We start from the raw sequence: 57,060 nt of genomic DNA on the forward strand, positions 1-57,060 counted from the left end.
GGCAAGAAGGTCTAAGTTGCTTAGCGTACAGTGAGGTTTACGCCTTACCCTGTCCCCGCCCGGCGCGTTTCATCTTGATGACCCGAAGTAATAAACGGAACTCGAACACCATGAGCAGGGTGCCGATGGCGATCAGCACCGTGGCGAAGTCCTTGTTACCCAGTAAGGGGTGGATACCGAACCGTCCTTGAGGAAACCAAAAAACCCCAGGCCAAGAAAGACTGCGGCCAGGGTAGAGATGATGCTGAGCATAATCTGATTTTGTAACATTGTAATGGCGCCGTTAAATGTTTTTTAGGCCTTACTTTTTCTCGCCAAAGACCCGGTAGCCAATGATCGCCCCTGCCACGAAACCTATTGGCGTCATGACGAAAATACTAATGTTTGGTATTTGTGGTTCAAGTAACCAAATCTCGATTCGTACCGATATCATCCAGAAGAAGTAGGCAAACACCACACCAGCGATAATACTGAACAGGATTCTCATACAAATACCTCGCTTAAAGGCGAATAGATACTAAGCAGGTTCAAGAACCGGGCATTGGACGCGACAAAAAAGCGGAGGTCTACTTCCGCTTAAACCGATAAATCGCAATCTCACCCAACAAATTCGGCAACAACCGCATCCCCAGACCGGCCTTATGGGATCGGTCCACCACGGTGCGTTCAATAATATGAATGCCGTTATTCCGGCACAGGTGCTCAAAGTCGGTCAGCGTGCAGAGGTGAATATTCGGCGTGTTGTACCACTCGCTGGGCAGGATTTTGGTCACCGGCATGTGCCCACCAAAGGCCAATTGCAGGCGTGAGCTAATATGACCAAAGTTGGGAAAGGTGACAATGCCCTCATGACCGACGCGCAACATTTCATTAAGTAGCCGATCGGGGTGCTTGACGGCCTGCAGCGCCTGGGTCATGACAACAAAATCAAACGGCGCGCCTTCAAAGTCAGAGAGGCCTTCATCGAGGTCGGCCTGGATAACATTCACACCACTTTGTATACACTGGACGATGTTATCGATATCAATCTCAAGACCATAGCCCTTGACCTTAAGGGTGTCATTCAGGTGCTTGAGCAGGGTGCCATCACCACAGCCAAGATCCATGACGCGACTACCGGGGGTGATCCACTCACTGATGATCTGCAGGTCGGGACGCAGTTCGCTCATGCGGAGACCTCCTTCACCCGCTGGCTCATCCAGGCGCCGAAGACATCGAGGTAATGCTGAATGGGCAGCAAAAAGGCATCATGGCCATGAGGGGCCTCGATATCGGCATAGCTGACATTGTGATTGTTGTTACGCAGCGCACGCACGATCTCGCGCGAACGTTCCGGGGCAAAACGCCAGTCGCTGCTGAATGAAATCACCAGGAAGTTTGCCCGCGCATGTGACAGGGCCTTGCTCAGGTCATGGTCATAGTCGGCGGCAGGGTCAAAGTAGTCGAGGGCCTTGGTCATGAGCAGGTAGGTGTTGGCATCGAAACGGTCGACGAAGCTCTGGCCCTGATAGCGCAGGTAACTCTCGACCTGAAACTCGACATCGAAGCCATAGTTGATACGTCCTTCGCGGAGTTCACGGCCAAACTTTTCGCGCATCGCATCATCGGAAAGATACGTAATGTGTCCGAGCATACGCGCGAGCATCAGGCCCCGGCGCGGCACCACGCCGTGTTCGCTGTAGCGACCTTCATGGAACTCGGGGTCGGTCATAATGGCCTGACGCGAAACCTCGTTAAAACCGATATTCTGCGCGGTCAATTTTGGTGCCGAGGCGATGACGGCGGCATTCCTGATGCGGTCAGGGTAATCGATACTCCATTGCAGCACCTGCATACCACCGAGGCTGCCGCCGATCACGGCTTGCCAGCTGTCGATGCCGAGCCGGTCGGCGAGCAGGGCCTGGCTCTTTACCCAGTCTTTGACGGTGACGATGGGAAAGTCCGGGCCGTAGGTCTTGCCAGTGGCCGGGTTGATACTGGTTGGCCCGGAACTGCCCTTGCAGCCACCGAGATTATTCAGACTGACGACATAAAAGTGATTTGTGTCGATGACCTTGCCGGGGCCGATACAGGCATCCCACCAGCCGGGTTTGCGATCTTCCATGCTGTGGTAACCGGCGGCATGGTGGTCCGAGGACAGGGCATGGCAGATCAGGATGGCGTTCGATTTATCGGCATTGGCTTCGCCGTAGGTCTCGTAGATGAGGTCGTATTGCGGCAGCGTGCGACCACAGACCAGCGCCAGCGGGGCATCGAAATGCATCGTCTGCGGGCTGATTATGCCAACGGAGTCTTCCGGGATGCGATCAGGCATGGGGCGCTTTAAACTCTGCGAAGTACTTCATACGCAGAGTCTAAAGACAGCGCCGCGTGGTAGCAAGCCTGTCAGGAGGCGTCGGCGGCAGCGGCGCTATCTTCGTCACTCGATAGCGGTGCAACAAACGGCCTTTTGACCACCTCGAGCATCAGATTGATGGCCGATAACTGGCCTTCGAGTGACTGCAATTCCTTTTCCAGTTCCTCGATCTTGCCTTCCAGGGTGTCACGCGACTCGCTGATGCGGCGCAGGGTCTCCAGGCGCTTCTCAATGGCCTGTTTGTGTTCCTTGACCTGGGCGGTGATAGGCCCGATGACCTCTTTGGACCAGCGGCTGGCCTCCTGGTTAGCGTTGAAGAAGATATTGCGTGCCTTGCTGACCATGGAGATAAAGAACTTCTTCACCACGAAGCCCTGCTCACTCATTGTTGTTACCGGGCTCTTGCGGAACAACTCGGCCTCGCGGTAGAGCAGGTCGAGTTCCTTCTTGAAACGATCAGTGGTGAACAGCTTTGGTTTCATATCCTTGAAACCGTGCTCCTTGTGGAACTTGTGATAGATCGCACGTACCAGTTTGTGGATCTCGAGTGCCTGTGTCGAGGCATTGTCCATAGTCTGGGTTACGTTATCAAAGAAGGACTTCATGCCGCCCTTCATCCCGGCGGTGGTCCAGCTGCCTGTCATGTCCTTGCGGGTCTGCGCCACGAGCTTGTCGAGGGTGGTCAGGTCGAGTTGCTCAAGCAGCTTGGCGGCATAATTGCCCATGATGCGTTTGCTGGTGCTCAGGTTCTCGACGTTCTTGTTGTAAACAATCTGCTCCTCGCGGGTCTTTTTCAGCAGGTGCATAATGACGTCGGCATTCTTACCGCAAAGGGTCTGCAATTCAGCATGTTGTTTGTTGGTCTGATCGACACGCGCCTGCAGGGTGGTGCGGTCATTCTCGATCATGGCACCGATCTCGGCGATGATGTTCTCGCTGATGATATGGTGTTTCTCGGGCAAAATATCACGGCTCAGGGCATGTTCGAGTGCCGGCAGGCCACTGTTGTTGAGTAGCACATCATCCTCCTTGACGCGCGCCAGCAGGCCTTTCTGCGCCGAGACAGGGAAAATATTGTCACGATCAATGCGGAGTTCTTCAGCGGTTTTCCTGCACTGGCTCTCGATACTGTCGTGGATTGCCTTGGGTTCCTTGAGCTCGTCCCAGAGTGTGTCGATCTTGTTCATCACCACCAACAGGCCCTTGTTGTGGCTGAGGCGGTAGGTATTGATATGGTGATGCCACATGTCCATGTCAGACTTGGTGACGCCGGTATCGGCACCAATCAAAAACAGCACCGCCTGTGCATTCGGCAGCATGTTCAGGGTCAGTTCCGGCTCGCTGCCAATAGCGTTCAACCCCGGGGTATCGAGCACGACCAGGCCCTGTTCCAGCATCGGGTGCGGGAAGTTGATCATGGCGTGACGCCAGCGCGGGATTTCGATGTGCGTGGTGGTAATGTCCTGCGATTCGAGATGCGCATACTGTTGCTCATCATAGAGACCGAGTTCCCTGGCACGCTCAACGCTGACACGCTTGGTACGCGTGACCTCAGAGAAGGCCTCGGCGAGACTGTCGGCGGAATCGATATCGAGGTTGATGTTGGTCCACTCGATCTCATCCTGCTTTAATTCGGCAATGCTCTTTTCATCCAGGCGGGTTTCAATGGGCAACAGGCGGATATAGGGACGCTCGGCGCTGCTATCGTAAAACAGTTCGGTTGGGCACATGGTGGTGCGGCCGGCCTGTGAGGGCAGCAGGCGGCGCTTGTACTGCGAAAAGAACAGGGTATTGATAAGCTCAGTCTTGCCACGTGAGACTTCGGCGACAAAGGCAATCGTGATCCTGTCTGACTTCAGGGCCTCGAGGGTTTCGTAGATGCGCAGATCATTTTCCGGCGCGCTCAGGCCGTTGTCTTCCAGCCATGCCTGGTAATTGCCGATCTCGCGGATCAGGTCGTTTTTCCATTTTGCGTAGGCCTCGACCTGCTGCATTAACTCATTATTCATGGCAAAACATTCCTCGACCCCGGCGTGGGGGTGTAAAAACCCATCTTCAGGGTAAAGTTCCGGATGGTGGGATTCCGTGAAGCCGGTCACGTTTTTTTATTGATTCTATATACTTTACTTATAGACCCTGTGGAAAAAAAATCAGGTATGTTTTTGGTATCGGTAGCAACTCTATGAAACTTGAATGTTTTTTACTCATTCCCACGGGTCACTCCCGGCGGGAGTTGTCGTGGCGCGCGGATGCGCAGGCGCTTGTTGCGTTGGCTGTCGCCGCTCTCCAGCATGACCTGTTGCGGGGCAACACCACAGGTCTTGGCAAGAAATTTGCGCAACAGGCCATTGGCCTTGCCCTCGACCGGCGGCGCGGTGAGGCGGATCTTCAGGCGGCCGTCTTGTTCGCCGATGATTTCATCACGACTGGCCCGCGGCTGCAGGCGCACCAGCAGGATCAGGTCTTCTCCCTGCCAGCGGTAGAAGGTGTCCATGAGAGTGCCTAGTAGAAGACGATCCGTGCCAGGCCGACGGGGAAGCCGAGTTTTACGGTCAGGCCGATGAGCGGCGGCATGAGCAGCATGCGTAGGATATAGATGCCCAGGATCACGGCCATGGGTGAGAGGTCCATGCCACCGATCGGTGGGATCAGCCGACGAGCCGGGCGCATCAGGGGTTCGGTGAGGTTGGCGATCACGGAGGCGACGGGGTTGTAGGTACCGGGGTTGATCCAGCTCAGCAGCGCGAGGATAAAGATGCCGAACAGGTAGACATATAAAAGGAGCGAGACCAGCTTGGTGATGCTGGCCATGAGCAGGCCGGGAATGCTCAGGCCATCACCGAAAGCACCGCTGAAAAGGCCGAGCAGCAGCAGCGCCACACACTGTAGGGCGAACAACAGCACCAGCGAGGCATTATCGATGCCACCCCAGCCGGGGATCAGGCGGCGAAGCGGTCGCAGGGCCGGGTTGGTGACCTTGACGATAAATTGCGAGATAGGATTGTAGAAATCGGCGCGCACGGTCTGTAGCAAAAAACGCAGCATGACAACGAGTATGTACAGGCCAAACAGGGTATCAATGAGGAAGATAATCGGTGCGGCGAGGTAACCATTACCCATTATTTTGCCCCCAGTTGGTCGGCCAGTTCGGCAGCGCGGTCATTGGCGGACTGCAGTGCCTCGATAAACAGCGCCTCGAGCCCGCCCTCGCGCAGCACGGACAAGGCGCGTTCGGTGGTGCCGCCCGGCGAGGTGACGCGTTCGCGCAGGATGGCCGGGTCTTCGCTGGATTCGAGGGCCAGTTTGGCGGCGCCGAAGGCGGTCTGGATAGCCAGCAAGCGGGCCGCATCGGCCTCAAGGCCGAGGGCCTTGCCGGCGCTCGCCATCACCTCCATGACATAGAAAAAGTAGGCCGGGCCACTGCCGGAGAGGGCGGTGACCGCGTCAAGCTGGGCCTCATTCCCCAGCCACAGGGTGATACCGACTGCCCGCATGATGGATTCGGCCAGTTCGTGCTGACTGGCGCTGACCTGTGCATTGGCATACAGGCCGGTGGCCCCGCTCTGCACCATTGCCGGGGTATTCGGCATGGAACGGACTATCGCCGTATTGCCTCCCAGCCAGCGATCGATGTCGCTACTGCGGATGCCGGCGGCGATGGAAATGATCAAGGGTTGCTGTTGTTGCACGGCCTCGGCCATGGCACTGCAGATCTCGTGCAGGGCCTGGGGCTTGGTGGCCAGTACCACGGCCTGGGCCTTGGCAACGGCCGCAGAGTTATCGGTCTCAGTATGGATACCGTAGCGGCTGGCGAGAGCCGCACGTTTGTCGGCATCGGGCTCGGCGACGTGGATACAATCGGCGGCGTAACCATCAGCAATCAGGCCACCGATAATGCTGGCGGCCATGTTACCGCCACCGATGAAGGCAATATGAGATGTAGTCATAGGGGCAAGATAATGCCAGTTAAGGTTTTATACAAGGCCGGGTTGTTGGGACTATTTTGAGTTTCGAGCTGGGAACGCAGAGGGCGCAGAGGGCGCAGAGGCGCAGAGAGCGCAAAGGATCTATAAAAGGGCATTTCCCGATGGATTCAACTTGTCGAGTAGAGGGTTATAAATACGGGGATTTCTTTTCCTGTCAGGTGAGGGTAAGAGGAAAACACTGTGATTTTCAGTTAAAAATAGAGAACAGCAGATTTTTAATCGATATTTCTTCGCGACCTTTGCGACTCTGCGCTAATAACTCAGGAGTCAGGTACTTCTTGTTCCGAAAATGGCTGTGCCGATACGCACCAGGGTGCTGCCCTCGGCGATCGCGGCCTCAAGATCATCGCTCATGCCCATAGACAGGGTGTCCAGTTCAAAGCCCTCGGCAATCAGCTGTTGCTGGCACGCGTACAGGGCGCGAAAGGCCGCGCGCTGTATCGCGACATCATCGCTGGCGGCGGGGATGGCCATCAGGCCACGCAGGCGCAGGTTCGGCAGCGTGGCAATGGCCCTGGCGAGCGGCAGCACCTCATCCGGGCTGACGCCGGCCTTGCTGGCCTCCTGACTGATATTGACCTGCAGGCAGATATTTAAGGGGGCGGCACCCGGTGGGCGTTGCTCATTGAGGCGGCGGGCGATCTTTACCCGTTCCACGGTGTGCACCCAGTCAAAGTGCTGGGCAATATCGCGGCTCTTGTTCGACTGGATCGCACCGATAAAGTGCCACTCCAGGTCCAGGTCGGCCAGTGCGGCGATTTTCGGCAGGGCATCCTGCAGGTAATTCTCGCCAAAGGCCCGTTGCCCCGCCGCGTGGGCCTGGCGGATATCCTCGGCCGGGCGGGTCTTGCTCACCGCGAGTAACTGCACGGAGTCTGGATTGCGGTCACTGCGCTGGGCGGCCTGCTCAATGCGTTGTTTAACGGCCAGCAGCCGGGATGTGATGTCGGTCATACCAAAATCTGCGGTTAGGCTATACTGTAGAAAAAATTGACCGAACCGATAAGGAACTGTCGGCCTGTAGTATATACGATACGATTAACAATATTTTCTGCATAACGAGAAAGTCCCCCGGGAGGATTCAATGGATATTGCTGAACTACTTGCCTTCGGTGTGAAGAACAACGCCTCGGACCTGCACCTGTCCGCCGGCCTGCCACCGATGATTCGTGTCGATGGTGACATTCGTCGTATTAACGTGCCAGCACTGGATCATAAGCAAGTACACAGTCTCATTTACGACATCATGAACGACAAACAGCGTAAGGACTTCGAAGAATTTTTCGAGACCGACTTCTCGTTTGAAATTCCAGGCCTGGCGCGTTTCCGCGTCAATGCCTTTAACCATAACCGTGGCGCGGGTGCGGTGTTTCGTACCATTCCCTCGCGTATCCTGTCGCTGGAAGAACTCGGTGCGCCAGCGGTGTTTAAGGAGATCTCCGATGTGCCGCGTGGCATTGTGCTCGTCACCGGCCCGACCGGTTCCGGCAAGTCGACCACACTGGCCGCCATGGTCGACTACAAGAACGATAACGAGTTTGGGCACATTCTTACGGTTGAAGACCCGATCGAATTTGTTCACGAGAGTAAGAAGTGCCTGGTCAACCAGCGTGAGGTGCACCGCGATACACTGGGTTTTAATGAGGCGCTACGTTCGGCCTTGCGTGAAGACCCGGATATTATCCTCGTTGGCGAAATGCGTGACCTGGAAACTATTCGCCTGGCCCTGTCTGCGGCGGAAACCGGGCACCTTGTATTCGGTACCCTGCATACCAGTTCTGCCGCCAAGACCATCGACCGTATTATCGACGTGTTCCCGGCCGCAGAAAAAGATATGGTGCGTTCGATGTTGTCAGAATCCCTGCGCGCAGTTATTGCCCAGACCCTGCTGAAAAAGATTGGCGGTGGCCGTATTGCTGCGCACGAGATCATGATCGGCAATCCGGCGATTCGTAACCTCATTCGAGAAAACAAGGTCGCGCAGATGTACTCCGCCATCCAGACCGGCCAGGCCGTCGGCATGCAGACCCTCGATCAGTGTCTGAAAGACCTGGTCGCCAAGGGTCAGATCACGGTACAGGATGCACGTATGCGTGCGGTAAACAAGGAACAGTTTTCGTAAGCGGATTGTTCCACACGATATTCTGAAAACTAAGGTATACAGGCATGGATTTTGATTCGCTGCTCAAACTCATGGTACAGAAAAACGCATCTGACCTGTTCATCACCGCCGGTATGGCCCCGTCGCTGAAGGTCAACGGCAAGATCACGCCGGTGACCAAGAACACCTTGACCCCGGGCCAGGCCATGGAAGTGGTAGAGGGGATCATGAGTGAGGCACAAAAGAAAGAGTTTCACGATACCCATGAGTGTAATTTCGCGATCTCGGCCTCCGGTATAGGACGCTTCCGCGTCAGTGCCTTTATCCAGCGTAACCATGCCGGCATGGTACTGCGAAAGATCGAAACCAAGATCCCTTCACTGGAAGAGCTGCGTCTGCCGGCGATCATCAAGAACCTCGCCATGGTCAAGCGTGGTTTGGTATTGTTCGTCGGTGGTACGGGCACCGGTAAGTCGACCTCGCTGGCGGCGATGATCGGCTACCGTAACAAGAACACGACCGGGCATATCATCAGTATCGAAGATCCGATCGAATACATTCATCAGCATGATGGCTGCATCATCACCCAGCGTGAAGTCGGCCTGGATACCGATTCATTTGAAACGGCACTGAAGAATACCCTGCGTCAGGCACCGGATGTCATCCTCATTGGTGAGATCCGGACCCGCGAAACGATGGAGCACGCGATCACCTTCGCCGAGACCGGTCACCTCTGCCTGGCGACCCTGCACGCCAACAACGCCAACCAGGCGCTGGACCGTATTATTAACTTCTTCCCGGAAGACCGTCGTAACCAGTTGCTCATGGACCTGTCACTGAACCTGAAGGGTATTATTGCCCAGCAATTGATCCCGACCCCGGATGGCAAGGGCCGTCGCGCTGCGATCGAGGTGCTGATCAATACACCGCTTGCCGCCGACATTATTCGCAAGGGTGCGGTACACGAATTGAAGGAACTCATGCGCAAGTCCAACCAGCTGGGTATGAGGACCTTCGACCAGGCGTTGTATGAACTGTATACGGCCGGTGAAATCACTTACGAAGATGCCATTCACGCTGCCGACTCAGCCAACGAACTGCGTTTGATGATCAAGCTCGGCGACAAGGCGGCTGCCGAAAACATGGAATCGGCCGTTGAGGGTATGACCCTGATGGAAGAAGATGACAATAGCCCCGGGGGCGGGCTGTCATTCTAGTTTGCTGACGCGAAGTGACACGGGTGACTTAGGGCTGCCAGATTAAAAAGACGATTATCGATCACTGTTTCATCATGAGTTAGTTTTTCACAATTAACGACGATGCAAGCGTATTGAGTGCAGCAATGGTTTCGGCGGAGAAGTCCTGAGAAATCTTGTCTTCCACCAATGCAACCTCGCTTTTGGCCAGGGTCAGCCGGTTCAGGCCGGACTCAGTCAGCTTGATGTAAAAAGAGCGCTTGTCATTTGGGTTATTAATGCTTTCAACAATCCGCGCCTTAAGGAGGTTGTTGACTAACACACTCATGGTGGCGCGCGTGACATTCAAATGCCGACTCAGGTCCGAAACCGTAATTTTTCCGGAGCACTCCAGGAAGAGCATGGTACGAAACTGCGGCAGGCGCAATCCGGAATACATCAACGCCAGATTCAGTTTCCTCTCAAATGTCTGAGTGGCTTCCAAAAGCTCGATAACGCGCAAAGACTCCATAATCATGCCATCTTTTTGTAACTAGTTAGTTAGGCTAACAATCAAAAAACATATTCACTATATTACCTTATTTTAATACTCTTTAAACAGGTCGGCGGATTGATATATCCCGCCATTAATGAATATAAAACAGAACCAGCCTGATTATAGGAGAGATACGATGAGTGCAGTAATTGGAAGTAATGCCCTGGCAGAGGTTTCACTCGAAAATAAGATAACAGACCTGGAAGCCCAGGTGAAAGAGCTTAAGCACAGGATGCCCGGAGATAAAGTCTCAATAATCGTCTTATCAGGCGATTTTGATAAAGCCATGGCGGCATTTATGATGGCCAATGGCGCGATAGGTATGGGCATGGAAGTCACCATGTTTTTTACCTTTTGGGGATGCTCGGTGATCAAAAAAGGGCGAAAGCTAAAAGGTAAAAAATTCACACATAAACTGATCAATATGATGCTGCCTGCAAACAGCAAGGATCTGGCGCCTTCACAAATGTCTTTTGGCGGCATTGGCCGAAAAATGTTTAACTACATGATGAAGGGTCAAATGTCTTCACTGGAAGAACAAATTGAGATCGCAGTAGAAGCCGGGGTGACTTTTCAGGTGTGCTCTCCGTCACTGGGTATGATGGGCTTTGATGAAGATGAATGGGCCGTACCCGTTGATATTTGTGGGGTTGCGGCCATGTATGAAGTCGCCTTGAATGCGCGGACGGCCTATTTTATATCCTAGTGATCAAAATGGCAGGCATGAAATTCCAAGGGGCCAGTAGCACATATAAAATTGCATTTCTATGTGCTACTGCGACCTCGATTTTCGCTGTTATGACGTTTAATGGATTCTGAATGATCTCCTGGCACTTATAATCACCCTCGCCAGGAGTGATATCCTTATTTTATAAGCCTCAACAGATCTGCCCATAATTGCGCAAAGTCATCCCCCTTAAGGGAAATAAGGATGGCACCACATACCATGAGCACTGCGCCTGCAAACGTTCGCCATGTCAGCATTTCTGAAAGAAAAACTGAGGCGAGAATAATAACAAAGACGATACTCAGGCGATCGATAGCCACCACAGCGGAAACCATGCCATCGCGAAGGGCGAGAAAATAAAAAAGCCATGATAGCGCACCGGCAATACCCGCCAATACCAGCAGCCCCCATTCCTTTCCGCTAAGGTCGATGACGGTGAAATTGTGAAATTTACCCAATCCCCAGGCAAGCACCAGAAGAAAGGCCGCCATGATGATTGAGCGTAGCGTGGTTGCTAGCGTCGGATCGACTTCACGGAGTCCAAGTTTTGCAAAAATAGCAACGAGTGCGGCCGTGAATGCAGACAGGAAGGCATAAACAATCCACATATTTTTATTCTCCGGCTTTATATTCATAGGAGTTTATTCTTGTGAGTAGGTGGGCGGCTAGCGACGAAGCCCATCACAGTGATGATACGTAGGATATATTGTAGGCATATATTCATCTGGCATTAACCACCGAATGCAGTAAAACTCAGGCCGATATAAACACCGTAGCCAGACAGGAGTATGCCACCCTCCAGACGGCTTAGGCGCCGCCCCGTATACAAGAATAATAACAGGATCAGAGACGCCCCCAGCATGACCCATTGGTCGAATTGCAGAATTCTTGCGTGGACGGGGAGTGGTTGCAGCAGGGCGGAGATACCCAGAATCCCCAACAGATTAAAGATATTGCTACCCAGCACGTTGCCAACGGCTACATCGGCATGCCGACGTAATGCCGCGATCACCGAAATGGTAAGTTCCGGCAGAGAGGTACCCACGGCTACCAGGGTCAGGCCAATTACGGCCTCGGAAACGCCAAGCTGTTCGGCAATCCCGACGGCCCCCATGAGTAGCACCTGCGAGCCCACAATTAACAGCAATAGCCCCGTTAGCACGGTCGTAACCGTCCATGTTACGGATTTTGGCAGGGCGGTAAGTTCTTTGGCTTCGGCCTTGTGTAGTTCTGCAGAAGGTGCGGCATGATAGCGTTCGCTCCAATAGGCCCATACCAGGTAAGCCACCAGGGCCATCAAGAACATCACGGCGTCGGCGGGACCCAGCGTGCCGCCCCCGATCAGGACCAGAAACATGAACAATATGCTCGCCGCAACCATCGTCACAGCGTCCCGGCGTAATGCCAGCGGTTTGACTGCCATCGGTGTGATCAGCGCACATATTCCAAGAATCAGCAAAATATTGCCGATATTACTACCGACGACATTGCCAATAGCAATATCCGGCCGCTGGCTTACTGCGGCATCGACAGAAACCACCAACTCCGGCGCCGACGTGCCGAAGCCTACGATAACGATACCACTTAGCAATGGCGATACACCGAGGCGCCTGGCAGCCGTCAAGGCACCCCGGATCAATGCTTCACCGCCAACGGTAAGCAAGGCCACCCCGAGTACCAAAAACAGAAGATTTATCACGGTTCAGGGCCTCCGGGCATAGGGATGGGAGTCTTGATAGAGAACATGTCTTGTTTTGTCTCCACAGGTGCCGGGTTTTTGTAGGCTGACTACCTAATTATATAGTATTCTTTTTTGCGTCAAGCCTGGCATCAAATTTTTCTTTATTGATAATGAATCGCTCATGCCGGCCCCTGGAGATCAGGTCGATGCCATCATGGGCCTCCACGTCAAAAACAAGTTTTCTGCCTTCGACTGCAATCAAGACAACGCTAGCCGTGACCTCAAGGCCCGGTGGTGTTGCCGCTTCGTGGCTCACATCAATGTGCGTGCCAACGGTTTGCTCTTGTGGCCAGTCGAGATGCGGCTTAATGGCCTTGATGCAGGCCCATTCGAGGAAACCAACCAGGAAGCCGGTAGCAAAGACTTCAGGCATGGCCATGAACTCGTCTGACTCCGGATAGAGCGCCGGAACAGTTTTCGACGACGGGACAATGAATCGGTGCTCGTATCGGATACCGGGTTTCAGGGATTCTCTCATCGATCTCTCCACTGGCGAGAAAAATGTTCCTCAAGAAGTGCTTGTTAGCATTTTATGTGCGGCGCAATACTTGCTGGACAAAAGGCCACTTTTTTTCTGTATAGGTCTCTCGGTCTTCCTTATATGAAGTTGCCAGTTTTCTTTTTAAGTTTGCATACTGCGTTGCAATTATTTTATCTGAACGCAAAATATCACGAAATTTAATACGCGCTTTCCACAAAGGGCTTTCAAAAGGTATTAAGTGGAGGTGATGTGTTCTAAAAGCATCTGATGGTTTACAAAACCAATGCATTACATCCGTTTTATACGGCCAATATTCGTAACCATGTTCTACCAAGGTTTCAATTGCCGGTTTAGATCCTTCAAGGGACTTTACACCAAACATTACATCAATTACCGGTTTGGCAACCATATCCGGTACTGCTGTGCTGCCTACGTGTTCAATACCGCCGAAGTTCCACTCCCCTACAATGGCTATTAAATGGTTTTTTTCGATCTCGAATCTTTCAGGCCATGAAGGATCATACTTTTCTAAAATTACTGATGCTCGTTTCATATGATGCCATTTCCTTGGAATGCTACGCGCCCACGTAATGGACTTATTTGAAGAGCCAGTGGAAAACCAGCTACTCTTGATGCGTTTGTTAAGCTTAATAGTGATACTTCACGAGAGAGAAATTGTTTCTAATATTACAAACAATTTCTCTCTCGTACCTATTTCTATTATACGTGAACGTTCCTATGTTAGCCGGCACCATTAGTCTTGTAATGCTTTTCTAGTCTTGACGAAACCTTGCCCCACTCGGTACTGCTAACACGCTGCTGATGTAACTTGAATGCACCTTGAGAAGTAAACTCTTCGTATACATTAAATCGATTCTTATTCTCATGATCCTGAGATACTTCAAAGACTAAGCAGCCTTCTTCCCGCCGGGTTAATTGAATGTGATTCGCAAGCTCTCTCTTTACAGCAGCGAGGTCAGAATCAGCCACAAGAACATATCCTTCCAGAATAACTTTCGACAACTCTGACTCCTTTTAGATGTATAACGTAAAGTTGAGGGGCGCGCTGCTTTTGGCGCGTCCCTCTCGAACCCCGTGTTAGGCGCGCGCATTTCGCGACACCCACCAAGCAATAGGTAGCAAAAGAGCCAACGCACCGCCTTGGAGTATTGGAGTCATTAACACAGCGATAGCTCCCTGTGCATCTCGGTGCCAGAAAATGACATCCGCCAAAAATAAAATGCCCCCAATGGTCACTATGACTGCGACAACATACCAATGAAAAGATGCTGTTCCTTTACGCTGCAAGATTAATAGTGCTACGCAAATAATTACATAAGGGAGGATTAGCCAGACTGCGAAAAACACAAACGCACCAGTACTGGTCGGTTTAAGTGCGCTCACAAAAAAGATGGTAGTACACGCAGCAACGGCCATTAGGATGAAGGTAGTATGCGCTATCCATTTCATGGTGAGTGGCTCATTCCTCCATAGCGCCTAACTATAATTAGAAGGCCTAAAACGCCCCTTTCAAATAGACCTTTTGGGTTCTGATAAAAACAGACTTTACTATAATCAATGGATTAATGTTTTTTATAGGGCCTTTTTTAATAAAAATTAGTGCTGGTTAGTCGACCTCTCCCCAGAGGGCAGGATCGAGCATCGCCCAGTGGCGCGGCAAAATCAATAGCAGGGTGGGGATCTGATTGATGATTTAGGAATGATGATTGATGAATAAAAGATCGATCATCATTCATTAATCTTAAAAGACGCTTCTAGCGTCAAACACCGGCCCGTCGACACAGACGCGTTTCATGGCGGGGCCGTTTTCTGTCTCAACCTTGACTACGCAACCGGCGCAACCGCCGACCGCGCAGGCCATGAATTCTTCGAGCGAGACCTGGCAGGGCAGGTCGTATTCGGCGGCGAGTTTGGCAACGGCCTCGAGCATCGGGTGTGGGCCGCAGGAAAAGATTTCTACCTGGTTTCTTTCTTCTTCGCTCAGCGCATCGAGCCAGATGCGGGCGAGGTCGGTAACGTAACCTTCATAACAACCTGGGTAGCCTTGCAGGCTCGCCAGCCGGCAGATGACGCCCCAGTCTTCCATGAGTGGCATGCTGCCAATGACCTCGGCGGGCAGGCCGGGGATCATGTGTTGCGAGGGCTGGACCTTGAACGGAAAGGGCACTTCCGAACCGAGGATGACAAACGGTTCGTGATCGGTGTTGCGCAGGCTGTCGGCGATGAAGACCATCGGCGGCATGCCGACGCCACCCCCGATCAACAGTGGTCGCTTGCGCTCGGCGCTTGGCGCAAACGGACGGCCGATGGGACCCATGACACTGACGGTCTCACCGACCTTGCGTTCTGCGAGCAGGCGGGTGCCGTGGCCGAGGGCCTTATACAGCAGGTCGACATAACCGTTGCTGGCATCGACGCGCATGATCGAGATCGGTCGACGCATCGGCAACAGTTCGGCACAGCGAATGTGGACAAAACTGCCCGCCTCGGCACTGGCGGCGATCTTCGGTGCCTGCAGGCGCAGGATGTATTGATCACCGGCAAAGGCATCGTGCGAGAGGATCACGGCATCTTCAGTGAAAATCGTGTTGCGGTGTGGTTCGAGGTTACTCATAAGCGTGGGTCATTCTTTGCGGGTATCAAACACGAGCCGGCCACCGACGAGTGTCTGCGTGGCGCGGGCCGGCATTTCCCAGCCCTTGAAGGGGGTGTTGAGGCCGCGACTATACATGCTCTCGGCGCTGACAAACCAGCTGGCCTGCGGGTCAAGGATACAGACATCGGCCGGTGCGCCGGTATTCAGGCGACCACTCTTCAGGCCGAGGATATCCGCCGGGCTGACGGTGACCTTGGCGAGTGCCTCACTGAGTGACAGCACGCCCTCATTGGCGAGGCGCACCACCAGCGGCAAGAGGGTGTCGAGGCCGGACAGGCCGGGTGCCGTCTCGGCGAACGGGGCCTGCTTGGCGTCCGGTTCGTGCGGTTGGTGGTCGGAACAGATGGCGTCGAGTGTGCCACGGTTGAGGCCGTCGCGCAGGCCGTCGCGATCACGTTCACTGCGCAGCGGCGGGATCAGGTGACAGGCACTGTCGAAGTCGCGGATATCGACCTCGGTTAAATATAAATGGTGTACGGCGACATCACAGGTTACCGCCAGGCCATCGTGACGGGCGCGGGCGATCATGTTCAGGGCGCGTGAGGTCGAGAGGCGACAAAAGTGGGCGCGGACGCCGGTCTGTTCAATCAGCTCGAGGTCGCGGGCCACCGCCACGGTCTCGGCGGCCTCGGGGATGCCGGGCAGGCCGAGGCGGGTCGCCAGCGGGCCTTCATGGACACAGCCGTGACCGCTCAGGGTCGGGTCATTGGCGTGAATGAATACGGTCATGTCGTGTGTGGCCGCATACTCCAGGGCGCGACGCAGGACGAGGCTATTGGTCAGCGGTCGTTTGGCGTTACTCAGACCGATAACACCGGCGCCCTTGAGGGCGTACATTTCACTGAGCTGTTCACCGGCCAGGCCGAGGGTCAGGGCACCAAGTGGCAACACCATGGCCCGCGCCGATTGTTTGGCCTGGTGCAGGATGAGTTCCACCACCGCCTCGGTATCGACAATCGGGTCGGTATCCGGGGGACAGACCACCGAGGTGATGCCGTTGGCCACGGCGGCGGCCGTCTCGCTGGCGATGGTGCCCTTGTGTTCCTGACCGGGCTCACGCAGATGCACGGCCAGATCGATCAGACCGGGGCAGACAATCTTGTTCGTCGCGTCGATGACCGTCTCGGCCTTGAAGCCCTTGGGGGCCTTGCCGACACCGGCGACGACACCCTCGGCGAGATAGAGGTCGGTCACTGCGTCGATGCCATTGGCCGGGTCGATGAGGCGGCCGCCCTGAATATGAATCGGGCTCATGCCTCGGCCTTTGCATCGGCGCGGCTGCGCATGGCCATCGACATGGCCGCCATGCGGATGGCGATACCGTTACTGACTTGTTGCAGGATCACCGAGTGTTTGCCATCGGCGACGGCCGAGTCCATTTCCACGCCACGGTTAATCGGGCCGGGGTGCATGACCATGACATCGGGTCTGGCCAGCGCGATGCGCGCCTCGGTCAGGCCGTAGAGCTGGAAGTATTCCTGTTCGCTGGGGATAAAGGCACCGTGCATGCGCTCGCGTTGCAGGCGCAGCATGATGATGACATCGACATCACGGATGCCCTCTTCAAGATTCTGGTAGATCTGCACGCCGAGCCTCTCCATGCCGGCCGGGATCAGGGTGCGCGGCGCGACCACACGTAGCTCACCGACACCGAGGGTATTCAGGGCATGGATCTGTGAGCGCGCCACCCGTGAATGCCGGAGGTCGCCGACGATGGCGACGCGCAGGGCCGAGAAGTCCGGCTTGTGCTGGCGGATGGTGAACATGTCGAGCATGGCTTGGGTCGGGTGCTCGTGGCTGCCGTCGCCGGCATTGATAACACTGATGTGTGGTTCGACCTTGCTGGCGATGAACTGCGCGGCACCGCTGCTGGAGTGGCGGACGACGAACATGTCGGTGTGCATGGCCTCGAGGTTTCGCAGCATGTCGAGCAGGGTTTCGCCCTTGCTGGAGCTGGAGGCGCTGATGTTGATGTTGAGCACGTCGGCGGAGAGGCGCTTGGCGGCCAGCTCGAAGGTAGTGCGGGTGCGTGTGCTCGGTTCGAAAAACAGGTTACAGATAGTGCGGCCACGCAGCAGCGGGACCTTTTTTACGTCTTGGGCGGTGACACTGACAAACGACTCGGCGATATCGAGCATTTCGGTGAGGATGGTCTTGGGCAGACCTTCGATGGCGATGAAATGACGGAGCCGGCCGTTGCTGTCGATCTGGATCGTTCGCGGCCGTTTTATCGGGGCAGTGGACGAGTGAGTGCTGCGCGTTGTCATTAAGGGCACATTATTGCAGATTCTTTTCTACTTTGCCTCAAAAATTGTCAGGCTCAACGGATCGGGACCGTTGAGTTTTATCTGCTCCCCCTCGGTGAGCTTGATATTGAGTGCGGCGACATCGGCACAGATCGGCAGCTCGCGGCCATCGCGCTCGACCAGCACGGCCAGCCAGATCGAGGCCGGGCGACCGTAATCGAACAGCTCGTTCATGGCGGCGCGGATAGTGCGCCCGGTGTGCAGTACGTCATCGACCAGGATCAGGTGGCGGTCGGCAATCGAGAAGGGCAGTGCCGAGGGTTTGACCTGCGGGTTCATGCCGACGCGGGTAAAGTCATCGCGGTAAAAGGAGATGTCCAGTGTGCCGAGGGCTTCATCCAGACCGAGTTGCCGGTGCAGGTGTTCGGCGATCCAGACCCCTCCGGTGTGGATACCGATCATGAGCGGCTTGCTGATCTCGGCCTCGGCCAGTTGTTCGCGCAGGGCCTCGCCCATCGCGTGGATATGTTGTGTTACGTCTTCGTTAACGGTTCTCATTGCATCCCCTGTTCATCCAGCCAGGCCTGCAGGATCAGGCGGGCCGCCTCGCGGTCTATGGCCGCCTTGTCCTGTCCACTGCCGAGGTTATGTTCGGCCTCAGCCGAGCTGAGGCGTTCATCGGCTTCGTAAACGGGCAGATTGTAGCGCGCTTTCAGCTGGCGGCCGAATTTCCGTGCGGTCTTGGTCATTTCCTGCTCGGTGCCGTCCATGTGCACGGGCACGCCGACGACCAGGCCATCGGGTTGCCACTCACGGATGAGTTTGTCGATGCCGTCCCAGTCAGGCTTGTTTTGGCGTGCATTGAGGGTGGTGAGGGCCGAGGCCGTCCCGGTCAGGGTCTGGCCGACCGCGACACCGGTGCGCAGGCGACCGTAATCAAAGCCGAGCAGGGTTTGCGGCATCAGGCGTGGCCGACCTCGTCAGAGAGGGTATTCAGGTCAATGCCGAGCGAGGCGGCCGCTGCAGTCCAGCGGTTTTCGATCGGGGTGCCGAAGATGATGGCTATGTCGGCCGGGCAGGTCAGCCAGGCATTCTCGGCGAGTTCCTGTTCGAGCTGGCCGGGCGCCCAACCCGCATAACCGAGGGCCACCAGGGTCTGTTCTGGGCCCTTGCCGTCATGCAGGGCCTGCAGGATATCACGCGAGGTGGTGACACCGACCTCGTCGGTGACGGCAAGCATGGAGTCCCACTGGCCGAGCGGGCAATGCAGGACAAAGCCGCGCTCGGGCTGCACCGGGCCACCCATATAAACGGGTTGATGACCGGTTTGTTCGTCGGCGTCATGCATCTCCATGTGTTCGAGGACCTCGCCCAGCTCGATATCCAGCGGCTGGTTGATAATGATGCCCATCGCTCCCTGCTCGTTGTGCTCGCAGATGTAGGTCACACTGTGAAAAAAATTCGGGTCTTCCAGCGCCGGCATGGCGATGAGAAAGTGGTTATTCAGATAATCCGTATCAGGCATATTTCAAGTATCAGCCACCCGGCGATGACTGGCAAGCTGACTTTTAGCGCGAGGTCAGGCGATTGCCACGCTGGAAGATCCAGGTGCGGGTGATGTGCAACAGGTCGGTCTCGGCGCGGATAGCGTCGGTGAAGGGTGCATAGGGGGCAGCCAGGCGGACGATACGGCGGGCGGCATCATCGAGCACACGGTTCCCCGATGAGTTGTCCAGGCTCATGCTGTGGATACTGCCATCAGGGCGCAGCACTACAGTGAGTACTAACTTACCTGTAAGCTTGCGCCGGCTGGCCTCTTCCGGATAGTTGATGCGGCCGATGCGTTCGACCTTTTGCCGCCAGGCGTCCATATAGGCGGCGTACTTGTGTTCACGGGTACTGGCGTTAATAAATTTCTTGCGCGTCTGTTTCTGGTTGGCGAGTTTTTGTTGTTCGTACTCGGCACTGGCGCTGGCGATCTGCAGGCTGCGGGCGATGAGCTGGCTCGCGGTCGGCGTCTGGGTCTGTTGGCGGGTCGACTGCGGTCGGGTCGCCGAGTGTTTGCTGGCCTTATCGGTGGTCATCACGGCCTGCTGGCGGGTCTGCGGGCTTTGTTGGCGTGGCAGAACGGCCGGGCTACTGTCGGGGGCAGTACCGAGATTTTTGTGCGGGGTGGCGACCTGTTGCTGGCGCGGGGCTACCGGCCGATCGGTTTCAGGTGTGTTGCCACTGCCCTGCTGGTTGGCCTGGGCAAGGAACTGGGCATCCTCTGCCGGTTTATCACTCCTGGACTGCACCAGGGTGATTTCCATGGTTTGCACCAGCTCGGGTTTTTTCAGCAGGTCACTACTGAAGGTGATGCCGAGGATGATCAGGGCATGCAGGACCACGGCAAAGAACAGGGTCAGGCCGAGCCGGTCGAACGGCGTAATCATCGGGCTGGAGAGGGGGGCGGTCTGGTTCATGTTGATCGTACTGCTTGTGTCCGTTGCATAACCTTGAGCGTGATTATACCGCCGATGACGCCAGACAACAGGGCTGCACTGAGTAATACCGGTAATAGGGCGAATAGGGCCGGGTGAGGCATGAACAGGTAATAGGCGGCAAAGAACTGTCCGCTGGTGTGGGCCAGCGCGGCGAGACAGGCATGGCCGACCGGGCCGAAGGGGCGGCCGGGCAGGTGGATACTGACAGCGAGGACGGCGAGGCTGGCCAGGGCACCGCTCAGGGCCAGGAGGAAGGTTGGCGATAAAAAGGTGCCGAGCAAGAGGCTGCCACCGAGCACACGCAACAGGCTTACCCAGGCGGCCATGCGCCAGCCATAGGTGAGTAATACATACAGCGTGATGATATTCGCCAGGCCGGGTTTGATACCCGGCAGAGGCGAGGGCAGGGCGCTCTCGGCGATGTGGATGACGATCGCCAGCGCCGCAAAACCGGCAATGAGCCGGTCTTGCGGTTGGGTTTGCAGAGAGATTGCCGGGGCCGCGGTCATAGTTAGAAGTTTATCGCATCAAAGTCATTGTCGTGGCCGGCCAGTTGCACACTGAGGCGATTGGGCAGGCAGGCCACGGTCTCGCCGCCATAGTGGATCCAGCCGCTATGGATACACAGTTTGTTGCTGCAGGGGGAGTCGGTGAAACGCAGGCGGCCACCGGCCACCTGCAGATGACTCTCGCCGATCGCCCCTTGCACCGAGAGGTATTGATCCCGCTGCAGTTCGATGTGCTGCTGGTGACCGGTGTGATCCGTGATGATGGCGACCTGGGCGGTGCCGGCTGAAAAGTGCTGGCTGAACAGGTAACCGAGCAGGACCAGGCTGCTGAGAATGAGCAGGCCATCGGCGACGGTTAGCAGGCGCTTAGGCATGGGCCTACAGCTCCTCGCTGAGGAGGACCTCAGGCGTGTATTTGAACTGCAGGCGTTGCTGCATGGCGGGGTTCATATGCACACGCCCGCCCTTATCGATCAGCATGACGTATTTAATGCCCATGCGTTTGGCGATACGGTGCCAGTCCTTCGGCCCGGCGATAAACAGTGCCGTGGCCGCGGCATCGGCCGTGGCGCCATCCGGGTGGATGACGGTGACCGAGCGCACCTGGTCGGCCGGGTAGCCGTTGCGCGGGTCGATGATGTGGTGGTAACGCCTGCCCTCGTATTCAAAGAAGCGTTCGTAATCCCCCGAGGTAAAGACGCTTTCATCCCCTTCAATCTCCAGCGAGGCGAATACGCCCTCCTTGCGCGGATGCCGAATACCTACCCGCCAGGGGCGTTGCCCGTGTCTGCCTATCGCGCGCAGGTCGCCGCCGGCGTTGATAATGGCGTTCTCGACGCCGAGTTCGCGCAGATGGTTGATGGCCACGTCCACGGCATAACCCTTGGCAAAGCCGCCGAAGTCCAGTTGTAACTGCGGATTTAAGCCGCGCATGTTGAGGCCGTCAATGACAATGTCATCCATCGACGGTGGCTGGCGCAGCCATTGCGCGATCTCGTCCGGCGTGGGGGGCGGGGCATGTTCATCGCGGCTGTCGGTCTGGAAGCCCCAGAGATTTATCAGCTGGCCAATGGCCGGATTGAACAGACCCTCGCTCTGTGCAGAGAGGGTTTGTGCCTGGGTGATGAGGGGTAATATGGAGGGTGCCAGCGAGAAGGGCACGCCGGTTTTGAGCAGGCCATTAATGCGTGCCAGGGCATTCGGCTGCCAGGCGTGCCAGGTCTGGTGCATATAGGTAAAGTCATCCAGCATGGCGGTGTAGGCGGTTTGTGCCTGGGCCTCGTCAACCCCGACCAGGGTCACATTGACGAGGGTGCCGAAGGTATAAACGGTTTCATTGAATTCCCGCGCCGTGGGTTGGCGTTCGCAGCCCGACAGGCTGAGCAACAGGGCGAGAACCAGCAGACCGGAACAAAGGCCAAAACGAAAATAACGTTTTCCGGTCATGAGAGTTTTTTCTCAATGACATCGAGTAGCTGGGCGCTGATATTCAGGTCGTAGAGGGCGTCGAGTTCACGGATACAGGTCGGGCTGGTGCTGTTGATCTCGGTCAGGTAATCACCGATGACATCGATGCCAACGAAAACCAGACCGAGCTCGCGACACACCGGGCCGACCCGGGCACAGATCTCCCGGTCGCGGGCACTGAGCTCGACACCCTCGCCACGGCCGCCGGCGGCCAGGTTGCCGCGGGTTTCGCCCTTGGTGGGGATGCGTGCCAGGGCATAGGGCACGGGTTCGCCATCAATGAGCAGGATGCGTTTATCACCGGCGCTGATCTCCGGCACAAAGCGTTGCGCCATGATGTAGTGACTGCCGTTGCCGGTCAGGGTCTCGATAATGACATTGGTGTTCGGATCGCCCTCGCGGATGCGGAAGATCGAGGCCCCGCCCATCTCACCGAGCGGTTTGAGGATGATGTCACCCTGCGCGGCGAGAAAGGCGCGCAGCGCATCCGCGCGGCGTGTCACCTGTGAGGGCGGCATGCAGTCAGGGAAGCGGGCGGCAAACAGTTTCTCGTTGGCGTTGCGAATACTCTCCGGGCGATTGACCACGAGTACCCCCTCGGCCTGTGCGGCTTCCAGGATGTAGGTGCTATAGATATACTCCATGTCGAAAGGGGGATCCTTGCGCATGAGGATGACATCGAGCTCGGCCAGGGGCGTTTCCTCATGGTCGCCGAGGCGATACCAGTCGTCGGCATCCCCGTTTAGCTCGAGCTTACGCAGTCGTCCCAAGGCGCGACCATCACGCAGGGACAGGTCTTCAAGTTCCAGATAATCAATATGCCAGCCCCGTGCCTGTGCCTCGAGTAACATGGCCAGGGTACTGTCCTTGGCGACCTTGATGCCGCCGATGGGGTCCATGACGACGCCCAGACGAATGGGTCTGGCCGGAACAGGGTTGGTTGAAATAGGCTTGTTAGGGTCGGGCATGTCGTTCATCGCTATTTTAGTACGGCGTAAGGCCGCCCTCCATGTTAGCGTATTGCGCCGGGCTTGGCATCGACCAGACCGCCTTTGTCCGGGGGCTGGACGACGGCGCGGTAAACGTCTTTAATTGTGTGTGGAATAGGGTCAGGCCCCGTGGCCCAGAAAAGGGCGGCCAAGCCCACAAAAATGGCCATATGATAGGCATAAAGAGCGAAAATACATATTATTTGCAATAACTTATAGATACTTCCTAAAAATTGTGTTAAATGTTAAAAATAATGTCTATTGTTTGTATAACAGCAGGCAATCCGTAAGAAACAGGAGTGAGAGTGGCCGAAACCAAAACTAATGAGGGGTACGAGGGGCTAAATGTCATGGTGATTGATGACAGCAAGACTATCCGACGTACTGCCGAGACCCTGCTGAAAAAGGCCGGCTGTGAGGTTATTACCGCCACCGACGGCTTCGAGGCCCTGGCCAAGATCGCCGATCACCGCCCGGACATCATTTTTGTCGATATCATGATGCCGCGCCTGGACGGTTACCAGACCTGCGCGCTTATAAAGAATAACCAGAATTTCAAGGCCACCCCGGTGATCATGTTGTCGAGCAAGGACGGCTTGTTCGACAAGGCCCGGGGCCGTATCGTCGGTTCTGAGCAGTACCTGACCAAGCCTTTTACCAAGGACGAATTGCTGGGCGCGATCACCCGGCACGTTATTGAGGCACGCGCATAATTATTTTGCTCGCCACTAGTGTTTGGCGAACAGCGAAAGTTGAGTAAGGAGAACAACCGAATGGCACGCATATTGATAGTGGATGACTCACCTACCGAGATCCATGTCCTGAAGACGATGTTGGAAAAGCATGGTTTTGAAACCTTTTCTGCCGAGACGGGTGAGAAGGGGGTGGAGGCGACCGTGGCCGAAAAACCGGACCTGGTGCTGATGGATATCGTCATGCCAGGTATGAATGGTTTTCAGGCAACACGCCAGATTTCCAGCAATGATGCGACCAGGGATATCCCGGTCATCATTGTCACCACCAAGGATCAGGAGACCGACCGTGTCTGGGGTTTGCGCCAGGGAGCCAAAGACTACCTGACCAAGCCGGTTGATGAAAAAATGTTAATTGAGAAGATTAACGCCCTGTTGGCCGGTTAATATAGATAATCATGAATGCCGCGGCGAAAAAAGACCCTGTTGCCCTGTTAAGGGAACTGGAGCGTCGTAGTCTTGAACATGCAACAGGACTGCCGCAGCAGGAAGAACTGAAAAGCACCTCATTGGCCATTGGTTTCCGGATTGGTAACTTGAAAATGGTGACGCCGGTGAATGAGGTTGCTGAGTTACTGACTTACCCGTCGATGTCCCGTGTGCCGGGTACCAAAACCTGGGTGAGGGGTATCGCCAATGTACGCGGTAACCTGTTGCCGGTTATGGACCTGCAGGATTATCTGACCAAACAGCCCAGCCCGCTGACGGCACAGAGCCGGGTGCTGGTGGTGAATCACGGCGGGGTCTTCTCAGGCCTGCTGGTAGATGAAGTGCTTGGCCTGAAACATTTTCTGGATGAAGAGCGCAAGAGCAAATTACCCGATGTCGATAACTTTATAAAAAGTTACCTCGCTGGCGCTTATCAACAGGATGATCAGGAATGGGGAATATTCAGTATGCATGTGTTGGCGAAAAGCCCGCTATTTTTACAAGTTGCAGTGTAAGTCAGGTTAACTGCCGGCCCTCATCAACGATACCGGGGGTTTGATAATAATAATGCAGTTACCGGAGTTCAGGAGATAACAAGATGAAGAACGTCAAGAACGTGTTGGATTTTAGCAAACTGAAGGCCTACAAGCTCACTGCCCTGGCGGTAGGCATCGGCATTTCATTTGTGTTGATGGCAGGCTTTCTCGGTTATAACACTACGCAAACCAGTTACGATGCCAAGTATCTGACGAATGCCGGTGAGCAGCGTGTGTTATCACAAACGATGTCGCGTTTCGCGATCGAGGCCTCACAGGGTGATGAGAATTCCTTTGCGCAACTGCAACAACTGCGCAATGAATTTGAAACGAGCTTTAATACCCTGAGCCTTGGTGACCAGATAACAGGCTTCGGCAAGTCACCGGAGAGCGTTAGTATGCAGCTCGATGCGGTAGGCAGTACCTGGGCCGAGTATCGTGACAACATCGATGCCATCCTGCAACGTAAGGATGCCATCCTCTCCCTGGGGCAGTCGGTACAGGCCATTTCCGATAACATTCCCAACCTGCTGGCCCTGTCTGATGAGGTGGTGGGCATCCTGATTGAAACCGGTGCCGCGCCACAGCAAATTTATATTGCCAGCCGCCAGCTCATGTTAACCCAGCGTATTGCCAACAACGTTACCCGCGTGGTGCAGGGTGGTCAGGGTGCCGCCACTGCCGCCGACCGTTTTGGTCGCGATACCGCCCTGTTTGGACGTGTGCACCGTGGCATGCTGAAAGGGGATCGACGCCTGCGTATCGTTCAGGTTGATGACCCGGATGCACGTGACAAGTTGACCGAGGTGGGTGAGGTGCTGAAGGTTATCACCGACCTGGTCGGTAAGGTCCTTGAGGCCTCGCCGGAATTGTTCCTCGTCCATGATGCCGCCGATCAGGCCTCTCTCAAATCCGGTGTATTACTGGGTAACCTGACAACGCTGATTGATGACTATAACGCCTACATCGCTGGTCGCATTACACCGGTTGCCGGTGGTCTGTTCGGTATTCTTACACTGGTGTTGTCTGGCCTGTTTGTCTTCCTGTATACGCAGGATGCGAAGAGTCGCCAGGCGGCTGCAGAGGCCACGACCCGACGCAACCAGGAAGCGATTATGCGCTTGCTGAATGAAATGGCTGACCTCGCCGACGGTGACCTGACCGTGCAGGCGACAGTGACCGAAGACATCACCGGCGCTATCGCCGACTCGGTGAACTTTACCACCGACGCCTTGCGCAACCTGGTGACCTCGATTAACGAGGCCTCCGTACAGGTATCTTCGGCCTCGCAGGAAACCCAGGCAACCGCCATGCATCTGGCCGAGGCTTCGGATCATCAGGCCCAGCAGATCACCGGTGCCAGTACCGCGATTAACGAAATGGCGGTATCGATTGAAGACGTATCGAGAAATGCCTCCGAGTCTGCCGAGGTGGCACGTCGCTCGGTTGAAACCGCGCGTAAGGGCGCGACCACGGTGCAGGATAATATTCGCGGTATGGATACGATTCGTGAGCAGATTCAGGAAACCTCAAAGCGCATCAAACGTCTCGGTGAGAGCTCGCAGGAAATTGGTGACATCGTTGAACTGATTAACGACATTGCCGACCAGACCAATATCCTGGCGCTGAATGCGGCGATTCAGGCGGCCATGGCCGGTGAACAGGGCCGAGGTTTTGCGGTGGTGGCCGATGAAGTGCAGCGACTCGCTGAACGTTCATCGAATGCGACCAAGCAGATTGAGGCCCTGGTGAAGACTATTCAGACCGATACCAATGAGGCGGTTATCTCCATGGAGCACAGTACCGCTAACGTGGTTTCCGGTGCGAAGCTGGCCGAGGATGCCGGTCAGGCCCTGGAAGAGATCGAGAATGTGTCCGGCCAGCTCGCTGACCTGATTAACAATATCTCTGATACCGCGCATCAACAATCCACTGCGGCGACAAGTATTTCCGAGACCATGAACGTGATTCAGGAAATTACCACGCAGACTTCTGCAGGTACCAATGAGACAGCTACCTCGATTGGTAACCTGGCTGAGTTGGCAAATGAACTGCGGCGCTCAGTATCCGGCTTCAAGTTGCCGGGCTAAGGGTGCAGATTCTGCGATTATAACGACGACGGATGGCAAGCATGGTGAATGCAGCGTGGTCTGGTCTTGATTCCATGTCCGGCATGGATGATACGAATTACCAGCAGTGGAAGACGCTGCTGGAAGCACGTACAGGTATGATTTTGCCAGATGAACGTCGTTCATTTTTGACGACCAGCCTGGGTATTCGTATGCGTGAGATCGGTTTCACCGACTGTCAGGCCTACTATGATTATGTCGTGAGTGGCCGTGAGAGCGTCATGGAGTGGGCCGTTCTGGTAGATCGCCTGACCGTGCATGAAACGCGATTTTTCCGGCACATGGCCGCGATAGACATGTTGCGGGAACTGATTCTGCCGGAATGGATGTCGCAGGATGAACCGCCAAAGACCATCCAGTGCTGGAGTGTGGGTTGCGCTACCGGCGAAGAGCCCTACAGCCTGGCGATGCTGCTTGATCACTTTCAGGAAACGGATTACTGCAAATATTACTTTGGTATCACGGCGTCGGATATCAGCCTGGCCGCACTGGCAACGGGGCGTAAGGGTGTCTATCACAGTCGCAAGTTGCGTGATGTCGATGCTGTATTGCGCAAAAAATATTTCAATCGCGTCAGTGATACGCATTTTGAGGTCAATGAAGACCTGCGCAAGCGCGTCTGTTTTGCGCAGTTAAATGTTCTGGAGATGGAGCATGCGCCAGTGGGCAAAGTGCACCTTATTTTTTGCCAGAACATGCTGATCTATTTTGATCGTAAACGACGTATTGAGATCCTGAATAGCTTGGTGCAACACCTGCATCCCGGTGGTGTATTGATCCTCGGCGCGGGTGAAATTCTCGGTTGGCAATTGCCCAGCCTCGAGAAGATAGAATTTAACGATACGCTGGCCTTTCGTCGATTAACCTCGATGTAGAAAGCGGGTGTGAGTAGAAATTATGGCTGAGAGCTACAATTACAATACGCTGAACTGGGTGAAGGGTGAGATCGATGAAACCCTCAATCAGGCACGGCAGGCACTTGAGGCCTATGTCGAGAACAAGGATGACGAGACCCAGTTGCAGTTCTGTGCCACATATCTGCACCAGGTGCACGGTACGCTGAAAATGGTCGAGCTGTACGGCGCCGTCATGGTCGCTGAAGAAATGGAACATATCGCCCGGGCTCTGCTGGAGAAGAAGATCGCCAAAAAAGAGGATGCCTACGAGGTCCTCATGCGTGCGATCTTGCAGCTGCCTGATTACCTGGAACATTTGCAGGCCGGGAATAAGGATGTACCGCTTGCCCTGTTGCCGTTGCTTAACGACATGCGTGCGACCTGTGGTCAGAGCCTGTTGTCCGAAAGTGCCTTTTTCTCTCCGAACCTGTCTGTGGCCACGCCTGCCGTGGACAGTCCCGTTGATGAAGATGTTGCAGAACTGGCAAAAAGATTACGCCATCGTTACCAGATGGGGCTGGTCAGCTGGTTTCGGGATAGAAATGTCGAACAGGCCCTGCAGCAATTGGCCGAGGTGGTGCATGAAATACGTCGTGCGCTGCGCGAACCGGTTCCCCGGCAGCTGTTCTGGGTGGCCGCGGGTCTGATTGAGGCCCTTAAAGATGAAGGGCTGGCAGCCAGTGTTTCGACAAAGTTATTACTCGGACAGGTAGACCGGAAAATCAAGGGCCTTATTGATGCGGGTGAGGCGGCACTGGTCAATCAATCACAGGTTGAGCTAATCAAGAATCTGTTGTTTTACGTGGCCAATGCAAAAAGTCGGGGGCCGATAGTTAACGCCGTGCGGCAGGCCTTCAGGCTTGATGAAATGTTGTCTGCTACCGTTACAGAGGATGAAAAAGAGGCTGGCCTCGGCGGCGTTAACCTCGGGGTGCTGGAGACGGTTGCCACTGTCGTACACGAGGACCTGACCCGGATCAAAGATGATATCGATCTGTTCATGCGCTCCGAGTCACGTGACCTTGCCACACTGCAACCGGTGGCAGATGGCCTGAAAAAAATCGCCGATACGCTGGGTATGCTGGGCCTGGGTACGCAACGTAACGTGGTCGTGGAACAGGCCGCTATTGTCGGTGACATGATCGAAGGCAAGCTGCCACCGGATGACAATGCCTTTATGGAAATGGCCAGTGGCTTTATTTTCATCGAATCCAGTCTCAGTGAACTCAAGCAAGGTGGTAGTAGCGGCGAGGCGCAGGGAAGTGCGGTATTGCAGGGACTCAAGCGCCTGCAGGGTGAAGAGGTCGAAGAGACAGGGAAACCCGTTAACGCCACTTTGTTACAGGAGAGTGATCAGCAGGAATTGCTCAAGGCGGTGATCGCCGAGGCCAAGACGGATATGGCCCGCGTCAAAGATGCCATTGTCTCCTTTATTAGTTCGCCCTGGGAGCATGAGCTTTTGCTCGATGTACCGCAGCTGAACCGCCAGGTGCGCGGCAGTATGTCGATGCTGTCACTGGATGATGCCGCAGAGTTATTGTCGGCCTGCAATGACTATATCAGTAGGGAACTGATTGATAATCACAACATCCCGAACCAGGCGACGCTGGATACCCTGGCCGATGCGATTACCAGTATAGAATATTACCTCGAGGCACTGGAAGAAAAACGCAGTGACTGCGACGCGATCCTCGAGATTGCCCGCGACCGGGTCAACAAACTTGGCTATCCGGTTGGCGAGGTATCCACTGACGAGCCACGGCTCGCCACGACTGAATCTGAATTACCCGTGTTGCCTGATGCGGATGCAGCGACAATACCTGGAGGGATGGCAGCGCAGGTAGCGGCCGAACCTGATCAGGCGACACCGGCAAGCCCGGCAACACCGGCAGGTGGACTGGAGGAAGATGAGCTGGATGACGAGATCATCGATATCTTCCTCGAAGAGGCCGCCGAGGAAATGGCCACCCTGGCTGAGTACTTCCCCCGTTGGAAACAGAACCCTGACGATAAAGACGCACTGACAACGGTTCGGCGTTCCTTCCACACCCTGAAGGGGAGTGGGCGTATGGTTGGGGCAACAAACATCGGTGAGTTTGCCTGGGCCTTTGAGAACCTGCTCAACCGGATTATTGACAAGACCATCCCTTCGAGTAATGAGGCGCTACAACTGATTGACCAGGGTCTGGTGGTGTTACCGGAACTGGTTGAACAGTTCCGCGGCGGGTCGGCACCAAGCTCGGATATTGAAGGCCTGCAGGATGCGGCCCATGTCATGAGCAAGCGGGGCAGCCTGCCGCGTGTTGAAACCGGTGATATGAAGGTCCCGGCAGAAGGTGAAGGCCCGGGCGTGATTGCCAGTAGGGAAAGTGTTGCCGCCAGCCAGCCGGTGAAGAGTGAGGAGCCGGAGGCGGTTGTTGGTGAGGCCCGGGGCATAGAGCCGGTCCTGCTGGAAATCTTTACCAAGGAATCCGAGCGTCATCTTGGCGATATCGATGCCTTTATCGAACTCTGCCAGAGCCAGGGCGAGCATTGCCGTATCAATGATGACGTGGCGCGTGCCGTGCATACCCTGCACGGCAGTGCGCACATGGCCGCCATTACCGATATTGCTGAGGTTAGCAGCCTGCTTGAAAAATATATCAAGTTGTTACAGGTGAATGGCCGCGCTGTCGATCAGACAACCACCGAACTCATGACAGAATGCTCGACGGCGATTCGCCAGCGAGTGGGGCAACTGGCGGATCCGGAATCCAGCACCGATTATAAAGATAGTCTGCTCGATAAAATCGGGGTGCTCTATGAGCGGGAGCTGGCATTGGAACCTGAGAGTCCTGCCGGGGAGGAGTGGCCTGCCGAGAGCATGGCATCGTTTGCCTCACCGCTTACAGCAGCAGACGATGAGGACTTCGATGCAGAACTGCTGGATATTTTTATTGAAGAAGGCGTCGAGATACTCGATGCCAGTGAGATAACCCTGCAAAACTGGATTAACCGGCAGGACGATCAGGGGTTGGTTGAACAGCTGCAGCGCGAGATACATACCCTCAAGGGTGGTGCACGTATGGCCGGTATTGTGCCTATGGGTGACCTGAGTCATGGCCTGGAGACCATGATCATTGCCATCACCGAGGGGCGTGTGCCGGTCTCGAAGAAGATGTTTGACCTGATCCAGCAGTCGCATGACAAGCTGGTCACCATGCTCGAGCAGGTACGTGATAACCGACCGCTGCAAAGTGAAGAGGCTCTGGTGGCGAAACTGGAGGCCTTGACTGCAGGCCAGACGTTGGACGATCTGGAAGAGGCTGAGGCACCGATTGAAGAACCTGAGGTGAGTAAACCGGTGCTTGCAGAGATCAGCGCCGGGGACGAGGTGGTCAAGGAAGCGATTGAGACAGCGGCTGAACCGCTTGCCCGCGAGGCCGCTGCCGTTGTTGAAGAAGAAATTGTCATCATGCCGCCGCTGCCCGAGCCGTCGGAGACGGAGGCGGAACCGGTTGAACGTCAGCAGCGTGGTCGCATACAGCACGAGCAGATACGTGTCCGGGCGGACCTGCTGGATGAGTTGGTGAACTTTGCCGGTGAGGTCAGTATTTACCGCTCCCGTATTGAGCAGCAGGTGGGCAGCTTTCGTTTCAACCTGACAGAAATGGAACAAACCATTTCACGCTTACGCGAGCAGATGCGCCGCTTCGAGATTGAGACCGAGGCGCAGATCATGTACCGCTTTGAAGAGTCGGGTACTGAATACGACGAAGATTTTGACCCCCTGGAGATGGACCGGTTTTCCAACATGCAGCAGTTGTCACGCGCATTGCTCGAATCATTGAACGACCTGAGCAGTATTCAGGGCCTGCTTGATAACCAGACCCGCGAGAGTGAAACCTTGCTGTTGCAGCAGTCACGTATCAATACCGAATTGCAGGAAGGCCTCATGCGTACACGCATGGTACCGTTCAGCCTGCACCTGCCGCGGCTACGCCGCCTGGTACGCCAGACCGGCAGCGAGGTAAAGAAAGACGTTAATCTGGTGGTTACGGGAGAAGAAGGCGAGCTGGATCGTAACGTACTCGACCGTGTCTTGCCGCCGCTCGAACATATGCTGCGTAATGCCGTGGATCACGGTATGGAAACCAGGGCAAAGCGCAAGAAGGCCGGCAAGCCGGAGACCGGGACAATCCATATCGGTATCAGTCGTGAAGGTACTGAGATAGTGATCCGCATCAGTGATGATGGTCAGGGTATTGACCTGGCTGCGATTCGTAACAAGGCCCTTGAGCGCGGACTAATGAAGGAGGGCTCAGACCTGACCGATAAGGAGGTCCTGCGCTTTATCCTCGAGTCCGGTTTCAGTACTGCACAGAAGGTCACCCAGATATCCGGGCGTGGTGTCGGCATGGATGTCGTCAACAGTGAGATCAAGCAGCTTGGTGGCAGCCTGCAAATTGATACCGTGCAGGGGCAGGGCAGTCGCTTCACGGTTCGCCTGCCACTGACCCTTTCAGTGAATAAGGCCTTGCTGGTGAATGTCGGTGAAGACATCTATGCCATCCCGCTTTCTTCAATTGAAGGTGTGGTACGTGTCGGCCACGAACAACTCGAGTCGTTCTATTCCAGCAAGGATGCGCGTTACAGCTACGGCGGTAATGATTATCGCTTTATGCACCTGGGCAGCCAGCTGGGATTGAATCAGCCGCTCTTGCCGGGGCCTGGCGGCAAGTTGCCGGTATTGCTGGCCCGTGCCGGTGACCATCGTATTGCCCTGCAGGTCGAGGGCCTGCGTGGCAGTCGCGAAATCGTCGTGAAACCAGTTGGCCCACAAATCAGTACTGTGCAGGCCATATCCGGTGCGACCATCCTTGCCGATGGCCGTGTTGCCCTGATCCTGGATATCTCCGCGCTCGTCTATATGGATGTGGCACGTCCCGTTCTGCAAACCGAGGCGGTTACAGACGAGGCAGGCAGGCCGCCGGTCGCCGCCAACCGTCCGCTGACAGTAATGGTCGTGGATGACTCGATTACCGTACGTAAGGTCACCACACGCCTGCTGGAGCGCAACAATATGCACGTGATCACAGCGAAAGACGGTGTTGATGCGGTGGCCGTATTACAGGAACAGATACCCGATATCTTTCTGCTTGATATCGAGATGCCGCGAATGGATGGTTACGAGCTGGCCACACATATTCGCAATGATGAAATGCTGAAGAATATTCCGATTATCATGATCACCTCGCGTACCGGTGACAAGCATCGTCAGCGCGCCATGGATATCGGTGTAAATTGTTACCTCGGCAAGCCTTTCCAGGAAGCGGATTTATTACAGAATATTAAAGAGACGTTGAATGCGTCACGCTGAAATGAGCTCGCCTGTCGAAACAAGTCAGCTACGTGTGGCACTCCTTTCAGACTCCGATATCCAGCGCGCGAATCTCAAGAGCCTGCTCGAGAAGACCGGTATGCAAGTAGTCGAGAATCATGTACTCAGCGCCGAGACGATACGTCGTCTGAGTGTTGAGGATGCCGATGTCTTGCTGGTCGACCTCGATGATGCGGTGGAACACGATCGGGATTTTTTCGATGAGCTCTTCGAAAGTCCCCTGCCAACCCTGTTTAACGATGCGAATTCGACACGCATGTATGCTGCTCAGGTCGGTGGTGACTGGGGCCGCAATCTGGCGCGTAAACTCAATGATATGGTGGGTGAATCGGTTGAGAAGGTGGTTGAGGCAGCGGTCTTGCAGGTCAGTGGCCGGCGCAAGCCCGGAGCTGACCAGGTATCTGCTGCTGAGCCACTAAAACAAAAGTCTCTGCAACCTGTTATAGCCGATGAAGATAGCGACGCAGCGGGATATCTGGCCGAGGCGGAGCATCTTGAGACCCTTAAGAGACAGGCGCTGGTACTGGCCAGTAAGGAAGCCGATGCGTCGAACAAGGCCGCACCAAAAAGCAAAACCAGGACGGGTATTTCTGCACGCAATGTCTGGGTGATCGGTGCCTCGATTGGCGGACCACAGATGGTGAAACGCTTTCTCGCGGCAATCAAGTCAGACATGCCGGTGGCCTTCGTGCTGGCCCAGCATATTGGCAGCAATTTTGTTTCCCTGCTGGCCAAGCAACTTGATCAGATTACGCGCCTGAAGGTGATGGTCGCCACAGACGGGCATTTATTGCGTCATAACGAGGTTGTGGTCGCGCCTACCTCTGAGCGTGTAACGATTGACGCCGAGGGCTATATCCGGCTCAAGCCGATGGAATTCAAGAGCATCTATACCCCGTCAATTGATACCGTGATGACGGATATCTCGATGCGTTACGGTTCACGCACCAGTACCATCGTCTTTAGTGGCATGGGTAATGACGGCGTGCGCGGCGCGCAGTTGATTGCCTCGCGGGGCGGTAAGGTCTGGGCCCAGGATGCCGGGAGTTGCGTGGTGAGTAGCATGCCGGACTCCTCCCGACGTGCCGGTATCGTAAGTTTTAGCGGTGAACCAGAACAATTGGCCGGACACATCAGTAAATATTTTGAGACACATACGAAATAAACAGGGATTGCCGTGGGCGGCCCGGGAGTTTGACCATGACACAAACACATGCAGCCTCGATCATCGCCAGCCAGCTTGTGCCGTTAACGGATGAACGACTGGTCCTGCCGAATACGACCATTGCCGAGATCATCGACTTCAGCCAGGCGGATATACAGGCGTCCTCGGTGGAGGATGCCCCGGACTGGCTGCTGGGCATGGTGGCCTGGCGTGGCCTGTCAGTACCGGTGGTTGCCTTTGAGCGCATGGCGGGTGGCAAGTATGAAGCGTCGGCTTCACGTGCGCGTCTGGCCGTACTAAATGTCGCCAAGGGTGCCCCGGGTGTCCCCTTTATTGCCATACCCACCCAGACCATCCCGCAGCTGATGCAGATCGACGAGACTACGATCAGTGTGGTGGAGGACAGTGGTGAGGCCAGCCCGGTGGTGGCCTGTCATGTGATGGTGGCGGGTAGCGCGGCGATTATCCCGGCACTTGAAGAGGTCGAGCGCCTGGTCGCGGCCGTCTTTGCCGGTGAGCCAGAAAAAAATAAGACAAAGAACAAAAAGAAATAAGTCGGTGTGTATTTTGCGTAAATCCTCCTAGCGCAAATCCCCCCACAGCGCCTGCATTGCCGCGATACAGGCGACAGCGGCCGTCTCCGTACGTAATACACGCGGACCGAGACGAATACTGCTGTAACCGTGCGCATGTGCCAGTTGCCGTTCGTGCGTATCGAGTCCGCCCTCCGGGCCAATCAGTAAGCAGATATTGTTAGCGGGTGCCGACATGGCATTCAGACTATCCCTGGCCAGCGGGTCCAGCAGGAGTTTTGTTGCCGTGACATCCTGTTCCAGGTATTCGGGCAGGTCGAGGGCGGCGTCAAGCACGGGCACACGATTACGCCCGCACTGTTCACAGGCACTGCGAATCACGCCTTGCCAGTGTTGCTGGCGTTTCTCAAGTCGCTCACCATCCAGTGACACCATACTGCGCTGGCTGAATACCGGGATGATGCGTGTAATGCCGAGTTCAGTAGCCTTCTGAATCGTGTAGTCCATGCGCTCGCCACGAGAGATACCCTGTACCAGCGTCAGGTTGAGAGGCGACTCGCAATCATGGTCAGTAAATGCGCCAATAAGTAAATTGGCACCACGTTTGCTAACAGTCTGCAGTTGTGCCGAATACTCGCCGCCGTGTCCGTTGAAGACGGAAAGGGCTACCCCGGGCTTAAGGCGCAGGACGCGTGCAACATAATTGAGCCGTTCACCCTCTAATGAAACGGTGTCACCCGTTTGTAACGGGGTATCAAGAAAGAGGCGGGAGATTCTCATAGAGATTGATGATTTGTACATGGATGTACTTATGCCGTGTAGGCCATGGATGGCCGAGAACGGCTTGCGGTGTGACAATTGTTTTCCGGTCATCAATCCGCAATCATAAAGCATCAATGTTAAATCCCGAGCTCCTTGAGCAGACCAACGGTCGGTTCGGCCCGGTTCATGGAGTAAAAGTGCAGGCCTGGTGCCCCGGCATCGAGTAACTGTTCACACAATTGCAGGGAGACATCAAAACCAAAGTCACGAATCGAATCCAGATCGTCACCATAGCCTTCGAGGCGTGTGCGGATCCATCGCGGGATTTCGGCACCACAGCCGGCGGAGAAACGTGCCAGCTGCTTGTAGTTGGTAATGGGATATATGCCCGGGATGATCGGGATCGTTACGCCGAGGCGCTCACTATCCTCGACAAAGCGTGCCCAGGCATCGGCATTGTAGAAATACTGGGTGATCGCGGCATTGGCACCGGCCGCGGCCTTGTTTGCAAAGTGCAGTAAATCATCCTGCATGCAGGCCGACTGAGGATGCATTTCCGGGTAAGCGGCGATCTCGATATGAAAATGCTCACCGGTCTCGTTACGAATGAACTCAATCAGTTCATTGGCATAATGGAATTCACCGGGGTCATCCATGCCCTCTGGCAGGTCGCCACGTAGGGCGACAATACGCGAAACACCCGCGTCCATGTATTGTTTCAGCAGGCCGGCGATCTTTTCACGGGTCGAACCGATGCAGGTGATGTGCGGTGCGGCGGCGAAGCCATGGCGCATGATCTGCTGAATCGTGTCGAAGGTGCCTTCCTGGGTGGTGCCACCCGCACCATAGGTGCAGGAGATATAACTGAAATCAATCGACTTGAACTCAGTCAGTGTAGCGTCAAGATTTTCTCTTCCCTGTTCTGTCTTGGGAGGAAAAAACTCACAGCTGAATGTTTGTTTGTTTTCTGTGTTACGCATGTTTTCAGTGCCAGATGTGGGGAGTAAGGCGTGAGAATAATTGACTCACACCTTACTCCTCATCTTTAGTAGCGGTAATGTTCGGGTTTGAAAGGACCTTCAATCGAAACATTAATATAATCAGCTTGCTCTTTAGTTAAGGCGCTTAAATGTGCGCCAACTTTTTGCAAGTGCAAACGTGCCACTTTTTCATCAAGAATTTTTGGAAGAATATAAACTTTATTCTCGTAGTTCTCAGAATTTTTGTAAAATTCAATTTGTGCCATTACCTGATTGGTAAATGATGCGGACATGACGAAACTTGGGTGGCCTGTTGCACAACCCAGGTTAACCAGGCGACCCTTGGCGAGGATGATGATCTTCTTGCCATCAGGGAAGATAACGTGATCAACTTGTGGTTTTATTTCAGACCATTCGTATTTTGCAAGTGATGCGATGTCGATTTCAGAATCGAAGTGCCCGATGTTACAGACAATGGCTTCGTTCTTCATCTTGACCATATGGTCATGATTGATAACGTTCATGTTTCCGGTGGTGGTAACAAAGATATCACCTTGTGAACACGCTTCATTCATATCAACGACGCGGTGGCCTTCCATTGCAGCCTGTAATGCACAGATTGGGTCAATTTCTGTAACCCAAACAGTTGCACCCATGCCTTTGAATGCCTGGGCACAGCCTTTACCAACATCACCGTAACCTAAAACAACTGCGATTTTTCCGGCAATCATTACGTCGGTTGCTCGTTTGATTGAATCGATTAAAGATTCACGACAACCGTACAGGTTATCGAATTTAGATTTGGTTGCAGAGTCGTTTACGTTCATTGCAGGGAAAAGTAACTGACCTTTTTCCTGCATTTCATATAAACGGTGGACACCGGTAGTAGTTTCTTCGGTTACACCCTTAATGCTGGCGGCCGTATCTTGCCAGTGTGTTGAACCCTCTGAAATAGTACGACGTAATACATCAAGAATAGCTTTGTATTCTTCGTTATCACTATCTTTGGTTGCGGGGATGGCGCCGGCTTTTTCAAATTCAACACCTTTGTGCACGAGTAAAGTCGCATCACCACCATCATCAAGGATCATGTTCGGTAGTTTGCCATCAGGCCAGGTTAGGGCTTGTTCCGTACACCACCAGTATTCTTCAATGGTTTCACCTTTCCAGGCAAACACAGGGATACCCTGTGCAGCAATAGCGGCGGCGGCATGGTCCTGTGTGGAGAAGATGTTACAGGACACCCAGCGTACCTCGGCACCGAGCGCTACCAGCGTCTCAATGAGGACAGCGGTCTGGATTGTCATATGGATACTGCCCATGATACGGCAGCCTGCGAGAGGTTGTTCTTTACCAAACTCTTCGCGCAAGGCCATCAGACCGGGCATCTCAGTTTCGGCAATAGCAATTTCTTTGTGGCCCCATTCGGCCAGGCCAATATCGGCCACTTTATAATCGGTAAAATTTGGATCAACGACTGCGTTCATGTCTACCTCCTTCAAGGATCAAAGTCGGTGGACGCCGTTTTACGAAAACCGTCAACCCGAGCCTGGCGAGTTTGTCTCGCTGCAGCGTCCCTCGGGTCAACGGGTATAGGAGAATAGCCTATTTACAGACCGGCTGCCTCTTTCAAGGCGGCAGCCTTGTCGGTGCGTTCCCATGGCAGGTCGAGATCATCACGACCAAAGTGGCCATAGGCGGCCGTTTTACGGTAAATAGGTTGTAAAAGATCCAGCATTTTCACCAGACCACCGGCACGTAGGTCAAAATGCGCCGCAATTAAATCGATAATACGTTCTTCACTGATCTTACCGGTACCAAAGGTCTCAACACGTACCGAGGTAGGCTGGGCAACGCCAATAGCGTATGAGACCTGGATTTCACAGCGTTCGGCAATGCCGGCGGCAACGATATTTTTGGCCACGTAACGGGTTGCATAGGCGGCTGAACGGTCTACCTTGCTTGGGTCTTTACCGGAGAAGGCGCCACCACCATGACGGGCCATGCCGCCATAGGTATCGACGATGATCTTGCGACCAGTCAGGCCACAGTCACCGACTGGGCCACCAATCACAAAACGACCCGTAGGATTAATATGGTATTTGGTATCGGCATGCAGCCACTCCGCCGGCAGCACGGGCTTGATAACTTCTTCCATGATCGCTTCCTGCAGGGCACTCAGGCTGACCTCTTCAGTATGCTGGGTGGAGAGCACGACGGCGTCAATGGCAACAGGTTTACCGTCTTCATAACGGAAGGTCACCTGGCTTTTGGCATCCGGGCGTAACCACGGCAATACACCTTTTTTACGCACCTCGGCCTGGCGACGTACCAGACGGTGTGAATAGGTGATCGGTGCCGGCATCAGTACGTCGGTTTCGTTACTGGCATAGCCAAACATCATGCCCTGGTCGCCGGCACCCTGTTCGTGATCTTCTGATTCGTCTACGCCCATGGCGATGTCGGCGGATTGTTTATCAATCGATGTCAGAACCGCGCAGGACTCCCAGTCGAAGCCCATGTCTGAACTGTTATAGCCAATTTCCTTAATCACACCGCGCGCGGTTTCGGTCATGTCGACCCAGGCGCTGGTGGTGATTTCGCCGGCGATCATGACCATACCGGTAGTGACCATGGTTTCGCAGGCGACACGTGCCTTGGTATCTTGCTCGAGAATCGCGTCGAGAATGGCGTCTGAGATCTGATCGGCGACTTTATCCGGATGGCCTTCTGAAACTGATTCGGAGGTGAAGAGATGTTCGCTCATACTGTTATTTCCTCGTAAAAAAACCCGCTTTAGCTGGACTAAAGCGGGTTCGGGAACTGGATCTCTTCCTCGCTTTAGCCGTATTTATTAAGCGCCCGCAATCTGAATTCAAATCGGCGCTGTCGTGGCAGTGATTATAGGGGGATTGATAGAGAAGTCAAAGAGGATAGCAATTTGGATTGTGACTTTTTGTTACTTAATAAATGTAAGAATGATTACCTGAGTATGGTGTTATTGCTCGAGGCTCACAGAACCCTATCGGGTTCATTGTGAGTACCCTACGCTTCCAGCGTCAGGGCAGCCTCACCCATTTTCAATGGGTCAAGACAAAAAAGGCGCTGCTGCGGCAGTGCCTTTTCTGTGAGGCTCAGGGGGGCGTGGCTGCAGTCGTTCTAATAACCCCAGATACCTTCCAGTAAAGAGGCATAACCCGCATATTGTTCAGGGGTGGCGGCCTCGAAGGAGGGGAAGTTAATCGCCTCCAGCATCGCTTGTCCTTCAGGCGTTTTATCGGCATCCAGCAGGGCTTTACGGATCGCGTTCTGGACATCCTGGGGAACCCTGGAGGAGGCCGAGATCGCCGTATGCGGGACCTGTTCGGTAACGGTAATCGTCACCAGTTCCGGGTATTGTCCGACCAGTGGCGTCGGCACCATCGCACCAATGGCCTTGCCCTCAATGACTTTCTTGATGGAGTCCACTGAATTATTGACCTCGACGATGACCGGCTGGCGCAGCGGGTTGGGGAACATCTCCTCGACGCGCAGCATGCCGAGACTGGGGGAGCCGATCGAGGCAATGGATTTGCCGATGAGTTCTTCCGGGTCGAGGATGTCGGCACCTTCACCTGTCACCAGGGTGTAGGAAACGGCATCGGCACGCTTGGCCAGTATTTTGTAGGCCATACGTTTGGCGCGATAGTCCGTCAGGTGAGCGGCATCGAGGATAAGGTCATACCGGGTATTTTTTTTCATGGTTTCCCAGTAACTGAGGAAATTGATGGCGGTGATGAGCTTAATATCGTGCCCGGTTTGCTGGGAGAGGTAGTCCGTTAGAGGCTGGAAGGCCTCTTTTGTCTGTTCCGGTGGCAGGATCGGCTGGACGACGAAATTATACTCGGCTGCCTGACCGAGGGGGGGGAACAGCCCGAGCCCGAGAACAATAATCAGATTGCGTAGCCAGTGTTTTTTTGTTTTATAACAAACTGAAAATAAAGGATTATTCATGATTTTTTACGTTGGCCCTGTTGTGTCTCGCGGAGGTTACCCCAACCATCCGCAATGAGAATAGGTTTATTACTTTGTCCGAAAAGTGTAGCCACCAAACCCCCTGTGTTGCAAGGTAAAATCAAGATTTTAGGCAGGTTTCTTCATGATCTCACTGATGTGGCGGTAATTTAGGCCCTGCCCGGGCCGTTCGGGGAAGCCTTTCTATCATATCTATTTATATGGCCATTGATATGCGCCTTATAACTCTTTGAAAAATATAATAATGCCCCCCCCAGCCCAGGACTTATTTTGCTTCGAGTATTGCCCCGCACGGGCAGGTAGGCGAGAATACGCCCCTTAACTCCGGCCGACGGGTCTAAAAATCCGTAGCACCAGCCCCATGGGGGGGACCCGAGAGCACCCCATGTTCAGTCCACTCAGGACGTCCCGTGTTGGGCGTCGGGGAGGTTATTACCCCCGCATCAATAGGGGTGGCAGCTGGCCAGGAGGAGAATCGTTTTTTTAACCCGTGATGAACCCGCGCAGGGTGCATCAGGGGATAACCGTTTTTTGCAATTTTAACTTTTAAAGAGAGGACTCTGGTATGTCATCAAATTCACCTCGCCGTCGCGAACTTGCGAATGCTGTTCGTGCACTGAGCATGGATGCCGTACAGAAAGCAAAGTCAGGTCACCCGGGTGCACCGATGGGTATGGCCGATATTGCCGAAGTGCTATGGAACGACCACATGCAGCACAACCCGAGCAATCCGAAATGGGCGAATCGCGATCGCTTCGTCCTGTCGAACGGTCACGGCTCCATGCTGATCTACTCACTGTTGCACCTGACCGGCTATGACCTGAGCATGGATGATCTGAAGAACTTCCGTCAGCTGCATTCAAAGACACCGGGTCATCCGGAATACGGTTATGCCCCGGGTGTTGAAACCACTACCGGTCCACTTGGCCAGGGTATTACCAATGCTGTCGGTATGGCGATTGCTGAAAAGGCACTGGCCGGCCAGTTCAACCAGAAGGGTCACAACATTGTTGACCACCACACCTATGTGTTCCTGGGTGATGGCTGTCTGATGGAAGGGATCTCTCACGAGGCCTGTTCATTGGCCGGTACCCTGAATCTTGGCAAGTTGATCGCCTTCTGGGATGACAATGGTATCTCCATCGATGGTCACGTCGAAGGCTGGTTTACCGATGACACACCAAAGCGTTTCGAGTCTTATGGCTGGCACGTGATTGCCGATGTCGACGGACATGATCCGGAGGCCCTGCTGAAGGCCGTTGAGACCGCCAAGGCCATGACCGACAAGCCGACCATGATTTGTTGTAAGACGACCATCGGTTTTGGTTCACCGAACAAGGCCGGTAGCCACGCCTGTCACGGTGCGCCGCTGGGTGAAGAAGAGATCAACCTAACCAAGGCCGCCCTCGGTTGGGATCATGGTCCTTTCGAAGTGCCTGCCGATATTTACCATGGCTGGGATGCGAAAGAAAAAGGCGCCGCCGCAGAGGCCGCCTGGAATAAAAAATTCGCTGCCTACAAGGCCGCCTACCCGGAACTGGCCGCTGAATATGAACGCCGTATGGCCGGTGACCTGCCTGCGGACTGGGCGGCCAAGTCTGCCGAGTTCATTGCCTCTGTCAACGCCGAGGCCAAGAGCCCGGCGACACGCCAGGCCTCACTGGCCGCTATCGAGGCGTATTCACCCATGGCGCCTGAACTGTTCGGTGGTTCGGCCGACCTCGGTTGTTCAAACCTGACCGAGTGGTCTGGTTACAAACCGATGATCAGCAACGAAGTGGCTAACTACGTCAATTACGGTGTACGTGAATTCGGTATGTCTGCGATCATGAACGGTATCGCCCTGCACGGTGGTCTGATCCCGTTTGGCGCGACCTTCCTGATGTTCTCTGAGTATGCACGTAATGCGATCCGCATGTCGGCACTGATGAAGATCCGCAGCATCTTCGTATTTACCCATGACTCGATCGGTCTGGGAGAAGATGGCCCGACCCACCAGGCCGTTGAGCAGATTCCAACTCTGCGTATGATCCCTAACATGCATGTCTGGCGTGCCTGTGATGCCGTTGAGTCTGCTGTCAGCTGGCAACAGGCGATTGAACGTAACGATGGTCCTTCATGCCTGATCTTCTCGCGCCAGGGTCTGCCACATCAGACACGTACAGCGGATCAGATTGAAGCCATCAAGAAGGGCGGCTACATCCTCAAGGATTGTAACGGCACACCGGATGCGATCATCATCGCCACCGGTTCGGAAGTTGCCCTGGCGACAGGTGCTGCCGAAGCACTCAGCGGCAAAAACATCCGTGTTGTTTCCATGCCATCTACCAATGTTTTTGAGGCGCAGGATGCCGCCTACAAAGAATCTGTGTTGCCGGCTGCTGTCACTGCCCGTGTAGCGGTTGAAGCAGCCGTAACAGAAGGCTGGTACAAGTATGTTGGCCTGAACGGCAAGGTTGTCGGTATCGACCGCTTTGGTGAATCAGCACCGGCTGACCAGCTGTTCAAGGAATTTGGCTTCACCGTTGAAAACGTGGTGAAGGCCGTTGAGTCTGTTCTTTAATTTTTATTATTAGTAAATAAAAGAGTAAGGGGAATAATCACATGACTATAAAAGTCGGTATTAACGGTTTCGGCCGAATCGGTCGTATGGCCTTCCGTGCTATCGCCAAGGATTTTTCTGGCGATATCGAAGTTGTCGGTATTAACGACCTGCTGGACGCTGATTACCTGGCCTACATGCTGAAGTATGATTCAGTACACGGTCGTTTCGGTGGTGACGTTTCTGTTAGTGGTAACAACCTGGTGGTTGATGGCAAGACCATCCGCCTGACAGCAGAACGTGACCCGGCGGATCTGAAGTGGAACGACATTGGTGCCGATCTGGTGATCGAATGTACCGGTTTCTTCCTGACCGAAGAAACTTGTCAGAAGCATATCGACGCCGGCGCCAAGAAGGTTGTCATGTCTGCACCTTCAAAAGACGGCACACCAATGTTTGTGCACGGTGTCAACCACGACAGCTACGCCGGTCAGGCCATCGTTTCTGCGGCGTCTTGTACCACCAACTGTCTGGCACCTGTTGCCAAGGTCCTGAATGACAAGTGGGGCATCAAGCGTGGTCTGATGACGACGGTTCACGCTGCCACTGCCACGCAGAAGACGGTAGACGGTCCTTCACAGAAAGACTGGCGCGGTGGTCGCGGTATTCTGGAAAACATCATCCCTTCATCAACCGGTGCGGCCAAGGCCGTGGGTGTGGTTCTGCCGGAACTGAACGGCAAACTGACAGGTATGGCCTTCCGCGTGCCAACGTCTGACGTGTCTGTGGTTGACCTGACCGTTGAACTGGAAAAAGAAGCTTCCTACGCAGACATCTGTGCTGCCATGAAGGCCGCTTCTGAGTCTGGCCCAATGAGTGAAACCCTGGGTTACACCGACGAGAAGGTTGTTTCTACGGATTTCCGTGGTTGTGGCAACTCATCCATCTTCGATTCAGAAGCCGGCATTGCCCTGGATGGAACGTTCGTCAAGCTGGTTTCCTGGTACGACAACGAGTACGGCTACACCTGTAACATGCTGCGCTTCGTCAAGCACGTATCAAAATAAGCGACGCTTATTTGCGAAGTTTGAATTGATCGCCAGCCCGACCCAATCTATACGGGGGTTCGGGCTGGTTGATTAACAAAAGAAAATTATTTGTTAAGTCCGTCTGCTATTAATTCAGGCACGCTTACCAAACAGTTTTTAAAAATTATTTAGGAGTTACAAGATGTCTTTTATCAAGCTGACTGATCTGGACCTGGCCGGCAAGCGGGTATTGATTCGCGCCGACCTGAACGTACCGGTTAAAGATGGCAAGGTTACTTCGGATGCGCGTATTGCGGCCTCCATGCCAACCATTGAACACTGCATGCAGGCCGGTGCCTCGGTCATGGTCATGTCGCACCGTGGTCGCCCGGAAGAAGGCAAGGCCGATGAAGAAAATTCCATGGCGCCGATCGCTGCGGATATGTCGACCAAGCTGGGCAAGGAAGTGCGCCTGATCAAGGATTACCTGGGCGGTGGTTTCGATGTCGCCGCCGGTGAGTGTGTGCTGCTGGAAAACGTGCGTTTCAATGCCGGCGAGAAAAAAGACGACGAGGCACTGGCGAAGAAGTATGCGGCACTGTGTGACGTCTTTGTCATGGATGCCTTCGGTACCGCACACCGCGCCCAGGCCTCTACTCATGGTGTCGGCAAGTTTGCGCCGACCGCCTGTGCCGGACTGTTGCTTGCCAACGAACTGGACTGTCTTGAGAAGGCACTGGCCAACCCGGCCCGCCCAATGGTAGCCATTGTCGGTGGCTCCAAGGTCTCTACCAAACTGACCGTGCTCGAGGCCCTGTCTGAGAAGGTTGACCAGCTCGTGGTCGGGGGCGGCATCGCCAATACCTTCCTCAAGGCCATGGGTCACAATGTCGGCAAGTCACTCTGCGAAGATGACCTCGTTGATACGGCCAAGGACCTGATTAAGAAAATGAAGGAACGTGGCGCCAATATCCCGATCGCGGTCGACGTTGTTTGCGGCAAGAAGTTTGACGAAAACGAGCCGGCAGTCCTGAAAACACCGGAAGAGGTCGAGGACGATGATATGATTTTTGATATCGGCCCGAAATCTGCCCAGGAACTGGCCGACATTATCAGCAAGGCCGGTACCATTATCTGGAACGGCCCGGTGGGCGTGTTTGAATTCGACCAGTTTGGCGCGGGCACCAAGACGGTTTCCATGGCCATCGCCAATGCTGACGGCTTCAGTCTGGCCGGTGGCGGTGACACGATTGCCGCGATCCAGAAGTACGATATTTACGATAAGGTGTCTTACATCTCGACCGCGGGTGGTGCCTTCCTCGAGTATCTCGAGGGCAAGATCCTGCCAGCCGTGGCGATGCTGGAAGAGCGCGCCAAATAAGTGGGCAATACTCGGGTGGCTAGCAAGGGCTAGCCGCTGTCATGCAGGGCGAATTGTAGTACCCTGAAGTGCTGCCTAAGCAGCCCAAGACATTTGAAAGAAGGTAATGAACAGAAGAACCAAAATTGTGGCCACATTAGGCCCACGCTCAGATGACCCCAAGGTCCTCGACCGGATGATTGAAGCCGGCATGGATGTGGCACGTCTGAATTTCTCTCACGATGCCCACGAAGTGCATAAAGAACGTGCCAAGACAGCACGTAATCGGGCGCGTGCTCACGGTCGTCAGATCGGCGTTATCATTGATCTGCAGGGCCCGAAGATTCGCATCGAACGTTTTGCCAACGGTAAGATCGAGCTGACCGATGGTGACAACTTCATCCTTGATTCCGCACATGACCCGAACCAGGGCAACCAGGAGCGTGTCGGTATTGCCTACAAGGAATTGCCGAACGATGTTGGCCGCGGTGATACCCTGTTACTCAATGATGGTCGCATCCTGCTGTGGGTAGAAGAGGTCGAAGGCACGGAGGTCCGCTGCCGCGTCACCCAGGGTGGAGAGCTCTCTGACCGCAAAGGCATTAATAAGCAGGGTGGCGGTCTTTCAGCCCCCGCGCTGACCGATAAGGACCGTGCAGACATCCTTTCCGCTGCAGACATCAAGGCCGATTACCTGGCCGTGTCTTTTGTCCGTAACGCCGAGGATGTTAACGAGGCTCGCCGTTTGCTGCGCGCGGCCGGTGGCGAAGGCGGCATTATCGCCAAGGTTGAACGTGCCGAGGCACTCGATAAGCTCGAAGAGATCATCGAGGCCAGTGATGCCATCATGGTCGCCCGTGGTGACCTGGGTGTTGAGATCGGTGACGAGGCCCTGCCACCCGTACAGAAGCGCATGATTTCCCTGGCCCGCGAGATGAACCGTGTTGTTATCACGGCCACGCAGATGATGGAGTCGATGATCGAAAGCCCGATCCCGACCCGTGCCGAGGTCTTCGACGTCGCCAATGCGGTGCTTGACGGCACCGATGCGGTGATGTTGTCTGCCGAGACCGCCGTGGGCAAATACCCGGACAAGGTCATCGCGGCCATGCACCGTATCTGTCTCGGCGTTGAGAAACAGCGCGCGGTGACCCACTCTGATCACCGTATCAACACGGAATTCGAACATATCGATGAAGCCGTGGCCATGGCGAGTATGTACACCGCCAATCACCTCGGTGTGAAGGCGATTGCCGCCTTGACGGAGTCTGGCTCGACGGCCTTGTGGATGTCACGGATCAGTTCCGGTATCCCGATTTATGCCCTGACCAGTCATGTGCAGACGCGGCGTAAGGTCACACTCTATCGTGGTGTCTACCCGGTGAGTTTTGAAACGACCAGTAATGACCATGCGGTGGTGAACAAAGAGGCCATTGATGAACTCGTTCGACGTGGCGCGGTACGCGACGGTGACCTGGTGATTATCACCAAGGGTGATTTGATGGGTAAGCTTGGTGGCACCAACGCGATGAAGGTCGTACGCGTCGGTGATATGGAAGTACCAGAAGAAACCTGATGGCTTTAACAAGAAGTTTTTTTTCAGTAACACAGTAACGATAAATTACAGGAGGTCCACATGGCCCTGATATCAATGCGACAACTGCTGGACTACGCAGCCGAAAACGATTTCGGTATGCCAGCATTCAACGTTAACAACATGGAGCAGGTGCATGCCATCATGCAGGCTGCGGATGAGTGTGATAGCCCGGTTATCATGCAAGGTTCAGCCGGTGCCCGTTCTTATGCAGGCGAACCTTTCCTGCGTCACCTGATCACTGCCGCCACCGAAATGTACCCGCACATCCCGGTTGTCATGCACCAGGACCATGGTTCAGAGCCAGCGGTTTGTCTGCGTTCTATCCAGTCCGGCTTCACCTCGGTGATGATGGACGGTTCCCTGATGGCCGACATGAAGACCCCGGCCAGCTTCGAGTACAATGTTGAAGTGACCAAGGAAGTCGTGAAGATGGCCCACGCCGGTGGTGTTTCCGTTGAGGGTGAACTGGGTTGCCTGGGTTCACTGGAAACCGGTGAAATGGGTGAAGAAGATGGCCACGGTGCCGAAGGCAAGCTGGACATGGACCAGCTGCTGACCGGTGTTGAAGAAGCGGCTGACTTTGTTAAGGCTACCGGTGTTGATGCCCTGGCGATCGCCATCGGTACCTCACACGGTGCCTACAAGTTCACCAAGGAACCGACTGGTGACATCCTGCGTATCGACCGCATTAAGGAAATCCACTCGCGTCTGCCTAACACCCACCTGGTGATGCATGGTTCTTCATCTGTGCCGCAGGACTGGCTGGAAATCATCAACAACTACGGTGGTGACATGGGCCAGACCTATGGTGTGCCGGTTGAAGAAATCCTTGAAGGTATCAAGAACGGCGTGCGCAAGGTCAACATTGATACCGACCTGCGTATGGCCAGCACCGGCGCGGTTCGCAAGTTCCTGAGCGAAAACCCGTCAAACTTCGACCCACGCAAGTTCCTCAAGGCCTCTACTGCGGCTATGAAGGACATCTGTAAGGCCCGTTACGAAGCCTTCGGTTGTGCCGGTCACGCCTCCAAGATCAAGCCCCTGAGCATGGAAGTCATGTTCCAGAAGTATGCCAAGGGTGAGCTCGCGCAGAAGGTCAAGTAAGTCGACTGCTCATACGAGTGAATACAAAGGGGCGTACTTCGGTACGCCCCTTTTTTTAGTGTCAGTTGTTTTACCTTACTGACACTTATGAGGGTTTTTTTTAGTGTCAGTTGTTTTACCTTACTGACACTTATGAGGGTTTTCTTAGTGTCAGTTGTTTTACCTTACTAACACTTATGGGGTTTTTTATTGTTACAGGTCTGTGATACATAGAGTTGTATGAAAGAGTCGGTTATCCTTTTGCATGGTATGGGGCGTTCACGCCTGTCGATGGCCCTGTTGGCCGCGAGGTTGCGCAAGCAGGGTTTTGCTACGCTCAATGTGGGTTACCCTTCCACACGTCAAACGATTGAGCGTCTGAGTGACAAATACCTTGCGCCTGCTATCGCCAAGTGCAAGGCCAAAGGTGCGGAACGTATCCATCTCGTCACCCATTCTCTGGGCGGTATCATTAGCCGTTATTACTTGCAGGGACATCGCCTGCCAAAAGGCAGTCGTATCGTCATGCTAAGCCCGCCCAATAAGGGCAGTGAAGTGACAGATGCCATGAAAAGCCGTTGGTTATATCAGGTGATGCTGGGTCCGGCCGGACAGGTGCTCGGGACCGATGATGACAGCCTGCCGAACAGACTGAAAACGGTTGAAGAAGAGGTGGGGATTATAACGGGTGATCGCAGTTCAGACCCTTGGTTTGAAAAGCTGTTTCCCGGTGCAAATGATGGCAAGGTTTCTGTTGAACGTAGTCAACTGGATGAAATGGTGGATTTTCTTGTCGTTAATACCGGCCACACCTTTATTATGAACAGCATGGCGGTGATGAAGCAGGTGGTGTATTTTCTACAGCATGGCAGCTTCGACAGAGATAAAAAGATAAAGGCCTGAAAAATGCGTATAGGCTACAAAAAAATCATCTGGCTTGGGATCTTCTTCAGTGTGCTTATCTGGTCAGGGATCAATCCCAGGGATCAGGTGATCTGGTTACTGGAGGTATCTCCGGCGATGCTGGCCTTGCCGGTGCTCATCTATACGAGGACAAGTTTCCCGCTGACAACATTGGTCTATGTGCTGATATTGTTGCATAGCATAATCCTCATGGTAGGCGGTCACTATACCTATGCAGAAGTGCCATTCTTCAATGACTTCCCTGATGTGCTGGGGCTTGAACGCAATAACTATGACAAGCTGGGCCACTTTGCCCAGGGGTTTGTCCCGGCCATTATTGCCCGGGAAATACTGCTGCGTAAGCACGTGGTTGCGGGCAAGGCCTGGCTGGCATTTATTATCGTCAGTATTTGCCTGGCGATCAGCGCCCTCTACGAGATGTTTGAGTGGGCCGTGGCCACCACCTCGGAAGAGGCCGCCGAGGCCTTCCTCGGTATGCAGGGTTATGTCTGGGATACGCAGGCCGACATGTTCACGGCCCTGCTCGGTGCCATCGTGGCATTGCTGTTACTCAGTCGCGTACATGATCGGCAGCTGGCGCGGCTAGTCAGGTAACCCTATGTAGGCATGGGGATGAAATAATGAAAAAAATAATCCAGGGGCTAACAGATTTCTTTGTACCGATTGACGCGCAAGGGGGGCGCATTTATTCACTGGATGGTGCCATTGCAAGTAGCGGCCTGGTAAATGGGCGTATGGCCTATATCCGCGCAGAACAGATCCGGCTCCTTTACCGTCAGGCCTATCTGATGCTGTTGGCAAATATTATTATTGCTACGGTACTGCTGAGTTTCTATTGGCAATATAAGACCCCGGGAGTATTACTAAGCTGGTTTGCAGCGATTTGTATTCTCACTGTGTTACGGACAGTATTATTATGGAAGTATTATTTTCCCCGCCCGAGCATTGAAGATTCACCCCGATGGGGTCGGTATTTTATGACAGGTGCGCTGTTCTCCGGTTGTCTGTGGGGGGCAGGAGGCTATCTTTTGTATTCATCGACGGAATTATATCTGAATTCCCTGCTACTGCTGGTCATCGGCGGCATGATCGTCGGTTCCGTGACATCGCTGGCGTCCTATTCACAAACCTTTATTCTCTATGCGGTACCTGCAATTACCCCCCTCATTGTCGTGCTGTTGACAGATGAATTCACCAATAACCAGATACTGGGGCTGGCGGTTATAGGGTTCCTGGTTATCCAGCTGGCGTATTCACGCAACATACAAAGGACCATTACTGATTCGATTGAGCTGCGATTTGAAAATATTGAATTGCTGGCCGAGTTGGAGAAACGTGCAGAAGTCGATACGAAACTCAGGCAGGCCGCCGAAACAGCCAATATCTCCAAGTCGCGTTTTCTTGCCGCCAGCAGTCATGACCTACGCCAACCATTACATGCCCTGGGTTTGTTTCTGGATGCACTGTCTTCATCCCGAAATGATGGCGAGCGAAAAGAAATATTGGAAAAGATCACTAATTCGGTCGATGCCTTGAATACCTTACTGACGGCATTGCTGGATATATCCAAACTGGATGCGGGCACTGTGGATATTAATGTCTGTGCTTTTTATCTGAGAGAGATCACTGACAAACTGGAAACGGAATTTTCAGTCCAGGCGGAGAGAAAAGGTCTGGTGTTTATTTATGATGTGGATGACCTGCTGGTCAGGACAGACAAATTGCTCCTGAACCGGATACTGAGAAATCTTCTCGATAATGCCATTAAGTACACCAATGAGGGCAAGGTAAGTATTACTGCAAGACAGAGGCAAGAGGGAGTCCAGATTTGTATTGAAGACAGTGGCAAGGGTGTGCCAGAAGAAGAGCATGAGCGAATCTTTGACGAGTATCATCAATTGCACAATCCGGGACGTGATCGGGAGCAAGGCCTGGGTCTGGGCTTGGCAATAGTCCGTCGTCTGTGTGGCTTGCTCGAGCATGAATTGCTCTTTGATTCTCGACTGAATGACGGGGCAATATTTAAGCTGATGATTCCCGCTGCACGAGCCGAAGATGTGGAAGTCGATATTAAAGAGGCTGGTGCGGGTTCATGGATGCTGGATGGTAAGCTTGTCGTCGTCATTGATGATGAGAAATCGATTCTTGATGGTATGCAAACAGTCTTGCAGGGCTGGGGTTGCAAGGTCGTTGCAGCTGAATCGGCTGAGTCGGTGTTGACTATGCTTGAGACAACCTCACAAACACCAGACATGATCATCAGTGACTATCGTCTGGCAGAAAACAAAACAGGCATTCAGGCCATTAAGGAAATCAAGCAGGTCTATGGCGAAACTATCCCGGGTGTACTTATTACAGGTGATACTGAAAAGGATATCTTCAAGCAGGCCGATCGAAGGGGTTATACCCTGTTACACAAACCCGTAAAGCCGGTGCAACTGCGCATGGTATTTAATCAGCTGCTGCACCAATAAGCAGGCCGTTCTCTTCGGCGCAGCGGATACAGGCGATACGGTTGCTTACCTCCAATGCCTGGAAAATAGCACTGATATGAGACTTGACCGTGTTTTCTGTCAGGTAAAGGCTCTTGGCAATATCCTTGTTGGAGTAACCCTTGGCGAGCAGGCCGAGTACCTCAAACTGGCGTCTGGTCAGACTATAACGACTGAAGCCGGCCGTGGACTCTTCTGCCCGCTGGTGGCTGATTTTTGCGACCCGTTGGCGAAGTTCTTCCGGGAGGTATATCTCGCCGTTGAGGATTTTTTTCAGGGCATTGGTCAGTGACAGGCTATTGTGAGACTTTGGGATAAAACCGAGTGCCCCCGCATCAATGGCCTGCTTAATGATACGCACATCTTCCTGTGCCGAAAGTACGGCAATCGGTATCCATAATTTACGCGACATAATGGCCTTTAACAGGTCAATCCCGTCAAGCCCAGGCAAGCTCAGGTCCAGCAGGATCAGGTCAAAGTCAGGTTTGTCTTCGAGTGACTGCAGGGCCTCATCGGCGTTATGTGCCTCGGTAATGGCTAACGCATCAATGGCCTGTACCAATACATGTCGAAGACCATCTATAAATAGCTGGTGATCGTCAATAATCAGTATATGCATAGGTTCTCCTGCCCTGCGTAAAGCTAGTGCAGGCGGTTAGCGGGTTTTAGCCATTTCGCTAGGGGAATTGTAACATCGGAGACTTAGGGAATAACTCATACCATTGGGTGAATTTTATCTGGCCGGGCCGGGCGGGGTTCAGCACTAAAGTGCCAGACAGAAACAAGAGCATTTACTGGCGGACGGGCCTTTTTTGCAGTTTTCGCTGCAGGCTGCGGCGATGCATGCCCAGCGCGCGGGCGGCGGCTGAGATATTGCCATCATGTTCAGCGAGTATCTTCTGGATATGTTCCCACTCGAGTCGTTTTACCGACATGGGTTGTTGGGCGGCGTTGATATCGGCATTACCCTCGTCCTGATACAGGGCATCAATAATGGCATCGACCTCGACGGGCTTGGTCAGATAATGTCTGGCACCAAGTTTGATGGACTCCACCGCGGTGGCGATGCTGGCAAAGCCGGTCAATACGATCAGACGCATATCAGGATAACGCGAGCTGAGCGTCTCGATGACCCGTAGACCCGATTCATCGCCGATGCATAAATCAATGATGCCGAGTGCCGGTGTATATTGAGCGGCCAGGCTCAGTGCACTATGGCTGTCATTGGCCTTATGCACAATAAAGTCACGTCGTTCGAGGGCACGGGCGAGTGCATCACGAAAGGCCTCGTCGTCATCGACCAGCAGGATACTTTCAGAACGGTCTGTTTCCATATCCCCTACCTTACACGGTCTTCGACAAGGGCAGCCGGATACGTGTTGTCACGCCGCCACCCTCACGGTTGAAAAGACGTACCTCACCGGCAAAGCGGGTAATAATGGAATGGGCAAGAAACAGCCCCAGCCCCATGCCTTCACCTTTTTCACTGTAGGGTTGAGTGCCGATGAGCTGTTCTGCCTGGTCGCTTAGGCCCTTGCCACGGTCATTAATATCCATGCTCAGACCGTTCACATCCCAGCGCGCCTGCCATTCCACTTCATTAGGTGAGGCATCGGCGGCGTTATCGAGGATATTACACAAGGCCTGGCTCAGACTGCGGTCGGCCAGTATGCCGGGGACGGGTTCAGGCCCCTGCCAGTCTGTATGTATGTGAACAGAGGGGCGCGATTGTTGCCATTCTTCTAACACCTCATGCAGAAAATTCTTCACGGGCAGGATCCCCCCGCCCGTAAGCGAGACACCACCCGCTGAGGCCGAGAGGGTGGCAAGGGCATTCTTGCAACGGCTGATTTGTTCTCTCAGGGTATGGACGAGTCGTTGTGTCTGCGGGTCATCAATGCTTTCCCTTAACTCCTCACTGAGCAGGGCCATGGTACCCAATGGCGTACCCAGCTCATGCGCGGTACTCGCCGCCAGGGTTCCCAGCACAATGAGTTGTTCATCACGCAGGTGCTTCTCACGTGCCGCGGCCAGTGCCTGATCCTTGCTGCGCAGGCTGCGGCGCATACCGACAACGAAGTAGGCGATCACGGCAGCACTAACAACAAAGGCCAGCCACATACCGAACACGTGTTGGCTAAAGCTGTGTTCCTCACCGTGTATATGCGGCAGCGGTACATATTTCCACATCAGCAGGCTGTAACAGAGCCCCGTGAACAGGGTCAGGATCCAGACATAGGTCGCAGGCAACACGGCCGTGGCGATAATAATCGGTAGCAGGAACAACAGTACAAACGGATTGCTGGCCCCACCTGAAAGGTAGAGCAGGCTGCTAAGGGCAAGCACATCCACCATAAGCTGCAAGAGGAACTCCAGTTGACCGACAGGTCCACCCCATGTCAGGCGCAGTCGGGTAAAGACATTGAACAACGCCAGGGCGATGAGCACCAGCGACATGGAGGTGGCCGGTATCGGCATGCCCAGGAAGGCGACCACGGCATAAATGAGCACGCCCCAACAGATGACGGTAATTATCCTGAGAGTAAATAGTCGCCTGAGATTTTGTCTCTCGGCATGGTCATGGCGATGTGCGGGCTTTGTGTCGGTCATCTGTTCAGCATGCTGGAATCGAAGGGGATATTCTAGCGCGCCGGGCCGAGGCGGGTAAGGGAAATAAGCCTGAGTAATGCGCTAAGTTTTTGATTTAATGAAGGGTGCGACAATATGTCACATGTTCTCGGCCGCTGACAGACGCTAGTATCGCTGGCAGAACATAAATACCAGCAGTGAGTAAATCGGGAATAGAATGAAACGAATTATCAGCAGCACGCTATTTCTGGCTGGCTTGGCCAGTTTGAGCCTGGCCCATGCCCATGAATGGAAGGGCGCACGGCCGGATGGGCATGCGCCGATTGGCGTGATGGGCGATCATACCCACAAAACCGGCGAGGTCATGTTCTCGTATCGTTACATGCAGATGACAATGGATGGCAACCGTGATGGTAGCAACCGCCTGAGCACGGCCGAGGTCCTGGCCGATTACATGGTGGCGCCACTGGAAATGGACATGGACATGCATATGTTCGGTGCCATGTATGCGCCGAACGATAACCTGACCTTGATGGCCATGCTGCCCTATGTGAAAAACTCCATGAAGCATATTACCCGCATGGGGCGTGAATTCACTACTAAGGCTGAAGGGATTGGGGATATTAAGCTCAGTGGCCTGTACCAGGTACACAACCATGGTGGGAACAAGGTGCACCTGAACCTCGGCCTGAGTGTGCCCACTGGTTCCATTGACGAGCGCGACGACACCCCGGCCGCCGCCAATGCTAAATTACCCTATCCCATGCAGCTTGGTTCCGGTACCTATGACCTGATGCCGGGCATTACCTACCTGGGACAGAATGCTGAGCTTTCCTGGGGCGCGCAGGCCCTGGCCACGATTCGTCTCGGTGAGAACGATAACGACTACACGCTCGGTGATAAGCTGGAAGTGAGCGGCTGGTTACAACGCAAGTGGTCGGATTCATTCAGTACCTCGGTTCGCCTGGATGCTCAGCGGTGGGGGGATATCGATGGTGCCGACCCGGATCTAAATCCGATGATGGTCGCAACCGCTGATCCCGACTTACGCGCCGGCAGTCGGGTCGATGTCCTGCTTGGTGTTAACTACTATGTACGCTCCGGCGGCCTCAAGGGGCATCGTATCGCCCTCGAAGTGGGCAAGCCCGTCTACCAAAAGCTGGATGGCCCACAACTGGAAACCGACCTGACCCTGATGGCAGGCTGGCAGTACGCCTTCTAGAGATAGACACAGAACGGACAAGCTCCCGACCCTCTCGGGTGCTTTTTATGGAGAGGCCGCCACCGCGAGCCTCTCCTTTTTTTGCCCTGACCCATCGGAGATGGGTAGGGTACTCATAATGAACCCTGAAAGGGTTCTATGAGTGGTGAATGTGCAAGCCCAGAAAGCCTACATAAACACAGAAACCCAAAGCCCCACGGACATCGGAGATTACCCTGACTCCGGAGGAGTAGGGTACGTATGATGAACCCTGAAAGGGTTCTATGAGTGGTGAATGTGCAAGCCCAGAAAGCCTACATAAACACAGAAACCCAAAGCTCCACGGACATCGAAGAAAATAAAACACCGTCATTCCGGCGCGACCAGAACAATGTCCAGGAAGCACTTAATGACCAGAGCTTGTGAGGCAAGATCAGGAAATCCCTGATGAAGTTCGTAGAAATTCTAGGGAGATCATCGAAGATGATCTAAGTGCAGGCCGGCATCCAGCAGCGAGAACAGGGATTAACCACAAAGTGCACGACGTGCCGTAACGTTCGCGCGGTGCGCAAAGCGCACCCTACCGGTTTGCGGCGTGTTTTAGCCGAGCTCCTTACCCGTCAGCTTCTTGCAGGCCTCGCGGTATTTCTCGCTGGTCCTGGCGATGACCTCGTCGGGGATCGTCGGTGGCGGCGGGGTCTTGTCCCAGTCCTGGCTCTCCAGCCAGTCGCGGATGTATTGTTTGTCATAACTCTCAGGGCTCTTGCCCGGGGTATAGCTCTCGGCTGGCCAGAAGCGTGAGGAATCCGGCGTCAAGGCCTCGTCGATCAGCACGAGTTGATCATTCTCATCCAGGCCGAACTCAAACTTGGTATCGGCGATGATGATGCCACGTTCGGCAGCGTAATCACGGGCCTTTGTATACAGTTTCAGACTGACGTCGCGGACCTGTTCGGCGAGCTCCCGACCCACCAGCTTGACGGTGGCATCAAAATCGATGTTCTCGTCGTGGTCGCCAATAGCGGCCTTGCTCGACGGGGTGTAAATAGGTTGCTCGAGCTTGTCCGCCAGTTGCAGGCCCTTGGGTAGCCGAATGCCGCAAATGGCCCCGCTGGCCTGGTAGTCCTTCCAGCCGGAGCCGATAATATAACCGCGTACAATGGCCTCGATG

The 57,060-nt window shown here is 54.4% G+C and carries 56 protein-coding genes and 1 riboswitch (2 of these 57 only partly in view); of the genes, 21 read left to right on the forward strand and 35 right to left on the reverse strand.

From position 1 onward, the window contains the following. Positions 1-15 carry the 3' portion of an AmpG family muropeptide MFS transporter gene (locus EL386_RS01430; RefSeq protein WP_232020226.1) on the forward strand. It extends 1,362 nt beyond the left edge of the window, so the window shows 15 of its 1,377 coding nt (coding positions 1,363-1,377); its start codon lies off the left edge, out of view; it ends in the stop codon at positions 13-15. Positions 16-301: 286 nt separating this feature from the next. Here the strand turns inward: EL386_RS01430 and EL386_RS01435 are convergent, their stop codons facing one another. From EL386_RS01435 to EL386_RS01470, 8 genes are all read right to left on the reverse strand, one after another. Next, entirely contained in the window at positions 302-487 is a 186-nt protein-coding gene (locus EL386_RS01435) for a hypothetical protein (protein ID WP_126452566.1), read from the reverse strand. 79 nt (positions 488-566) lie between these two features. After that, the gene (gene metW / locus EL386_RS01440) at positions 567-1,169 is read right to left on the reverse strand and encodes a methionine biosynthesis protein MetW (protein WP_420856719.1); all 603 of its coding nucleotides are present in this window, start codon (positions 1,167-1,169) and stop codon (positions 567-569) included. After that, complete coding sequence (metX, locus tag EL386_RS01445; protein WP_126452568.1) at positions 1,166-2,314, reverse strand: homoserine O-succinyltransferase MetX; 1,149 nt, start codon at positions 2,312-2,314, stop codon at positions 1,166-1,168. Before metX ends, metW begins: the two co-directional genes overlap by 4 nt. 71 nt (positions 2,315-2,385) lie before the next feature. Next, a complete protein-coding gene (locus EL386_RS01450) occupies positions 2,386-4,365 on the reverse strand; it encodes a dynamin family protein (protein WP_126452570.1) in 1,980 nt (659 codons plus the stop codon). A 191-nt stretch (positions 4,366-4,556) separates the two neighbouring features. Then, on the reverse strand, positions 4,557-4,850 hold the full coding sequence (locus tag EL386_RS01455) for a DUF167 family protein (RefSeq protein ID WP_126452572.1): 294 nt from the start codon (positions 4,848-4,850) through the stop codon (positions 4,557-4,559). 8 nt (positions 4,851-4,858) lie between these two features. Next, positions 4,859-5,476: a YggT family protein gene (locus EL386_RS01460; RefSeq protein WP_172597574.1), complete on the reverse strand. Its 618-nt coding sequence runs from the start codon at positions 5,474-5,476 to the stop codon at positions 4,859-4,861. Continuing rightward, positions 5,476-6,303 (reverse strand): pyrroline-5-carboxylate reductase, encoded by an 828-nt coding sequence (gene proC, locus EL386_RS01465; RefSeq protein WP_126452576.1) that lies wholly within the window; start codon positions 6,301-6,303, stop codon positions 5,476-5,478. Before proC ends, EL386_RS01460 begins: the two co-directional genes overlap by 1 nt. Positions 6,304-6,609: 306 nt before the next feature. Further along, the gene (locus tag EL386_RS01470) at positions 6,610-7,296 is read right to left on the reverse strand and encodes a YggS family pyridoxal phosphate-dependent enzyme (protein ID WP_126452578.1); all 687 of its coding nucleotides are present in this window, start codon (positions 7,294-7,296) and stop codon (positions 6,610-6,612) included. A gap of 130 nt (positions 7,297-7,426) precedes the next feature. On the opposite strand from EL386_RS01470, the gene EL386_RS01475 reads away from it, so the two are divergent. Further along, positions 7,427-8,464: a type IV pilus twitching motility protein PilT gene (locus EL386_RS01475; RefSeq protein ID WP_126452580.1), complete on the forward strand. Its 1,038-nt coding sequence runs from the start codon at positions 7,427-7,429 to the stop codon at positions 8,462-8,464. Between the two features lie 44 nt (positions 8,465-8,508). Continuing rightward, positions 8,509-9,660: a PilT/PilU family type 4a pilus ATPase gene (locus EL386_RS01480; protein ID WP_126452582.1), complete on the forward strand. Its 1,152-nt coding sequence runs from the start codon at positions 8,509-8,511 to the stop codon at positions 9,658-9,660. 79 nt (positions 9,661-9,739) lie between these two features. Here EL386_RS01480 and EL386_RS01485 read toward each other — a convergent pair whose 3' ends face one another. Beyond that, positions 9,740-10,156 carry a MarR family winged helix-turn-helix transcriptional regulator gene (locus EL386_RS01485; RefSeq protein WP_126452584.1) on the reverse strand — a complete coding sequence of 139 codons (417 nt, stop codon included), beginning with the start codon at positions 10,154-10,156 and terminating at the stop codon, positions 9,740-9,742. A 154-nt stretch (positions 10,157-10,310) separates the two neighbouring features. Here EL386_RS01485 and EL386_RS01490 point away from each other — a divergent pair, with 154 nt between their 5' ends. Beyond that, a complete protein-coding gene (locus EL386_RS01490; RefSeq protein WP_172597575.1) occupies positions 10,311-10,880 on the forward strand; it encodes a DsrE/DsrF/DrsH-like family protein in 570 nt (189 codons plus the stop codon). Positions 10,881-11,038: 158 nt separating this feature from the next. On the opposite strand, the gene EL386_RS01495 is transcribed toward EL386_RS01490, so the two are convergent. The 17 genes from EL386_RS01495 to gshB form a co-directional block, all read right to left on the reverse strand. Continuing rightward, on the reverse strand, positions 11,039-11,536 hold the full coding sequence (locus EL386_RS01495; protein ID WP_126452588.1) for an EamA family transporter: 498 nt from the start codon (positions 11,534-11,536) through the stop codon (positions 11,039-11,041). A 95-nt stretch (positions 11,537-11,631) separates the two neighbouring features. Then, the gene (locus tag EL386_RS01500; RefSeq protein WP_126452590.1) at positions 11,632-12,600 is read right to left on the reverse strand and encodes a calcium/sodium antiporter; all 969 of its coding nucleotides are present in this window, start codon (positions 12,598-12,600) and stop codon (positions 11,632-11,634) included. Positions 12,601-12,697: 97 nt separating this feature from the next. Beyond that, positions 12,698-13,120 carry a thioesterase family protein gene (locus tag EL386_RS01505; protein WP_126452592.1) on the reverse strand — a complete coding sequence of 141 codons (423 nt, stop codon included), beginning with the start codon at positions 13,118-13,120 and terminating at the stop codon, positions 12,698-12,700. A gap of 52 nt (positions 13,121-13,172) precedes the next feature. Continuing rightward, positions 13,173-13,676 (reverse strand): GrpB family protein, encoded by a 504-nt coding sequence (locus EL386_RS01510; RefSeq protein ID WP_126452594.1) that lies wholly within the window; start codon positions 13,674-13,676, stop codon positions 13,173-13,175. Positions 13,677-13,864: 188 nt separating this feature from the next. Continuing rightward, positions 13,865-14,146 carry a putative quinol monooxygenase gene (locus tag EL386_RS01515; RefSeq protein WP_126452596.1) on the reverse strand — a complete coding sequence of 94 codons (282 nt, stop codon included), beginning with the start codon at positions 14,144-14,146 and terminating at the stop codon, positions 13,865-13,867. 75 nt (positions 14,147-14,221) lie between these two features. Further along, the gene (locus EL386_RS01520) at positions 14,222-14,593 is read right to left on the reverse strand and encodes a hypothetical protein (protein WP_126452598.1); all 372 of its coding nucleotides are present in this window, start codon (positions 14,591-14,593) and stop codon (positions 14,222-14,224) included. A 292-nt stretch (positions 14,594-14,885) separates the two neighbouring features. Beyond that, positions 14,886-15,758 (reverse strand): dihydroorotate dehydrogenase electron transfer subunit, encoded by an 873-nt coding sequence (locus EL386_RS01525; RefSeq protein ID WP_126452600.1) that lies wholly within the window; start codon positions 15,756-15,758, stop codon positions 14,886-14,888. 9 nt (positions 15,759-15,767) lie between these two features. Continuing rightward, a complete protein-coding gene (locus EL386_RS01530; RefSeq protein WP_126452602.1) occupies positions 15,768-17,054 on the reverse strand; it encodes a dihydroorotase in 1,287 nt (428 codons plus the stop codon). Next, positions 17,051-18,067: an aspartate carbamoyltransferase catalytic subunit gene (locus EL386_RS01535; RefSeq protein ID WP_126452604.1), complete on the reverse strand. Its 1,017-nt coding sequence runs from the start codon at positions 18,065-18,067 to the stop codon at positions 17,051-17,053. Before EL386_RS01535 ends, EL386_RS01530 begins: the two co-directional genes overlap by 4 nt. Before the next feature lie 27 nt (positions 18,068-18,094). After that, entirely contained in the window at positions 18,095-18,604 is a 510-nt protein-coding gene (gene pyrR / locus EL386_RS01540) for a bifunctional pyr operon transcriptional regulator/uracil phosphoribosyltransferase PyrR (RefSeq protein WP_126452606.1), read from the reverse strand. After that, on the reverse strand, positions 18,601-19,008 hold the full coding sequence (gene ruvX / locus EL386_RS01545) for a Holliday junction resolvase RuvX (RefSeq protein ID WP_172597576.1): 408 nt from the start codon (positions 19,006-19,008) through the stop codon (positions 18,601-18,603). Before ruvX ends, pyrR begins: the two co-directional genes overlap by 4 nt. Then, positions 19,008-19,571, reverse strand: a complete 564-nt coding sequence (locus EL386_RS01550; protein ID WP_126452610.1) for a YqgE/AlgH family protein — start codon at positions 19,569-19,571, stop codon at positions 19,008-19,010. The genes ruvX and EL386_RS01550 overlap by 1 nt, the downstream gene beginning before the upstream one ends. A 43-nt stretch (positions 19,572-19,614) precedes the next feature. Then, positions 19,615-20,511: an energy transducer TonB gene (locus EL386_RS01555; RefSeq protein WP_126452612.1), complete on the reverse strand. Its 897-nt coding sequence runs from the start codon at positions 20,509-20,511 to the stop codon at positions 19,615-19,617. Next, entirely contained in the window at positions 20,508-21,041 is a 534-nt protein-coding gene (locus EL386_RS01560; RefSeq protein WP_126452614.1) for a Gx transporter family protein, read from the reverse strand. The genes EL386_RS01555 and EL386_RS01560 overlap by 4 nt, the downstream gene beginning before the upstream one ends. A 2-nt stretch (positions 21,042-21,043) precedes the next feature. Beyond that, a complete protein-coding gene (locus tag EL386_RS01565) occupies positions 21,044-21,415 on the reverse strand; it encodes a NusG domain II-containing protein (RefSeq protein ID WP_126452616.1) in 372 nt (123 codons plus the stop codon). Positions 21,416-21,419: 4 nt separating this feature from the next. Further along, positions 21,420-22,487: an FAD:protein FMN transferase gene (locus EL386_RS01570; protein WP_126452618.1), complete on the reverse strand. Its 1,068-nt coding sequence runs from the start codon at positions 22,485-22,487 to the stop codon at positions 21,420-21,422. Next, positions 22,484-23,476: a glutathione synthase gene (gshB, locus tag EL386_RS01575; RefSeq protein ID WP_126452620.1), complete on the reverse strand. Its 993-nt coding sequence runs from the start codon at positions 23,474-23,476 to the stop codon at positions 22,484-22,486. The genes EL386_RS01570 and gshB overlap by 4 nt, the downstream gene beginning before the upstream one ends. Positions 23,477-23,847: 371 nt before the next feature. Here gshB and EL386_RS01580 point away from each other — a divergent pair, with 371 nt between their 5' ends. The 8 genes from EL386_RS01580 to EL386_RS01615 all read left to right on the forward strand — a co-directional run bounded on the left by EL386_RS01580 (position 23,848) and on the right by EL386_RS01615 (position 35,338). Beyond that, entirely contained in the window at positions 23,848-24,210 is a 363-nt protein-coding gene (locus EL386_RS01580; RefSeq protein WP_126457186.1) for a response regulator, read from the forward strand. 60 nt (positions 24,211-24,270) lie between these two features. After that, positions 24,271-24,636 carry a twitching motility response regulator PilH gene (pilH, locus tag EL386_RS01585; RefSeq protein ID WP_126452621.1) on the forward strand — a complete coding sequence of 122 codons (366 nt, stop codon included), beginning with the start codon at positions 24,271-24,273 and terminating at the stop codon, positions 24,634-24,636. A gap of 11 nt (positions 24,637-24,647) precedes the next feature. Continuing rightward, entirely contained in the window at positions 24,648-25,193 is a 546-nt protein-coding gene (locus EL386_RS01590; protein WP_126452623.1) for a chemotaxis protein CheW, read from the forward strand. A gap of 83 nt (positions 25,194-25,276) precedes the next feature. Beyond that, a complete protein-coding gene (locus EL386_RS01595) occupies positions 25,277-27,304 on the forward strand; it encodes a methyl-accepting chemotaxis protein (protein ID WP_126452625.1) in 2,028 nt (675 codons plus the stop codon). A gap of 41 nt (positions 27,305-27,345) precedes the next feature. Beyond that, entirely contained in the window at positions 27,346-28,218 is an 873-nt protein-coding gene (locus tag EL386_RS01600) for a CheR family methyltransferase (RefSeq protein ID WP_197722129.1), read from the forward strand. A 22-nt stretch (positions 28,219-28,240) separates the two neighbouring features. Beyond that, positions 28,241-33,598, forward strand: coding sequence for a hybrid sensor histidine kinase/response regulator (locus EL386_RS01605; RefSeq protein WP_126452629.1), 5,358 nt, complete (start codon positions 28,241-28,243; stop codon positions 33,596-33,598). Continuing rightward, positions 33,585-34,784 (forward strand): chemotaxis protein CheB, encoded by a 1,200-nt coding sequence (locus tag EL386_RS01610; protein ID WP_126452631.1) that lies wholly within the window; start codon positions 33,585-33,587, stop codon positions 34,782-34,784. The genes EL386_RS01605 and EL386_RS01610 overlap by 14 nt, the downstream gene beginning before the upstream one ends. Before the next feature lie 35 nt (positions 34,785-34,819). Then, on the forward strand, positions 34,820-35,338 hold the full coding sequence (locus EL386_RS01615) for a chemotaxis protein CheW (protein WP_126452633.1): 519 nt from the start codon (positions 34,820-34,822) through the stop codon (positions 35,336-35,338). A 27-nt stretch (positions 35,339-35,365) separates the two neighbouring features. On the opposite strand, the gene EL386_RS01620 is transcribed toward EL386_RS01615, so the two are convergent. The 5 genes from EL386_RS01620 to EL386_RS01640 form a co-directional block, all read right to left on the reverse strand. Next, entirely contained in the window at positions 35,366-36,190 is an 825-nt protein-coding gene (locus EL386_RS01620; RefSeq protein ID WP_232020227.1) for a 16S rRNA (uracil(1498)-N(3))-methyltransferase, read from the reverse strand. 26 nt (positions 36,191-36,216) lie between these two features. Further along, positions 36,217-37,059 carry a methylenetetrahydrofolate reductase [NAD(P)H] gene (metF, locus tag EL386_RS01625; RefSeq protein ID WP_126452635.1) on the reverse strand — a complete coding sequence of 281 codons (843 nt, stop codon included), beginning with the start codon at positions 37,057-37,059 and terminating at the stop codon, positions 36,217-36,219. 65 nt (positions 37,060-37,124) lie between these two features. After that, entirely contained in the window at positions 37,125-38,546 is a 1,422-nt protein-coding gene (gene ahcY, locus EL386_RS01630; RefSeq protein ID WP_126452637.1) for an adenosylhomocysteinase, read from the reverse strand. Positions 38,547-38,568: 22 nt separating this feature from the next. Next, a riboswitch (S-adenosyl-L-homocysteine riboswitch) is annotated at positions 38,569-38,645 on the reverse strand. A gap of 23 nt (positions 38,646-38,668) precedes the next feature. Continuing rightward, positions 38,669-39,826 carry a methionine adenosyltransferase gene (metK, locus tag EL386_RS01635; protein ID WP_126452639.1) on the reverse strand — a complete coding sequence of 386 codons (1,158 nt, stop codon included), beginning with the start codon at positions 39,824-39,826 and terminating at the stop codon, positions 38,669-38,671. A gap of 392 nt (positions 39,827-40,218) precedes the next feature. Next, a complete protein-coding gene (locus tag EL386_RS01640; RefSeq protein ID WP_126452641.1) occupies positions 40,219-41,052 on the reverse strand; it encodes a phosphate/phosphite/phosphonate ABC transporter substrate-binding protein in 834 nt (277 codons plus the stop codon). Between the two features lie 586 nt (positions 41,053-41,638). Here EL386_RS01640 and tkt point away from each other — a divergent pair. From tkt to EL386_RS01680, 8 genes are all read left to right on the forward strand, one after another. Beyond that, the gene (tkt, locus tag EL386_RS01645; RefSeq protein ID WP_126452642.1) at positions 41,639-43,636 is read left to right on the forward strand and encodes a transketolase; all 1,998 of its coding nucleotides are present in this window, start codon (positions 41,639-41,641) and stop codon (positions 43,634-43,636) included. A 41-nt stretch (positions 43,637-43,677) separates the two neighbouring features. Next, positions 43,678-44,682, forward strand: a complete 1,005-nt coding sequence (gene gap, locus EL386_RS01650) for a type I glyceraldehyde-3-phosphate dehydrogenase (RefSeq protein ID WP_126452644.1) — start codon at positions 43,678-43,680, stop codon at positions 44,680-44,682. Between the two features lie 163 nt (positions 44,683-44,845). Continuing rightward, positions 44,846-46,024, forward strand: coding sequence for a phosphoglycerate kinase (locus EL386_RS01655; RefSeq protein WP_126452647.1), 1,179 nt, complete (start codon positions 44,846-44,848; stop codon positions 46,022-46,024). 106 nt (positions 46,025-46,130) lie between these two features. Next, complete coding sequence (gene pyk, locus EL386_RS01660; RefSeq protein ID WP_126452649.1) at positions 46,131-47,579, forward strand: pyruvate kinase; 1,449 nt, start codon at positions 46,131-46,133, stop codon at positions 47,577-47,579. A 60-nt stretch (positions 47,580-47,639) separates the two neighbouring features. Next, positions 47,640-48,704, forward strand: a complete 1,065-nt coding sequence (gene fba, locus EL386_RS01665) for a class II fructose-bisphosphate aldolase (protein ID WP_126452651.1) — start codon at positions 47,640-47,642, stop codon at positions 48,702-48,704. A gap of 219 nt (positions 48,705-48,923) precedes the next feature. Beyond that, a complete protein-coding gene (locus EL386_RS01670) occupies positions 48,924-49,586 on the forward strand; it encodes an esterase/lipase family protein (protein ID WP_126452653.1) in 663 nt (220 codons plus the stop codon). A gap of 3 nt (positions 49,587-49,589) precedes the next feature. After that, the gene (locus EL386_RS01675) at positions 49,590-50,201 is read left to right on the forward strand and encodes a DUF2238 domain-containing protein (protein ID WP_126452655.1); all 612 of its coding nucleotides are present in this window, start codon (positions 49,590-49,592) and stop codon (positions 50,199-50,201) included. 26 nt (positions 50,202-50,227) lie between these two features. Beyond that, positions 50,228-52,081, forward strand: coding sequence for an ATP-binding response regulator (locus EL386_RS01680; protein ID WP_126452657.1), 1,854 nt, complete (start codon positions 50,228-50,230; stop codon positions 52,079-52,081). On the opposite strand, the gene EL386_RS01685 is transcribed toward EL386_RS01680, so the two are convergent. The 3 genes from EL386_RS01685 to EL386_RS01695 all read right to left on the reverse strand — a co-directional run bounded on the left by EL386_RS01685 (position 52,059) and on the right by EL386_RS01695 (position 54,709). Continuing rightward, complete coding sequence (locus EL386_RS01685; protein WP_126452659.1) at positions 52,059-52,718, reverse strand: response regulator transcription factor; 660 nt, start codon at positions 52,716-52,718, stop codon at positions 52,059-52,061. The genes EL386_RS01680 and EL386_RS01685 overlap by 23 nt on opposite strands. A gap of 172 nt (positions 52,719-52,890) precedes the next feature. After that, positions 52,891-53,433 carry a response regulator transcription factor gene (locus EL386_RS01690; RefSeq protein WP_126452661.1) on the reverse strand — a complete coding sequence of 181 codons (543 nt, stop codon included), beginning with the start codon at positions 53,431-53,433 and terminating at the stop codon, positions 52,891-52,893. Positions 53,434-53,443: 10 nt separating this feature from the next. Beyond that, a complete protein-coding gene (locus EL386_RS01695) occupies positions 53,444-54,709 on the reverse strand; it encodes an ATP-binding protein (protein ID WP_126452663.1) in 1,266 nt (421 codons plus the stop codon). Positions 54,710-54,905: 196 nt separating this feature from the next. On the opposite strand from EL386_RS01695, the gene EL386_RS01700 reads away from it, so the two are divergent. After that, entirely contained in the window at positions 54,906-55,910 is a 1,005-nt protein-coding gene (locus tag EL386_RS01700) for a transporter (protein ID WP_126452665.1), read from the forward strand. A 579-nt stretch (positions 55,911-56,489) separates the two neighbouring features. Here the strand turns inward: EL386_RS01700 and EL386_RS01705 are convergent. After that, positions 56,490-57,060 carry the 3' portion of a phosphoribosylaminoimidazolesuccinocarboxamide synthase gene (locus tag EL386_RS01705; RefSeq protein ID WP_126452667.1) on the reverse strand. The gene runs 326 nt beyond the window's last position, so 571 of the gene's 897 nt are visible here — the last part of the coding sequence; its start codon lies beyond the right edge, outside the window; it ends in the stop codon at positions 56,490-56,492.

The organism is Sulfuriflexus mobilis (assembly GCF_003967195.1).
Classification (GTDB): domain Bacteria; phylum Pseudomonadota; class Gammaproteobacteria; order AKS1; family AKS1; genus Sulfuriflexus; species Sulfuriflexus mobilis.

Bases quoted from the DNA above. Each gene is read 5' to 3' on its own strand.
- EL386_RS01435 (WP_126452566.1), bottom strand. From the start codon at position 487: ATGAGAATCCTGTTCAGTATTATCGCTGGTGTGGTGTTTGCCTACTTC.
- metW (WP_420856719.1), bottom strand. From the start codon at position 1,169: ATGAGCGAACTGCGTCCCGACCTGCAGATCATCAGTGAGTGGATCACC.
- metX (WP_126452568.1), bottom strand. From the start codon at position 2,314: ATGCCTGATCGCATCCCGGAAGACTCCGTTGGCATAATCAGCCCGCAG.
- EL386_RS01450 (WP_126452570.1), bottom strand. From the start codon at position 4,365: ATGAATAATGAGTTAATGCAGCAGGTCGAGGCCTACGCAAAATGGAAA.
- EL386_RS01455 (WP_126452572.1), bottom strand. From the start codon at position 4,850: ATGGACACCTTCTACCGCTGGCAGGGAGAAGACCTGATCCTGCTGGTG.
- EL386_RS01460 (WP_172597574.1), bottom strand. From the start codon at position 5,476: ATGGGTAATGGTTACCTCGCCGCACCGATTATCTTCCTCATTGATACC.
- proC (WP_126452576.1), bottom strand. From the start codon at position 6,303: ATGACTACATCTCATATTGCCTTCATCGGTGGCGGTAACATGGCCGCC.
- EL386_RS01470 (WP_126452578.1), bottom strand. From the start codon at position 7,296: ATGACCGACATCACATCCCGGCTGCTGGCCGTTAAACAACGCATTGAG.
- EL386_RS01475 (WP_126452580.1), top strand. From the start codon at position 7,427: ATGGATATTGCTGAACTACTTGCCTTCGGTGTGAAGAACAACGCCTCG.
- EL386_RS01480 (WP_126452582.1), top strand. From the start codon at position 8,509: ATGGATTTTGATTCGCTGCTCAAACTCATGGTACAGAAAAACGCATCT.
- EL386_RS01485 (WP_126452584.1), bottom strand. From the start codon at position 10,156: ATGATTATGGAGTCTTTGCGCGTTATCGAGCTTTTGGAAGCCACTCAG.
- EL386_RS01490 (WP_172597575.1), top strand. From the start codon at position 10,311: ATGAGTGCAGTAATTGGAAGTAATGCCCTGGCAGAGGTTTCACTCGAA.
- EL386_RS01495 (WP_126452588.1), bottom strand. From the start codon at position 11,536: ATGAATATAAAGCCGGAGAATAAAAATATGTGGATTGTTTATGCCTTC.
- EL386_RS01505 (WP_126452592.1), bottom strand. From the start codon at position 13,120: ATGAGAGAATCCCTGAAACCCGGTATCCGATACGAGCACCGATTCATT.
- EL386_RS01510 (WP_126452594.1), bottom strand. From the start codon at position 13,676: ATGAAACGAGCATCAGTAATTTTAGAAAAGTATGATCCTTCATGGCCT.
- EL386_RS01520 (WP_126452598.1), bottom strand. From the start codon at position 14,593: ATGAAATGGATAGCGCATACTACCTTCATCCTAATGGCCGTTGCTGCG.
- EL386_RS01525 (WP_126452600.1), bottom strand. From the start codon at position 15,758: ATGAGTAACCTCGAACCACACCGCAACACGATTTTCACTGAAGATGCC.
- EL386_RS01530 (WP_126452602.1), bottom strand. From the start codon at position 17,054: ATGAGCCCGATTCATATTCAGGGCGGCCGCCTCATCGACCCGGCCAAT.
- EL386_RS01535 (WP_126452604.1), bottom strand. From the start codon at position 18,067: ATGACAACGCGCAGCACTCACTCGTCCACTGCCCCGATAAAACGGCCG.
- pyrR (WP_126452606.1), bottom strand. From the start codon at position 18,604: ATGAGAACCGTTAACGAAGACGTAACACAACATATCCACGCGATGGGC.
- ruvX (WP_172597576.1), bottom strand. From the start codon at position 19,008: ATGCCGCAAACCCTGCTCGGCTTTGATTACGGTCGCCTGCGCACCGGT.
- EL386_RS01550 (WP_126452610.1), bottom strand. From the start codon at position 19,571: ATGCCTGATACGGATTATCTGAATAACCACTTTCTCATCGCCATGCCG.
- EL386_RS01555 (WP_126452612.1), bottom strand. From the start codon at position 20,511: ATGAACCAGACCGCCCCCCTCTCCAGCCCGATGATTACGCCGTTCGAC.
- EL386_RS01560 (WP_126452614.1), bottom strand. From the start codon at position 21,041: ATGACCGCGGCCCCGGCAATCTCTCTGCAAACCCAACCGCAAGACCGG.
- EL386_RS01565 (WP_126452616.1), bottom strand. From the start codon at position 21,415: ATGCCTAAGCGCCTGCTAACCGTCGCCGATGGCCTGCTCATTCTCAGC.
- EL386_RS01570 (WP_126452618.1), bottom strand. From the start codon at position 22,487: ATGACCGGAAAACGTTATTTTCGTTTTGGCCTTTGTTCCGGTCTGCTG.
- gshB (WP_126452620.1), bottom strand. From the start codon at position 23,476: ATGCCCGACCCTAACAAGCCTATTTCAACCAACCCTGTTCCGGCCAGA.
- EL386_RS01580 (WP_126457186.1), top strand. From the start codon at position 23,848: ATGGTGATTGATGACAGCAAGACTATCCGACGTACTGCCGAGACCCTG.
- pilH (WP_126452621.1), top strand. From the start codon at position 24,271: ATGGCACGCATATTGATAGTGGATGACTCACCTACCGAGATCCATGTC.
- EL386_RS01590 (WP_126452623.1), top strand. From the start codon at position 24,648: ATGAATGCCGCGGCGAAAAAAGACCCTGTTGCCCTGTTAAGGGAACTG.
- EL386_RS01595 (WP_126452625.1), top strand. From the start codon at position 25,277: ATGAAGAACGTCAAGAACGTGTTGGATTTTAGCAAACTGAAGGCCTAC.
- EL386_RS01600 (WP_197722129.1), top strand. From the start codon at position 27,346: ATGGTGAATGCAGCGTGGTCTGGTCTTGATTCCATGTCCGGCATGGAT.
- EL386_RS01605 (WP_126452629.1), top strand. From the start codon at position 28,241: ATGGCTGAGAGCTACAATTACAATACGCTGAACTGGGTGAAGGGTGAG.
- EL386_RS01610 (WP_126452631.1), top strand. From the start codon at position 33,585: ATGCGTCACGCTGAAATGAGCTCGCCTGTCGAAACAAGTCAGCTACGT.
- EL386_RS01615 (WP_126452633.1), top strand. From the start codon at position 34,820: ATGACACAAACACATGCAGCCTCGATCATCGCCAGCCAGCTTGTGCCG.
- EL386_RS01620 (WP_232020227.1), bottom strand. From the start codon at position 36,190: ATGACCGGAAAACAATTGTCACACCGCAAGCCGTTCTCGGCCATCCAT.
- metF (WP_126452635.1), bottom strand. From the start codon at position 37,059: ATGCGTAACACAGAAAACAAACAAACATTCAGCTGTGAGTTTTTTCCT.
- ahcY (WP_126452637.1), bottom strand. From the start codon at position 38,546: ATGAACGCAGTCGTTGATCCAAATTTTACCGATTATAAAGTGGCCGAT.
- metK (WP_126452639.1), bottom strand. From the start codon at position 39,826: ATGAGCGAACATCTCTTCACCTCCGAATCAGTTTCAGAAGGCCATCCG.
- EL386_RS01640 (WP_126452641.1), bottom strand. From the start codon at position 41,052: ATGAATAATCCTTTATTTTCAGTTTGTTATAAAACAAAAAAACACTGG.
- tkt (WP_126452642.1), top strand. From the start codon at position 41,639: ATGTCATCAAATTCACCTCGCCGTCGCGAACTTGCGAATGCTGTTCGT.
- gap (WP_126452644.1), top strand. From the start codon at position 43,678: ATGACTATAAAAGTCGGTATTAACGGTTTCGGCCGAATCGGTCGTATG.
- EL386_RS01655 (WP_126452647.1), top strand. From the start codon at position 44,846: ATGTCTTTTATCAAGCTGACTGATCTGGACCTGGCCGGCAAGCGGGTA.
- pyk (WP_126452649.1), top strand. From the start codon at position 46,131: ATGAACAGAAGAACCAAAATTGTGGCCACATTAGGCCCACGCTCAGAT.
- fba (WP_126452651.1), top strand. From the start codon at position 47,640: ATGGCCCTGATATCAATGCGACAACTGCTGGACTACGCAGCCGAAAAC.
- EL386_RS01670 (WP_126452653.1), top strand. From the start codon at position 48,924: ATGAAAGAGTCGGTTATCCTTTTGCATGGTATGGGGCGTTCACGCCTG.
- EL386_RS01675 (WP_126452655.1), top strand. From the start codon at position 49,590: ATGCGTATAGGCTACAAAAAAATCATCTGGCTTGGGATCTTCTTCAGT.
- EL386_RS01680 (WP_126452657.1), top strand. From the start codon at position 50,228: ATGAAAAAAATAATCCAGGGGCTAACAGATTTCTTTGTACCGATTGAC.
- EL386_RS01685 (WP_126452659.1), bottom strand. From the start codon at position 52,718: ATGCATATACTGATTATTGACGATCACCAGCTATTTATAGATGGTCTT.
- EL386_RS01690 (WP_126452661.1), bottom strand. From the start codon at position 53,433: ATGGAAACAGACCGTTCTGAAAGTATCCTGCTGGTCGATGACGACGAG.
- EL386_RS01695 (WP_126452663.1), bottom strand. From the start codon at position 54,709: ATGACCGACACAAAGCCCGCACATCGCCATGACCATGCCGAGAGACAA.
- EL386_RS01700 (WP_126452665.1), top strand. From the start codon at position 54,906: ATGAAACGAATTATCAGCAGCACGCTATTTCTGGCTGGCTTGGCCAGT.